Source organism: Azospirillum oryzae (assembly GCF_008364795.1).
Lineage (GTDB): Bacteria > Pseudomonadota > Alphaproteobacteria > Azospirillales > Azospirillaceae > Azospirillum > Azospirillum oryzae.
On the sequence record NZ_VTTM01000021.1, the window covers coordinates 1 to 43325 of the forward strand.

At 69.5% G+C, this 43325-nt stretch carries 29 protein-coding genes; 13 read left to right on the forward strand and 16 right to left on the reverse strand.

From position 1 onward, the window contains the following. Positions 1 to 5174 (reverse strand): beta strand repeat-containing protein (locus FZ938_RS29835; protein ID WP_149201796.1); only part of this gene is annotated, 5174 nt, incomplete at its 3' end. A 751-nt stretch (positions 5175 to 5925) separates the two neighbouring features. On the opposite strand from FZ938_RS29835, the gene FZ938_RS29840 reads away from it, so the two are divergent. The 4 genes from FZ938_RS29840 (at position 5926) to FZ938_RS29855 (ending at position 13110) form a co-directional block, all read left to right on the forward strand. Then, positions 5926 to 8112: a tetratricopeptide repeat protein gene (locus tag FZ938_RS29840; protein WP_246457186.1), complete on the forward strand. Its 2187-nt coding sequence runs from the start codon at positions 5926 to 5928 to the stop codon at positions 8110 to 8112. 44 nt (positions 8113 to 8156) lie between these two features. Further along, complete coding sequence (locus FZ938_RS29845) at positions 8157 to 11147, forward strand: tetratricopeptide repeat protein (protein WP_149201797.1); 2991 nt, start codon at positions 8157 to 8159, stop codon at positions 11145 to 11147. A 116-nt stretch (positions 11148 to 11263) separates the two neighbouring features. Continuing rightward, positions 11264 to 12232 (forward strand): glycosyltransferase family 2 protein, encoded by a 969-nt coding sequence (locus tag FZ938_RS29850; RefSeq protein WP_174756942.1) that lies wholly within the window; start codon positions 11264 to 11266, stop codon positions 12230 to 12232. Further along, entirely contained in the window at positions 12229 to 13110 is an 882-nt protein-coding gene (locus FZ938_RS29855) for a glycosyltransferase family 2 protein (RefSeq protein WP_149201799.1), read from the forward strand. The genes FZ938_RS29850 and FZ938_RS29855 overlap by 4 nt, the downstream gene beginning before the upstream one ends. A gap of 13 nt (positions 13111 to 13123) precedes the next feature. Here the strand turns inward: FZ938_RS29855 and FZ938_RS29860 are convergent, their stop codons facing one another. From FZ938_RS29860 to FZ938_RS29900, 9 genes are all read right to left on the reverse strand, one after another. Beyond that, positions 13124 to 14026, reverse strand: a complete 903-nt coding sequence (locus FZ938_RS29860; RefSeq protein ID WP_149201800.1) for an NAD-dependent epimerase/dehydratase family protein — start codon at positions 14024 to 14026, stop codon at positions 13124 to 13126. 46 nt (positions 14027 to 14072) lie between these two features. Further along, positions 14073 to 15920, reverse strand: a complete 1848-nt coding sequence (locus FZ938_RS29865; RefSeq protein ID WP_174756940.1) for a glycosyltransferase — start codon at positions 15918 to 15920, stop codon at positions 14073 to 14075. 29 nt (positions 15921 to 15949) lie between these two features. Next, positions 15950 to 17014, reverse strand: coding sequence for a glycosyltransferase family protein (locus FZ938_RS29870; protein ID WP_149201802.1), 1065 nt, complete (start codon positions 17012 to 17014; stop codon positions 15950 to 15952). Between the two features lie 64 nt (positions 17015 to 17078). Then, positions 17079 to 18101, reverse strand: coding sequence for a GDP-mannose 4,6-dehydratase (locus tag FZ938_RS29875; RefSeq protein WP_149201803.1), 1023 nt, complete (start codon positions 18099 to 18101; stop codon positions 17079 to 17081). Then, on the reverse strand, positions 18089 to 19057 hold the full coding sequence (locus tag FZ938_RS29880) for an NAD-dependent epimerase/dehydratase family protein (RefSeq protein ID WP_149201804.1): 969 nt from the start codon (positions 19055 to 19057) through the stop codon (positions 18089 to 18091). The genes FZ938_RS29875 and FZ938_RS29880 overlap by 13 nt, the downstream gene beginning before the upstream one ends. A gap of 13 nt (positions 19058 to 19070) precedes the next feature. After that, complete coding sequence (rfbH, locus tag FZ938_RS29885) at positions 19071 to 20441, reverse strand: lipopolysaccharide biosynthesis protein RfbH (protein WP_149201805.1); 1371 nt, start codon at positions 20439 to 20441, stop codon at positions 19071 to 19073. Positions 20442 to 20488: 47 nt separating this feature from the next. Further along, positions 20489 to 21571: a CDP-glucose 4,6-dehydratase gene (gene rfbG / locus FZ938_RS29890; RefSeq protein ID WP_149201806.1), complete on the reverse strand. Its 1083-nt coding sequence runs from the start codon at positions 21569 to 21571 to the stop codon at positions 20489 to 20491. Positions 21572 to 21579: 8 nt separating this feature from the next. Next, positions 21580 to 22350: a glucose-1-phosphate cytidylyltransferase gene (gene rfbF, locus FZ938_RS29895; RefSeq protein ID WP_149201807.1), complete on the reverse strand. Its 771-nt coding sequence runs from the start codon at positions 22348 to 22350 to the stop codon at positions 21580 to 21582. A 124-nt stretch (positions 22351 to 22474) separates the two neighbouring features. After that, the gene (locus FZ938_RS29900; protein ID WP_246457185.1) at positions 22475 to 23284 is read right to left on the reverse strand and encodes an FkbM family methyltransferase; all 810 of its coding nucleotides are present in this window, start codon (positions 23282 to 23284) and stop codon (positions 22475 to 22477) included. 233 nt (positions 23285 to 23517) lie between these two features. On the opposite strand from FZ938_RS29900, the gene asnB reads away from it, so the two are divergent. Further along, on the forward strand, positions 23518 to 25455 hold the full coding sequence (gene asnB, locus FZ938_RS29905) for an asparagine synthase (glutamine-hydrolyzing) (RefSeq protein ID WP_149201808.1): 1938 nt from the start codon (positions 23518 to 23520) through the stop codon (positions 25453 to 25455). Positions 25456 to 25520: 65 nt separating this feature from the next. After that, positions 25521 to 27449 carry a hypothetical protein gene (locus FZ938_RS29910; protein WP_149201809.1) on the forward strand — a complete coding sequence of 643 codons (1929 nt, stop codon included), beginning with the start codon at positions 25521 to 25523 and terminating at the stop codon, positions 27447 to 27449. Between the two features lie 69 nt (positions 27450 to 27518). Here the strand turns inward: FZ938_RS29910 and FZ938_RS29915 are convergent, their stop codons facing one another. From FZ938_RS29915 to FZ938_RS29935, 5 genes are all read right to left on the reverse strand, one after another. Next, complete coding sequence (locus FZ938_RS29915; RefSeq protein ID WP_174756937.1) at positions 27519 to 28541, reverse strand: glycosyltransferase family 2 protein; 1023 nt, start codon at positions 28539 to 28541, stop codon at positions 27519 to 27521. 114 nt (positions 28542 to 28655) lie between these two features. Beyond that, positions 28656 to 29633 (reverse strand): lysylphosphatidylglycerol synthase transmembrane domain-containing protein, encoded by a 978-nt coding sequence (locus FZ938_RS29920; protein WP_149201811.1) that lies wholly within the window; start codon positions 29631 to 29633, stop codon positions 28656 to 28658. Between the two features lie 138 nt (positions 29634 to 29771). Beyond that, positions 29772 to 30542, reverse strand: a complete 771-nt coding sequence (locus tag FZ938_RS29925) for a class I SAM-dependent methyltransferase (protein WP_149201812.1) — start codon at positions 30540 to 30542, stop codon at positions 29772 to 29774. Further along, positions 30539 to 31402 (reverse strand): class I SAM-dependent methyltransferase, encoded by an 864-nt coding sequence (locus FZ938_RS29930; protein ID WP_425491992.1) that lies wholly within the window; start codon positions 31400 to 31402, stop codon positions 30539 to 30541. The genes FZ938_RS29925 and FZ938_RS29930 overlap by 4 nt, the downstream gene beginning before the upstream one ends. A 294-nt stretch (positions 31403 to 31696) precedes the next feature. Beyond that, positions 31697 to 32881 (reverse strand): glycosyltransferase family 4 protein, encoded by a 1185-nt coding sequence (locus tag FZ938_RS29935; RefSeq protein ID WP_149201814.1) that lies wholly within the window; start codon positions 32879 to 32881, stop codon positions 31697 to 31699. A 171-nt stretch (positions 32882 to 33052) separates the two neighbouring features. Between FZ938_RS29935 and FZ938_RS29940 the strand changes: the two genes are divergently transcribed. Next, positions 33053 to 34654, forward strand: a complete 1602-nt coding sequence (locus FZ938_RS29940; RefSeq protein ID WP_149201815.1) for a tetratricopeptide repeat protein — start codon at positions 33053 to 33055, stop codon at positions 34652 to 34654. On the opposite strand, the gene FZ938_RS29945 is transcribed toward FZ938_RS29940, so the two are convergent. Then, the gene (locus FZ938_RS29945) at positions 34639 to 35439 is read right to left on the reverse strand and encodes an FkbM family methyltransferase (RefSeq protein ID WP_149201816.1); all 801 of its coding nucleotides are present in this window, start codon (positions 35437 to 35439) and stop codon (positions 34639 to 34641) included. The genes FZ938_RS29940 and FZ938_RS29945 overlap by 16 nt on opposite strands. A gap of 391 nt (positions 35440 to 35830) precedes the next feature. On the opposite strand from FZ938_RS29945, the gene FZ938_RS29950 reads away from it, so the two are divergent. The 6 genes from FZ938_RS29950 to FZ938_RS29975 all read left to right on the forward strand — a co-directional run bounded on the left by FZ938_RS29950 (position 35831) and on the right by FZ938_RS29975 (position 43220). Continuing rightward, entirely contained in the window at positions 35831 to 37234 is a 1404-nt protein-coding gene (locus FZ938_RS29950; RefSeq protein WP_149201817.1) for a tetratricopeptide repeat protein, read from the forward strand. Positions 37235 to 37418: 184 nt separating this feature from the next. After that, positions 37419 to 38096: a ParA family protein gene (locus FZ938_RS29955; protein WP_149201818.1), complete on the forward strand. Its 678-nt coding sequence runs from the start codon at positions 37419 to 37421 to the stop codon at positions 38094 to 38096. Between the two features lie 169 nt (positions 38097 to 38265). Then, positions 38266 to 38745, forward strand: coding sequence for a hypothetical protein (locus FZ938_RS29960; RefSeq protein WP_246457184.1), 480 nt, complete (start codon positions 38266 to 38268; stop codon positions 38743 to 38745). 19 nt (positions 38746 to 38764) lie between these two features. After that, complete coding sequence (locus FZ938_RS29965; protein WP_246457183.1) at positions 38765 to 40615, forward strand: tetratricopeptide repeat protein; 1851 nt, start codon at positions 38765 to 38767, stop codon at positions 40613 to 40615. A gap of 633 nt (positions 40616 to 41248) precedes the next feature. After that, positions 41249 to 41653, forward strand: coding sequence for a hypothetical protein (locus FZ938_RS29970; RefSeq protein ID WP_149201820.1), 405 nt, complete (start codon positions 41249 to 41251; stop codon positions 41651 to 41653). 127 nt (positions 41654 to 41780) lie between these two features. Beyond that, entirely contained in the window at positions 41781 to 43220 is a 1440-nt protein-coding gene (locus tag FZ938_RS29975) for a tetratricopeptide repeat protein (RefSeq protein ID WP_149201821.1), read from the forward strand. The last annotated feature ends 105 nt before the right edge of the window (positions 43221 to 43325 follow it).

The following is a 43325-nucleotide window of genomic DNA, read 5'->3' on the forward strand; positions in this document are numbered from 1 at the left end:
GTGTCGATCAGGGTGGCGAACAGCGTGTTGCCGGTCGAACCCAGGGTGATGACGTCGGTGCCCGTGCCGCCGGTCAGGGTCTCGATCGCCGACAGCACCATGGTGGTGCCGGTGGTGCCGAGGCTGACGACGTCGGAGCCCGCACCGCCAACCAGCGTGTCGATCAGCGAGATCGCCAGCGTGTTGCCGGTATCGCCCAGCGTGACGACGTCGGTGCCCGCAGCGCCGGTCAGCGTCTCGATGCCGCGCAGCAGCACCGTGTTGCCGGCCGTGCCCAGCGTGACGACGTCCGTACCGGCGCCGCCGATCAGGATGTTGACAGCCGACACCGTGACCGTGTTGCCGGCCGAACCCAGGAACACCAGTTCCGAACCCGTGCCGCCGGTGATCGTCTCCAGCGCATTGGCCAGGAGGGTCGCGCCGACCGAGCCGATAGTGATGACGTCCGTGCCGCCCTGGCCGGTGATCGTCTCCAGAGCCGAGACCAGCAGGGTGTTGCCGGTGGTGCCCAGAGTGATGGCGTCGGTGCCCGCACCGCCCGTCAGCGTCTCCAGACCCGAAGCCAGCATGGTGGTGCCGGTGTCGCCGATGGTGACGACGTCGGTGCCGCCCTGGCCCGTCAGCGTCTCGATGCCGCGGACGAGGATGGTGTTGCCCGTCGTGCCCAGCGTGACGACTTCGGTGCCCGCACCGCCGACCAGCAGTTCCAGACCCGAGACCAGCAGGGTGTTGCCGGCCGCGCCGAGGAGGACCCAATCGGTGCCCGTGCCGCCGGCGATCGTCTCCAGCGCCGAAGCGGTGAGCGTGCTGCCCGCCGTGCCCAGCGTGATGACGTCGGTGCCCGTGCCGCCGGTGACCGTCTCGAGAGCCGAGACCAGCATGGTGGCGCCGGTGGTGCCCAGCGTGACGACGTCGGTAGCAGCGCCGCCGGTGACCGTCTCGAGAGCCGAGACGAACAGCGTGTTACCCGCCGAACCCAGCGTGATGACGTCGGTGCCGCCCTGGCCAGACAGGGTTTCCAGAGCCGAGACGAACAGGGTGCCGCCGGCGGTGCCGATCGTGATGACATCGGTGGCAGCGCCGCCGGTGACCGTCTCGAACAGCGAAACCGACGCGGTGTTGCCCGTGTCGCCCAGCGTCAGGACGTCGGTGCCGCCCTGGCCGATCAGCGTCTCGATGCCGCGGAGCAGCAGCGTGTTGCCGGCCGAACCGAAGGTGACGACGTCGGTGCCCGTGCCGCCGATCAGGATGTCGATGCCCGACACCGCGACCGTCGAACCGGCCGTGCCGAGGAACACCAGTTCGGAGCCCGTGCCGCCGATGACCGTCTCGAGCAGGTTGGCGAGCAGGGTCGTGCCGGCCGAGCCGATGGTGACGACGTCGGTGCCGCCCTGGCCCGTCAGGGTCTCAAGACCCGAAACCAGCAGGGTGTTGCCCGAGGTGCCCAGAGTGATCACGTCGGTGGCAGCGCCGCCGATCAGGGTCTCCAGGGCCGAAGCCAGCATGGTGGTGCCGGTGTCGCCGATGGTGACGACGTCGGTGCCGCCCTGGCCGGTCAGGGTCTCGAGGCCGCGCACGGTGACGGTGTTGCCCGCCGTGCCCAGCGTGATCGCGTCGGTGCCAGCACCGCCGATCAGGAACTCAAGAGCCGAAGCCAGCAGGGTGTTGCCGGCCGAACCCAGGAAGACCAGGTCCGAACCCGTGCCGCCCGTCAGCGTCTCCAGACCCGAAGCCAGCAGCGTGCCGCCGACCGAGCCCAGCGTGACGACGTCGGTGCCCGTGCCGCCCGTCAGGGTTTCGAGCAGCGACACCAGGATGGTGTTGCCGACCGTGCCCAGGGAGACGACGTCGGTGCCGACCTGACCGGTCAGCGTCTCGAGACCGGTCACCAGGATGGTGTTGCCGAGGACCGAGCCGATGGTGACGACGTCGGTGCCGCCCTGGCCCGTCAGGGTCTCGAGACCCGAGACGAACAGGGTGCTGCCGGCGGTGCCGATGGCGATGACGTCGGTGCCCGTGCCGCCAATGACCGTCTCGAACAGCGAGACCGACGCGGTGTTGCCCGTGTCGCCCAGCGTCAGAACGTCGGTGCCGGTGGCGCCGATCAGCGTCTCGATGCCGCGGAGCAGCAGCGTGTTGCCGGCCGTGCCGAAGGTGACGACGTCGGTGCCCGTGCCGCCGATCAGGATGTCGATGCCCGACACCGCGACCGTCGAACCGGCCGTGCCGAGGAACACCAGCTCGGAGCCCGTGCCGCCGATGACCGTCTCGAGCAGATTGGCGAGCAGGGTCGTGCCGGCCGAGCCGATGGTGACGACATCGGTGCCGCCCTGGCCCGTCAGGGTCTCAAGACCCGAAACCAGCAGGGTGTTGCCCGAGGTGCCCAGAGTGATCACGTCGGTGGCAGCGCCGCCGATCAGCGTCTCGAGGGCGGCGACCTGCATGGTGGTGCCGGTGTCGCCGATGGTGACGACGTCGGTGCCGCCCTGGCCGGTCAGCGTCTCCAGGCCGCGCACGGTGACGGTGTTGCCCGCCGTGCCCAGCGTGACGACGTCGGTGCCCGTGCCGCCGATCACGAACTCGAGACCCGACACCAGAGCCGTGCTGCCGGCCGTGCCGAGGAAGACCAGATCGGAGCCCGTGCCGCCGGCGATCGTCTCGAGCAGGTTGGCGAGCAGGGTGTTGCCAGCCGAACCCAGCGTGACGACGTCGGTGCCGGCACCGCTGCCGGTCAGCGTCTCGAGAGCCGAGACGAACAGGGTGTTGCCCGAGGTGCCGATGTTGACGACATCGGTGCCGGCGCCGCCGGCGATCGTCTCGAGGGCGGTGGCGACCAGGGTGTTGCCGGCCGAACCCAGCGAAATGACGTCGGTGCCGCCCTGGCCCGTCAGGGTCTCAAGACCCGAAACCAGCAGGGTGTTGCCCGAAGTGCCGATGGTGACGACGTCGGTGGCGGCGCCGCCGGTCAGCGTCTCGAGAGCCGAGACCAGCAGGGTGTTGCCGGTATCGCCCAGCGTGATGGCATCGGTGCCGGCAGCGCCCGTCAGGGTCTCCAGGCCACGCAGCAGGACCGTGTTGCCGACGGTGCCCAGCGTGACGACGTCGGTGCCGGTGCCGCCGATCAGGACGTCGATGGCCGAAACGGTCAGCGTGTTGCCGGCCGTGCCGAGGTACACCAGTTCGGAGCCGGCGGCGCCGGTGATGGTCTCGACCAGGCTGGCGAGGATCGTCGCGCCGGCAGCGGCCAGCGTGATGACGTCGGTGCCGCCCTGACCCGTCAGCGTCTCGACCGCCGAAACCAGCAGGGTGCTGCCGGTGGTGGCGATGGTGACGACGTCGCTGGCGGTGCCGCCGGTCAGCGTCTCGATGCCACCCACGACCAGCGTGTTGGCGGTGTCGCCCAGCGTGATGACGTCGGTGCCGCCCTGGCCCGTGATCGTCTCGACCGCGCGAACCAGCAGCGTGCCGCCGATGGTGCCCAGCGTGACGACGTCGGTGCCGGTGCCGCCGATCAGCGTCTCGACCGACGAAACGGTGGTCGTGTTGCCGGCCGTGCCGAGGAACACCAGATCCGAGCCGGCGCCGCCGGTCAGCGTCTCGAGCAGCGAAGCCGTGACGGTGTTGCCGGACGAGGCCAGCGTGATGACGTCGGTGCCGCCCTGACCCGTCAGCGTCTCGACCGCCGAAACCAGCAGGGTGCTGCCGGTGGTGGCGATGGTGACGACGTCGCTGGCGGTGCCGCCGGTCAGCGTCTCGATGCCACCCACGACCAGCGTGTTGGTGGTGTTACCGAGCGTGATGACGTCGGTGCCGCCCTGGCCCGTGATCGTCTCGACCGCGCGAACCAGGATGGTGCTGCCGGTCGTGCCGATGGTGACGACATCGGTGCCATCGCCGCCGACCAGGGTCTCGATCGCCGAAACGGTGGTCGTGTTGCCGGCCGTGCCGAGGAACACCAGATCCGAGCCGGCGCCGCCGGTCAGCGTCTCGAGCAGCGAAGCCGTGACGGTGTTGCCGCCGGAGGCCAGCGTGATGACGTCGGTACCGCCCTGGCCCGTCAGCGTCTCGACCGCCGAAACCAGCAGGGTGCTGCCGGTGGTGCCGATGGTGACGATGTCGGTGCCGGCGCCGGCGGTCAGCGTCTCGATCCCGGCCACCAGGACGGTGTTGCCGGCCGAGCCGATGGTGACGACGTCGGTGCCGGTGGCGCCGGTCAGCGTCTCGACCGCGGTGATCAGCAGGGTGGTGCCGGTCGTGCCGAACGAAACCACGTCGGACAGCGTGCTGCCGGTCAGCGTCTCGATCAGCGAGACCTGCAGGGTGCTGCCGGAGGTGCCAAGGGTGATGATGTCGGAACCGCCGGCGCCAGCCAGCGTCTCGAGCCCCGAAACCAGCATGGTGGCGCCGGTGCCGACGATCGAGATGACGTCGGTGCCGCCCTGGCCGGTGATCGTCTCGAGCGCGGTGACCAGCATGGTGGTGCCGGTCGTGCCCAGCGTGACGATGTCGGTGCCGGCGCCGCCAGCCAGCGACTCCAGGCCGGAGAGCAGGACGGTGTTGCCGGACGTGCCGAGATAGACGACGTCGGTGCCGTTCTGACCGGTGATCGTCTCGAACGCGACGACCTGCAGGGTGTTGCCCGCGGTGCCCAGCGTGACGATGTCGGTGCCCGCGGCGCCGGTCAGCGTCTCGAGGGCCGACACCAGGATGGTGTTGCCGCCGGAGGCCAGCGTGACGATGTCGGTACCCGCGTCGCCGGTCAGCGTCTCGATGGCCGAGACCAGCAGCGTGTTGCCGGCAGTGCCCAGCGTGACGATGTCGGTGCCCGCGGCACCGGTCAGCGTCTCGACCGCCGAAACCAGCAGGGTGTTGCCCGCGGTGCCCAGCGTGACGATGTCGGTCCCCGCGGCGCCGGTCAGCGTCTCGATGGTCGAGATCAGCAGCGTGTTGCCGGCAGTGCCCAGCGTGACGACATCCGTGCCCGCGCCGCCGGTGATCGTCTCAAGCAAAGACACCAGCATCGTGGAGCCGGACGTGCCGACCGAGATCACATCCGTCGAGCTGCTGCCCACCAGGGTTTCCAGCAGCGAAACCTGCAGGGTGGAACCGGCCGTCAGCGTGATGAGTTCGGTGCCCGCAGTACCAATCAGAGTTTCCAGCGCCGAGATCGACACCGTGTTACCGGAGGTCCCGAGCGTGATGACGTCAGTACTGGAGCTGCCGATGATTGTAGAGAACTGTCCTAGTGTTAGGGTTGAACCCGTCGTTACGTTAAAGGTTCCAGCCATACTAATCCCCTTCAGGTTTGGTTCGCCGGCGGATGAACCATCTTTAAGGCGCGCGTCACGCTCGGCTGATGGCAGGCAGAGTCAGTCCTAGCGCGAGCTAACACACCGTGCCCTTGTTATCCGAAGGAATGGACCCAAGGCAACGCGTTTCTACCGAAGTGGGTAGGGCGAAACGCCTGACCGGACGGGCAGCCCCATAACGGCCATATCCCACTCCTACGACCCCTCCGACAAGTGCCTGGAAAATCTGTCGAAATACCCGGTATGGCCAATTCGCAACAGGCCTGTTTGAAGTTGGGGGTACCCACAGTCCAGCAGTTCGCCGCCGCCGCCGCCGCGGTGCAGGGCTCATTCCCACTCGACTCGCGTCTCCGACGGCGAGCAATTACACAGCTTTCCCGGTCACCGTCACTTCACCCGCCACGGCCTGGCTTAAGCCTTTGCAGTCATCATCGTTACAATTTCATAATATGCACAGTATTGCCGACGCCGCCCCGGCGTGGATGCCTAGCGTGGATGCCTGTGCGACCAGGATCACGCTTGGAGAATTCGGGAACACCCGCTATTCCGTTCCGGCGGCCGGATCGGCAGTCTGCAGAACCGATGCCGCAGGACCGACAGGGACGATCGATCAAGCATGGCGACCATTCAGGAGGCACTCGCCGCGGCGGTGCGGCACCACCAAAGCGGCCAGATCGCCGTTGCGGCCCGCATCTACCGCCGCATCATCGAGATCGCACCCGACCAGACCGACGCCCTGCATCTGATGGGGCTGGCCGTCCGGCGCGCCGGCCAGGGCGGTGCCGCGCTGCGCCTGCTGGCCCGCGCGCTGCGCCTCGATCCCGCCATGGCGGAGCCGCGCCTCAATCTCGGCAACATGCTGCGCGACTTCGGGTCCGGGCAGGGAGCGGCGGCGGCCTACCGCAGCGCCCTCGCCCTGCGGCCGGGCCTGACCGCCGCCTATGAGAGCCTGGGCGCGCTGCACCGCGGGCAGGGCCGCTCCGCCGAGGCTGAACGGGCCTATCGCCGCGCGATCCGTGTCGACCCGATGGCGACGGAAGGCCACAACGGACTGGCCAACGTCCTGCAGGAACGCGATGCGCTGGACGATGCCGTCGCGGCTTATCGCCGCGGACTGGCCATCGACCCTGCCCATGCCGCCGCCTGCAACAACATGGGCATCGCGCTCCGCGGGCTGGGCCGGGCGGACGAGGCGATGGCTTGTCACCGCCACGCCGTGGCGCTGGATCCGTATTTCGCCGCCGGCCACACCAGCCTCGGCCTTGCCCTGCAGGAGCAGGGGCGTCTGGAGGAGGCGGCGCGCGCCCATGCCCGTGCGGTCGCCGTCGATCCGGGCTTCGCCGGCGGCTATGCCAACCATGGCAACGCCCGGCTGAACCAGAACCGGGTGGACGAGGCGGTCACCGGCTTCCGCCGCGCCGTGACGATCGACCCGGCCGGCCCGGACGCCCGCCGCAACCTCGGCATGGCCCTGCTCGTCGCCGGCCGCTTCGAAGAGGGCTGGCGCGAGTATGAGTGGCGGCTGCGCTGCAAGGACGCCCCCACCCACGCCGCCATGCCCAAGCCGCGCTGGAACGGCGAGCCGCTGGAGGGCCGCCGCATCCTGCTGCATGGCGAACAGGGGCTGGGCGACGCCCTGCAGTTCTGCCGCTACGTCCCCCTGGTGGCGGCGCGCGGCGGCCGGGTGCTCCTGGGCCTGCCGGCCCCGCTGCAGCGGGTGATGGCCGGGCTGCCGGGCGTGGAACGCTTCGTCAGCGGCCAGCTTCCCACCGACGCCTTCGACCTGCATCTGCCGATGCTGAGCCTGGGCGAGGTGTTCGGGACCCAGATGGACACCATCCCGCACCGCGTCCCCTACCTGTCGGCGGAGCCCGATCTGACGGCCCGCTGGGGCGAGCGGCTGAAGGGGCTGGCAAAGGACGGGGACGGCCTGAAGGTCGGCATCGTCTGGGCCGGATCGCCGACCCACGGCAACGACAAGAACCGCTCCATCGGGCTGGCCCCCTTCGCGCGTCTGGCCGCCATCCCCGGCGTCAGCCTCGTCTCCATCCAGAAGGGACCGACCGAGGGGCAGGCGGCCAACCCGCCCGGCGGCTTCCCCCTGCTGAACCTGTCGCCCGACATCAAGGACTTCGCCGACACCGCCGCCATCATGGCCGGCCTCGATCTGGTGGTCTGCGTCGACACCTCCGTCGCCCATCTCGCCGGTGCGCTCGGCGTCCCGGTCTGGGTGCTGGTCCCCTTCGCCCCCGACTGGCGCTGGATGCTCGACCGCGACGACAGCCCCTGGTATCCGACCATGCGGCTGTTCCGGCAGGACCGCCCCGGCTCCTGGGACGGCACCATGGACCGGCTCGAGCATGCGCTCCGCGAGCGAACCACACACGTCAACCACACCCGAACAGGACCTTCCGACATGCCGATCCTGGCGCCCGTTTCCTGGGGCGAACTGCTGGACAAGATCACCATCCTCGACATCAAGGCCGAGCGCATCGCCGACGCCGACAAGCTGGCCAATGTCCGGCGCGAGCGCGAGGCGCTGGTCGCCGTGGCGGCGCAGGCCGACACCGCCCGGCCGGAGGTGGCGGCGCTGATCGACGATCTGCGCGCGGTGAACACCACCCTGTGGGAGGTCGAGGACGAAATCCGCGACTGCGAGCGCGCGAAGGATTTCGGCCCGCGCTTCGTCGAACTGGCCCGGCAGGTCTATCACACCAACGACCGCCGCGCGGCGCTGAAGCGCGACCTGAACCAGATGCTCGGCTCCGAGCTGGTCGAGGAAAAGTCCTACCAGGCCTATTGAGGTCCGGCAGCCCTCCTCCCCCTCCAACCCAAGGGTTCCGCTCCATGACCACCGACACCGCCGCCGGGACCGCAATCGGGACCACCGGCCTTCCGCCCGGCCAGAGCACCCCGGAGCAGCAGGCCCTGGAACGTCAGGTCCTGGAACTGTGTCGGGCCGGCCGGCCGGAGGAGGCGGAGGGTCCCTACCGCGACCTGTGCGGCAACCCGCCGCGGGATGCCGCCGGGCTGCTGTCGCTGGCCGAGGCCGCCCGCATCCTGAGCCGGCCGGCCGACGCCGTCGCCTGGGCGGAAGCGGCGGTTCGGTCGCAACCGGAGCGGGCGGAGGGCTGGAGCGTTCTGGCCCTGGCATTCATCGCCGCCGGCCGCACCGACGACGGCTATGCGGCGGCAGCCGAAGCGCTGCGGCGGACGGAGAGCGGGGCGGCAGCCATCCAGGCCCACCGCGCGCAGGCGCTCGCCCGCTTGCGACTGGGTCAGCTGGCCGAGGCGGCTGCCGCCTGCGACGCGGCCCTGCGCCTTGCCGACGGCGCCGCGCAGCCGGCACAATCGCTGCGTCATGCACAGGCCGAGACGCTGGGCACCCTGGCGCTGGTCCGCATGCTGGAGGGACGGGCCGAGGAGGCCGAGGCGCTGTTCCGCCGGGCGCTGTCCCACCGTCCGGTCCTGCCGGAAATCCTGGGCAACCATGCCTCGCTGCTGGCCCGGCTGGGCCGCGACGAGGAAGCGCTGGAGCAGGCCGAGCAGGCGGTGGCGCTGCGTCCGCGTCTGGCGGGAACCCTGCACCTGATCGGCACCCTGCACCACCGCGCCGGCCAGCAGGAATCGGCGATCGCCGTCTTCCACCGGGTGCTGGCGGTCGATCCGGGCCATCTCGACGCCCGGCTGCGGCTGGCCGACAGCCTGCGCGTCGCCGGCCATTGGGAGGAGGCGGCCACCGTCTGCCGCGACGGGCTGGCCCGCATCGCCAACCCGGATGACCCCAACCGGACGCCGCTGCTGGCCAATCTGGGCGCCGCCCTGCAGAGCAGCGGCGACACCGCCGGGGCGCTGGACGCCTACCGCGAGGCGCTGCGCCTGTCCCCCGACCTGCCGGAGGTCCACAACAACCTCGCCCGCCTGCACCAGGAAACCGGCAACCCGGACGCCGCCATCGAGGAACTGCGCCGCGCCACCGCCGGCCGGCCGGCCAACCAGCCGCTTCCCCTGCCGCTGCGCCGCGCCCTGCTGTCGCTGCTGGTCGCCGCCGGCCGCACCGCCGAGGCGGAGGCGGAAGCCTTCGGCATCGCCCGCACCGCACCGGAGGACGCGGAGCTGTGCTTCGGCATCACAGCATTGTTCCTGCAAGGCGGCTGGCGCGACCAGGCCCTGCCCTATGTCCGCAAGGCGATCCGCCTCGCCCCCGACGTACCGCGCAACTGGATCGCCTTCGCCGAGGCGCTGCGCGACGCCACGCCGCCGGAGCCCGCCAATGGCGTTGACGAGGGCCTGCGCGCCGACCTGCTGGCCGCGCTCGGCCGGCCGGAGGTGGAGGGCGCCGGGCTGGCACGCGCCATCGCCGGCGTGCTGATGGCCGCGCCCGTCATCAGGACCCTCGCCGCCCTGCCGGAGAATGACGGCCCCGCCCTGGACGAGGCCAGCCGGACCCTGCTGGCCGACGGTTCGCTCGCCGGGCTGGCGGAGGATGCGCTGCTGCTGGCCCATCTGCGCGCCGCGCCGGTCTGCGACCCCTCGCTGGAACGGGCGCTGACCCGGCTGCGCCGGGTGCTGCTGCTGGCGCTGACCGGCCCCGGCCTGCCCGACCGGCCGTCCTGGCGCGCCCTGTGCGCCGCCATCGCCGAACAGTGCTTCCTCAACGAGTATGTCTTCGCCGAGACCGACGGCGAGTTCCAGGTCCTGGCGGTGCTGCTCCGCGCGGCGGAGGCGGCGCTGGACCGCAAAGAGCAGCCACCGGCGGTGCTGGTCGCGCTGCTCGGCGCCTATCGTCCGCTCTACCGCTGGGAACGGGCGGCCGCCCTGCAGGCCATGTCCTGGCCCGAGGAGATCGCCCGGCTGCTGAACCGGCAGGTCGCCGAACCGCTGGCCGAGGCCGCCATCCAGGCGGAGCTGCCGGCGCTGACCCAGATCAGCCACCCGGTGTCGGTCGGCGTGCGCGCCCAGTACGAGGAGAACCCCTATCCGCGCTGGATGACCACCGGCCTGCTGCCGGAGCCGGTGCCGCTGCCCCGCTTCCTGCACGCGCTCTTCCCCCATGCCGCCCTGCCCGCTTCCCCCGCCTGGAACGCGCCGGGCTGGGAGGCGCCGGAGGTTCTGGTCGCCGGCTGCGGCACCGGGCGCGAGGCGGTGTGGGCCGCCACCACCCTGAAGAACGCCAAGGTGCTGGCGGTCGACCTCAGCCGCCGCAGCCTCGCCTACGCCACGCGGCAGAGCCGGCGGCTGGGCCTGAAGAGCATCGAGTTCGCCCAGGCCGACCTGCTGGAGCTGGGGACGCTGGGCCGCCGCTTCGACGTGATCCACAGCGTCGGCGTGCTGCACCACATGGAGGATCCGGTGGCGGGCCTGCGCGTGCTGCGCGGGCTGATGCGCCCGCATGGCGTGATGGAGGTGGGCTTCTACAGCGCCGCCGCCCGCCGGCCGATCCTGGCCGCCCGCGCCTTCATCGCCGAGCGCGGCCACCCGCCGACCCTGGACGGCATCCGCCGCGTCCGCCGCGACATCCAGGATCTGCCGGACGGCCATCCGGCCCGCGCCGTCGTCCATTCCCCGGACTTCTACGGCACCAGCGCCTGCCGCGACCTGCTGATGCATGTCCACGAGCTGCACGTCACCCTGCCCTGGCTGGCCGGTGCGCTCGAGACGCTGGGCCTGGAGTTCCTGGGCTTCCGGCTGGCCGATCCCGCCGTGGCGGCGCTCTACCGCAAGCGCTTCCCCGAAGATCCGGCGATGACCTCGCTCGCCCGCTGGGACCGGCTGGAGGCGGAGCATCCGATGATCTTCGGCGGGCTGTACCAGGCCTGGGTGCGGGCGCGGGCCTGAGGAGAAAGGTCCGGGAATGACGGGTGGGGTCCGGTTGACCCTGCCGGTTTCGGGGTGATATCGCTTCGCCGTCTGGAAAAGACACGGCGAAGATGGACGCGGCAGAGAAAGACGTCATGGAACAGCGTGCAAAAGACAGGGTCTCGATCTGCATCCCGACCCGCAACCGCCCGAACCTGCTGCGCGAGCTGCTGGACACGGTCTTCGCCCAGACCTACGGCAATTACGAAGTCATCATCACCGACAATTCGGACAATGACGAGACGCGCGACCTCGTCGCCGCCCGTTATGCCGATCCGCGTGTCCGCTACCACAAGAACGAGACCAATCTGGGGATGGACGGCAACGCGCGCCGCGCCTTCAGCTTCATCACCGGCGAGTTCTTCACCTTCACCGCCGACGACGATTTCTGGGATGCCGACAACCTGCGCCGCAAGGTCGATCTGCTGCGCCGGGTGCCGGAGGTCAACGCCTGCTTCTCCAACGCCCACCACATCCTGATGGACGGGCGCCCCCACCCGCAGCCCTTCCACACGACGCTGCGGCCGGGGATGGAGGCGGTGATCGACGGCTATTACCTGAACCCGGTGTCGCTGCATTTTCCGCCGTCGCCGCCACTGTTCGTCAACACCCTGACCGGCCTCTACCGCACCGCCCAGTTCCTGGCGCCGATGGTCGAATCCTGGGAATGCGGGTCGGAGGAATACGCCCACTGGTATCTCGGCCTGTCGGGCCAGCGGCTGGGCTATCTGTTCGACCCGCTCATCACCATCCGCGACGGTGAGCACAACTGGGAAATCCAGACCGGCAACGGCGCGGTGACCAATTACCGCAAGTCGCCGGAAGTCCGTGCCGCCCAGTTGAACCGCATCTACACCACCCTGCGCGCCAGGCGCGGGGCGGAGCTGACCAGGATCGACCGGCAGGTCGAGCTGGCGGTCTTCACCTTCCTGGTCGAGCAGATCGGGCAGGCGGCGGTCCAGTATATCGGCAGCTTCCCGCTGATCACGGTGGCCGACTTCAACGCCTACATCCAGGAGCGCAACCGGCGCCAAGCGGCGCAGGCCCAGGCGGCGCAGGCATGAACGCCGCCACCCCGCTCGTCAGCATCCTGATCCCGGCCTACAACCGGGAGCGCGAGATCGAGGAGACGGTCCGCTCCGCGCTTGCCCAGACGGTGCAGGACATCGAGGTGGTGGTGGTCGACAACGCCAGCACCGACGGCACCTGGGCGATCTGCCAGCGGCTGGCGGCGGAGGACGGGCGGCTGCGCCTGTTCCGCAACGACGCCAACATCGGCCCCGTCAACAACTGGCGCCGCTGCGTCGCCGAGGCGCGGGCGCCCGTTTCCAAGATCCTGTTCTCCGACGACCGGCTGGAGCCGGCCTATCTGGAACGCACCCTGCCCCGCCTGCAGGGGCGGGTCGCCTTCGTCTTCACTCCCGCGAAGCTGGTGGACGAGGCGGGTGCGTCGCACGGCGTCATCCACCAGTATTTCGTCGACACCTTCCCGTCCGACACCTTCGTCTTCGAATATCTGTCGAACTTCGGCGGCCTGCCGGTGTCACCCTGCGCCGCCCTGTTCCGCACCGCCGACCTGCGCGACGGCATCGTCAGCGATCTCGGCCCCGGCCCGGCGGGCAGCTCGGCCGCCGATTTCGAGGCGCACGGCGCCGGCCCCGACTGCCTGATCTATCTGATCGCCGCCAGCCGCTATCCCTATGTCGCCTATGTCGGCGAGCCGCTGGTCACCTTCCGGCGCGGCGGCATCACCTCCGACCTGATCGCGAACGGGCGCTTCTTCACCTGCTACCACCACGCGCTGATGTGGTTCATGAAGTCGCCGATGGCCCCGCCGCCCGCCCGGCTGGCCGCCGCCGCCCTGTGGCGGCAGGAGGTGCGCGTCGCCCGCCGGGTCATTCCCTATGAGGACCATCTGCGGGCCTACGGGGTGGAGCCTTGAGCGGGCCGCCTCGTCAGCTGGCGGGGCCGACACCGTAGCGGGACAGGACGTCGGCGATCCCCTCCTCGATGCCGATGCCCAGCTCGATCCCCATCGCCGACAGCGCCCGGGTATCGGCGACGGAGTTCATGATCTCGTCGTCGCGGTAGGGGATGGCGCCGAAGCGCAGGTCGGTCGGGCTGCCCGACAACCGCTTCACCGTCTCGGCGAAGGCCCGGATCTCCACGCTGCGCCCGGTGCCGACATTGACCTCGGCATAGCCGCTCTCCGTCCCCACCGCCCGGCGGACGATGGCGACATAGGCGCGGACCACGTCGTCGACATGCACGAAGTCGCGCTTCTGGTGGCCGTGGGTCAGCGGATGGGAGTCGACGCGCTGCAGGGCCACCTTGCGGATCAGGTCCTCGCAGAATTTGGTGGGGCTGTCATGGGCGCCGTAGACATGCTCCAGGCAGGCGTTGACCAGCATGATGCGGTCGGAGAACTTCTTCAGCCAGGGCAGCAGGTTCTGCTTGGACAGGGAATAGTTCGGCAGGGCCGAATAGGACTTCTTCTCCTTGCAGAAATAGGAGTCCGTGTTGACGAAGGCGCGGACCTTGTGCTGGACGCACAGCTCGATCAGTTCGACCGGGAAGATCAGGTTCGCTTCCAGGATGCTCGCCAGCGTCTCGCCGCCGCGGCCGTAGGAGGTGGCGACATGCACCGCCGCCTCGACCGGCGCTCCGGCGAAGGCCCCGGCGATGCCGTCGCGGTCGATGTCGACGAAGGACAGGCCGGGGTCGCCGAGCAGCGGCCGGACGCGCGTCAGGTCGGACGTGCTCCTCTTCAGGACGATGACCTCATGCCCGTCGGCGAGCAGCCCCTTCAGAAGATGGCTACCGACGAAGCCGGTGCCTCCGGTCACAAGAACGGCCATGGATCTTCACTTCCCCGACTGGCGGCGCCCGGCGGCCGGGCGGCGCTCATATGCTGGTCGATTTCGCCGGCTGACCGGTTCCGGCCCTTATACGGAAGGACGCCCGGTATTTCAGCAGGTCGCGTGCAAAGCGCAGGGTCTCGCCGATGCCGGCGCCATATTCCAGCTTCTTCCGCACCAGCCGGAAGAAGCGCGGGCGATAGCGCATCGTCATGTGAGGCGGGTGGGTGCCGTCGATGAAGCGCTCCAGGAAGCGGAAATTCTCGCGCGCCACCGCCCGCACGACGCCGGGCGAGAAGTTCATCGTCGGCGAGCCGTAGAGCCGGTGCATGCCCGAGACGAAGACCTCGATGAAATTGTGGGAGAACACGCTGTGCGGCATGTTCATCACCATCGGCTGGTCCGTCAGGTACAGCGTCGGCTGCCGGTCATTGACCAGCGACAGGTTGACCAGACCGATATGGGCGACGGAGGTGCCGGACAGGTCGGCCGCGTCGTAGTCGCGGAAGCTCTTGCGGAAGACCGAGCGCGACAACCAGAAGGAATGCGACACCACGGCGGCTCTCAGCTGCTCGTCCCCGGCGTCGAGGGACAGCGGCCGGCCCAGCGGCAGGCGGACCATGGTTCCGGCCGGGGTGGTCAGGGTCCCGTCGAACGCCATACCGCCCACCACCCCGCCCATATCCCTCGGCTCGTTCAGGAAGACCAGGGTCGGGCTGTGGGCGTCGATCACCGCGCACAGCCGGGCGACCGTTCCCGGCAGGACATAGTCGTCGTCGGACAGGATCCAGATATGACCGGAGACGCAGCGGTCGAAGCAGGCCATGACGTTCCCGTCATAGCCGAGATTGCGGGCGTTGCGGTGGTACTCGAACAGGACCGCCCCGGCACGGTTCCAGCGTTCGAAGATCCGGACGGAGCGTTCGACCCGCTCGTCGGAGCAGTTGTCCGACACCAGGATGCGGATGTCGCGCCGTCCGGTCTCCAGGACCTGCGCCATCAGGTTCTCGACCTGGAAGACCAGTTCGTCCGGACGGTTGTAGGTGGGGATGCAGATGGTCAGGACCGGCGGAGAGGTTTCCGGCGGATGGGCTGTTGACGGGGCCGGCCGCTCGGTCCGGCCCGCCGGGCGCCAGGAGCCGCGCCGCCAGTCGGCCAGACGGCGCAGGTGCGAGGCCTCGGGATGGCCGGGAACGGCCGCCAGGATGGCGTCGTAGAGCGCGACGGCCCCCGTCAGGTCGGCCGACTGGTGCCGTTCGACCGCCTCGCGCAGGGTCCGGCGGATGGCGGAGGCGAGGGTCGAGGCGATCTGCCCATGGCCCGGCTCCAGGACCGCCAGGGCGGCGAAGGTCAGCAGCGCCTCCACCGGCTTCCCGCCGTTCAGCAACCCGGCGCCATGATCGTAGGCCGCGACGATGATCCGGTTGTAGGCGTCGAGCAGGGGCGGCCGGCGGCGCTGGTCGGCAGGCACCACCGCGATCCGATGCAGCCCGCGCGGCACGAAGCCTCGGTCGATGTCGTCGCCGCCGAACAGGAAAGCCAGGACGGGATTGCCGGGATCGAGCGCCAGAACGGCACCGGCCAGCGATGCGGCCTCGGCCAAAGCCTTGCCCGGCGGCAAGCTGGCCAGGACGGCCGACGCCTTCTGCACCGCGACCCGGCGGTTGGACTCTATCGCCTCGTGGCGCAGGCCGACCGCCTCCAGCCGGCGGAAGCAGGACAGCGCCGGCTCGATCCGGTCGAGCTGGATTTCGCAGATCGACAGAAGATGGAAGGCGTTGGCACTGGCCGGGTCCATGCACAGCGCAAGCCGGTAGGCGGCCGCGGCCGCGGCGATGTCGCCGCCGCGGTAGCGTTCCATCCCTTGGGAAACGAAGTCGTCAGCGCTCGTCATCGGCATGGCAGGGGTGGGGGCCGGGCGGTTCAGCCGGCCTGTCCGGCGCGGCCGGCCCACGCGGCGCGACCGGCAATGTCCTGCTGGATGCGCTCCCAGATGCCGGTGAAGATGCGGTCCCAGGAATGCTGTTCCAGCACCTGCCGGACGACGCCGGCGCTGCGCCGCTCATACTCCTCCTGCGGCATCGCCAGGGCGCGGGCGATGATGGCGCGGTTGGCCTCGGCGTCCTGGGTCAGCTCGATGGCGTAGGGGGAGCGGAAGCCGCTTTCCGGGGTGACCATCGGCACCAGACCGCGGGCGCAGTTCTCCAGGATGGCGGTGGCCTGGGCGTCGCGCGAACTGGCGTGGATGTAGAAGGCGCAGTTGTCCTTGATGAAGCGGTCCTGCTGGGCCGACGTGTTGTCCACCCAGCCGAGCGAGACGAACTCGTGCCCGTTCAGGCGGACGCGCTGGTAGGGATGGGCGCGCAGCGCGCTGCTGCCGGCATGCAGCACGGCGCCGGTGCCGGCGACGCTGTTCAGCAGCAGGTCGAATCCCTTGTGCGGGGCGAGGTCGCTCATGTGCAGCAGGCCGCGCATGCTGGCTTGCGAATAGCCGCGCGGCGGGGCGAAGCGGTGGCCTTCGCAGCCCATGTCGATGCGGACGATGCGGTCCTTGACCCGGCCCAGCATGTCGTCGGCCGGCAGGGCCTGGATGCGCTCGTACCAGTGATCGCCGCAGATGCCGAAGATCAGCCGCGCGCCCCGGAGCTGGCTGTCCATGAAGGGGCTCCAGCTCTTGTGCTCCTCCACCGGTTCGGGCAGCAGCGGCAGCATCAGGTAGGTGTTGGGATGGGCCGGCTGGCCGGGCTCCAGCGCATTGTCGCGCACCCAGTCGTCGGCAAGCCCGCCGACGGAATCGAAGCTGGTGTGGCCCAGCAGGATGTCCGCCGGGTTCCGCGTGACGCGCGAGGCATTGAAGCTGTCGAGATGCACGTCGGTGAAGCGGCCGAGCACGCGGCGCGCATGCTTGCAGATCTCCGCGTTGTTCGCCTCGTACTTGTCGTAGCTATCGCGGCGGAAGATGTAGGGCGTCCAGAAGAAATGCAGCATGCGGTCCTCAAACCTCAGTGGGCGGGGCTTTCGCGGCCCCGGCCCTGTCGTCAGCAGCCCGGCGTCACCCCTGCCCGGCGATCCAGGCCAGCATGTCGGAGACGCCGCGGCGGGCGTCGACCTTCGGCTCCCAGCCCAGCAGGCGGCGGGCCTTGGCGATGTCGGCGACGAAGATGCGCTGGTCGCTGATGCGCGGCGGCAGCCGCTCGAACCGCATCTCCACCCCGTGCAGCTCCTCCAGCAGGCGGAACAACTCCAGCAGGGACAGGCTGTTGGCCATGCCGCCGCCGATGTTGAACACCTGTCCCGCCACCGCGTCGGCCCGTTCCACCGCGCTGAAATAGAGGGTCTTCATGTCCTCGGCGTGCAGCACGTCGCGGACCTGCTTGCCGGTGCCGCTGATGGTGAAGGGATCCTTCAGTTTCCCAAGCCCGGCCTGGACCGCCAGACCGCAGAACCAGCCGACCCAGCCCTGGTCGGCGGTGGCGTATTGCCGGCCGCCATACATCGAGGAATGGCGGAACACCACGGTGCGCAGCCCGAACACCCGGTGATGGTCCAGCATCATCTGGTCGGCCGCGCCCTTGGAGGTGCCGTAGGGCGAATGGAAGTCGAGCGGGGCGGTCTCGTCGAAGCCGTTGGGGAAGGCCGGGGCGACGTAGCGGGTCTCCGTCTCCTCGTACGGCGTCCATTCCAGGTCGCCATAGACCTTGTTGGTCGAGCTGTAGAGCACCAGGGCGTCCGGCGCCGAGCGGCGCACCGCGTCCAACAGGTTGAAGCTGCCCAGCGCGTTGACCTCGAAATCCAGCCGCGGGTCGGCCAGCGAGGTGGTCATCGCCACCTGCCCCGCCAGATGGAAGACCACGTCGGGCCGCAGTTCCGCCACCGCGCGCTGCACGTCGTTGGGATTGCGGATGTCGCCGTGGCGGAACTCGAACTCGCCCTGGCCGCGCAGCCAGTCGAGGTTCAGCGTGCTGCCCCGGCGAGACAGGTTGTCGAAGACGCAGAGGTCCTCGCCACGCTCCAGAACGGCGGCGGCGAGGTTGCTGCCGAGGAAGCCGCAGCCTCCGGTGATCAGGTAGCGCACGGGAGAACTCCGGTATTTTCGGGCAATTTTTCGGGGGGATCGAGGAAGGCCAGGGTCTGCCGCATGCCCTCGTCCAGCGGGGTCGACGCCCGCCAGCCGAGCCTTGCCGCGGCCTTGCCGGCGTCGGCGACGATGCTCATCACCTCGTCCGGACGGTAGGGCAAGGCGCCCCAGGCCAGGGCGTCGCCGCCATGGCCGACGGCACGGGCCGCAGCATCGCCCAGGGCGCGGATGGTGATCGGCGCGCCGGAGCCGAGATTGACGATCTCGCCGGCCGGGAAGTCCGGCAGTTCGGCCAGCCGCAGGCAGGCCTCGGCAACGTCGCCGACATAGACGTAGTCGCGCAGTTGGCCGCCGGCGGTCAGCTCGGTGCGCCGGCCGTCGCGGCAGGCGCGCAGGATCATCGGCACGAATTTCGTGTCGTTCTCCAGCGGGCCGTACATGCCGAAGGGCCGCACCACGGCGAGCGCCAGCCCGTGCGACGCGGCGGTGCCGAGCGCGGCGAGCGTCGCCGCCGCCTTGGTGATGCCGTAGAGGCTGCGCGGGGCCGGCGGCGCGTCCTCGGCGATCGGATGGTCGGAGGGGCCGTATTCGTAGCAGGTGCCGACATGGATGAAGCGCTTCACCCCGCCCTGGGCCGCCGCACGCACGAGGTGCAGCGTGCCCTCCAGGTTGGTGCGGACCGACGCCGCCACGTCCTGGAAGCGGTAATCGACGCCGTAGGCGGCGCAATGGACGATCAGGTCGGGACGCGCGCCGGCCACCGCCGCCGCGATCTCATCCCCCGACGCCGTCAGGTCGAGCCGCACCGGCTCCGCCGCCACGCCGAGGCGGGCGAGACGCCAGCTGTCGCTGCCCTCCCGGCCGGCGGCCAGCACCGTCCAGCCGGCATGGGCGAAGCGGGCGGCCACATGGGCGCCGAGGAAGCCGGCGGAGCCGGTGACGAGAACGCGCATCGCCCGGCGGCCCTCAGCCGGCCGTCCGCGCCCGGACGAAGCCGCGGATGACGTCCAGCATGTAGTCGATGTGGGCGGCGGTCAGGCCCGGATAGACGCCGATCCACAGGGTGCGGGCGGTGACGACGTCGCTGTTGGTCAGCTCGCCGACGACGCGGTGCGGGCGGCCCTTCATGTAGGGCTGGCGCAGCAGGTTGCCGCCGAACAGCTGGCGCGTGCCGATGCGGGCGCGGGTCAGCTCGCGCGTCAGCTCGTCGCGGCTGAAGGGGGCGTCGGCCGCCACCGTGATGGGGAAGCCGAACCAGGACGGGTCGCTGTTCGGCGTCGCCTCCGGCAGGATCAGCATGTCGGCCAACTCGGCCATCCCGGCCTTCAGCCGGGCGAAGTTGACCTTGCGCGCCTCGATGAAGCCTTCCAGCCGATCCATCTGGCCCAGCCCGACCGCCGCCTGCATGTCGGTGATCTTCAGGTTGTAGCCGAGATGGGAGTAGATGTACTTGTGATCGTAGCCGTGCGGCAGGTCGCCGAGCTGCCAGTTGAAGCGCTGCTTGCAGGTGTTGTCCTGGCCCGGCTGGCACCAGCAGTCGCGGCCCCAGTCGCGGAAGGATTCCAGCGAGCGCTTCAGCTTGGCGTTGCTGGTGAAGACCGCCCCGCCCTCGCCCATCGTGATGTGGTGGGCCGGGTAGAAGCTGAGGGTGCCGACGTCGCCGAAGCTGCCGACCAGCTTGCCGTCATAGCGGGCACCCAGCGCGTCGCAGCAATCCTCGACCACCCACAGCCCGTGCTTCTCGGCGACGCGGGTGACGGCGGCGAGGTCGAAGGGGTTGCCCAGCGTATGGGCCAGCATGATGCCGCGGGTGCGCGGGGTCACCGCCTCTTCCAGCAGCCGCATGTCCATGTTGTAGGTCGGGATGTCGACGTCGAGGAAGACCGGGACCATCCCGTTCTGCAGGATCGGGTTCACCGTGGTCGGGAAGCCGGTGGCGCAGGTGATGATCTCGTCGCCAGGATTCAGCGCGCGGTCGCCCAGCAGCGGCGAGGTCAGCGCGGTCAGCGCCAGCAAATTGGCCGACGAGCCGGAATTGACCGTCAGCACGTTGCGCGCGCCGAGGAACTCGCCCAGACGCTTTTCGAAGGCGTCGTTGAAACGGCCGGTGGTCAGCCAGAAATCGAGGGCGGAATCCACCAGCAGCGCCATCTCCTCGCCGCCATAGACCTTGCCGCTGACGGGGACCGGCGAGCGCGCCGGGTCGAAGGGGCGGTCGGCATGGGCGACCTCCGCATATTCGGCCACCAGATCGAGGATCCGGCGGCGCAGGTCTTCCCGGCGATCCGCCGAACCGGCCGGCGAAGAGGTGGCCGGCGAAGAGGGGGAGGAGGTCATGACGGTCTCACGGAAGAAACGGTGATGCGAAAAGGACGCCGGACGCCTCAGACGGCCGGCCGGGCCTCGTTATACGCAAGAAGCTGGGCGGACATAAGGGCGGGGATGTCCTGGCCGCGGCCATAGGCGCGATACCACTCGACGGTGCGGGCCAGCGTCTCCGCCAGATCCCAGCGCGGCGCCCAGCCCAGCCGCTGCCGCGCCTTGGAACAGTCGAGCGCCAGGAAGCGGTTCTCGTGCGGGCCGGCCGGGCCGCTGTTGTCGACCCAGGCGGCGCCGTCGCCCCACAGCGAGGCCAGCCGGTCGGCCACCCAGTGGACCGGGCGGGCGCTGCCCTCGGCCGGGCCGAAATTCCAGCCTTCGGCATGGGTCGCCGGCTCGGTCCAGGCGGCTTCCGCCAGCATCAGGTAACCGTGCAACGGGTCGAGCACATGCTGCCAGGGCCGGGTGGAATGGCGGTTGCGCACCACCGCCGGACGGCCGTCCAGGAAGGCGCGGATCAGGTCGGGGACCAGACGGTCCTCCGCCCAGTCGCCGCCGCCCACCACGTTGCCGGCGCGGCCCGACACCAGGGCGACCGGGCTGTCCCCCGGCGGGAAGAAGGACTGGCGGAAGGCGGCGGTCACCAGCTCCGCGCAGCCCTTGCTGTTGCTGTAGGGATCGCGGCCGCCCATCGGCTCGTTCTCGCGATAGCCCCAGACCCACTCGCGGTTCTCGTAGCATTTGTCGCTGGTGACGTTGACCACCACGCGCACGCTGTCGATCCGGCGCACCGCGTCGAGCAGATGCACCGTGCCCATGACGTTGGTGGCGTAGGTCTCCACCGGGTCGCGGTAGGAGCGCAGGACCAGCGGCTGGGCCGCCATGTGGATCACGATGTCGGGACGGGCGGCGGACAGCGCCGCCGCCAGCCGGTCGCGGTCGCGGATGTCGGCGATCTCGCTGCGGTGCAGCCGGTCGCGCAAGGCCGCCGCCTCGAACAGGCTGGGGGTGGTCGGCGGCTCCAGCGCATAGCCGGTGACGCGCGCGCCCATGGCGGAGAGCCAGAAGCCGAGCCAGCTTCCCTTGAAGCCGGTGTGGCCGGTCAGGAAGACCGACTTGCCGGACCAGAACGACGCAGTCGCAGCCATCGGAGCGGTCACCAGGTTTTCCAGGGCGGGTTGCCGGCGGTCCACAAATCCTCCAGCAGACGCTTGTCGCGGATGGTGTCCATGCACTGCCAGAAGCCGTCATGCTTCCAGGCGTGCAGCTGGCCGTCCTCGACCAGGCCGCGCAGCGGCTCCTGCTCCCACATGGTGTCGTCGCCGTCGATATAGCGGCCGACCGTCGGCGACAGCACGAAGAAGCCGCCGTTGATGCGGGCGCCGTCGCCCGGCAGCTTTTCCTGGAAGGCAGAGATGCGGTCGCCCTCCAGTTCGACCACGCCGTAGCGGCCGGGCGGATGCACCACGGTCATGGTGGCGGCGCGGCCATGCGCCTTGTGGAAGGCGACCGAGGCGGAGATGTCGACGTTGCCGACGCCGTCGCCATAGGTGAGGCAGAAGGCCTCCTCCCCCTCCAGATAGGGCAGCACGCGCTTGATGCGGCCGCCGGTCAGGGTGGACTCGCCGGTCTCGACCAGCGTGATCCGCCAGGGTTCGGCAAGGCGGCGGTGGACCTCGACCGTGTTTGTCCGCAAGTCGATGGTCACGTCCGAATTGTGCAGGGAGTAGCTGGAGAAATACTCCTTGATCGCATAGCCCTTGTAGCCCAGGCAAATGACGAAGTCATTGATGCCATGCGAGGAATAAATCTTCATGATGTGCCAGAGGATCGGCTTGCCACCGATCTCCACCATCGGCTTGGGCCGCAGGTCCGTTTCCTCGGAGAGCCGCGTTCCAAGGCCGCCGGCAAGTATTACAGCTTTCATTTCCTGCAGCTCTTCCAATTCAGGAGTGGACCAGGGCAGAGTATTAAGCAATTTGTGAAAAAACGGTCAAGCACAGGCGCTCGGGAGCCTGCATGGACTCCAAAGGTCACGGCGGAGAGTTGCCTTACCGCCACCAGGCATGATCGTCGGTGATCTCGGGATCGGGAATGTGGATGTCGCTGTCCGGCGGCAGGGCGACGAGGTTGACGGCGCCCACCCCGTCGAACACGTCGTCGGGGTTCCCGGCGAAGTTGCCGGGGTCGAACAGGCGGGCGGTGTGCCACCACACCCGGTAGCCCATCGACCGGATCAGCCCGATCAAGGCGGGCGAGCGGTCGCGCCGGTCGTTCTCCACATACAGCACCGGCCGGTGGCCCGATATCAGCCCGCCGGCCCCGCGCAGCACCGCCTCCTCCATGCCCTCCACATCGGCCTTCAGCAGGCGGCAGGACGGCAGGTCGAGGCTGTCCAGCGTCACCAGCGGGACCAGTTCGCCATGGTCCCAGCCGCCGAGGCCGAGGGCGCCGAAATTGTTGGAGCGGCTGGGGTCGAGCGTCGGCACCCGGATGGATCCGGCCTCGCTCCCCACCGCCATGCGCCGGGTCCGCACATTGGCGATGCCGTTCAAGGCCAGATTGGCGGAGAGCAGGTTGAACAGCATCTCCTGCGGTTCGAAGGCGACGACGGACCCGGACGGCCCGACCATGCGGGCCAGCGGCAGGGTCTGGGCGCCGATGTTGGCCCCGACCTCCACCACAACGTCGCCGGGACGCAGGATGGAGCGGAACACCGCCACCTCATGCTCGGCATATTCGCCGTAGAGATCGAGGGAGCGGCCGACATACCGGTCGTTGCGGTTGTAGACCATCAACCCGTGGCGGCAGGGCCGCATGCGGTTGAAGCCGCCTTCCAGATCCACCGGCCCGCCGATCATCGGTCTCGTCTCCACCCTGCCTGCCCCGCCCTGCCCGATCCAGGCCCCACAGCCCATGGCACTTGCTGTAATCCAAAGCCGGAACCGGACGCCACGACTTTCCACCCGCGCGACTTTCCGCCCACGCGGCCCGTCACCGCATCTCCGGCATTTCGCCATGGCACAGGACCGGGGGAGGCGCTACACCTAGCCCCCGTCGCCACCTTCGGCAGTCCCCTCGGGAGAGCAGCCCCATGTGCGGTTTCGCCGGCTTCGCCGGACCCGGCGGCGAGCGCGACCTCGCCGTCATGACCAGCATCATCCGCCACCGCGGCCCCGACGACGACGGCGTCTATGCCGACCGCGGCCAAGCCGACCATGCCGGCGCGCTGCCGGTCCATCTGGGCTTCCGCCGCCTCGCCATCATCGACATCGAGGGCGGCCACCAGCCGATGGCGACGGCCGACGGCGACCTCGTCATCGTCTACAACGGCGAGATCTACAACGCGCCCGAACTGCGCCGTGCGCTGGAGCAGGCCGGCCACCGGTTCGTCACCGACCATTCCGACACCGAGGTGCTGCTGCACGGCTATCGGGAATGGGGCCTGGACATGCTGGAGCGGCTGAACGGCATGTTCGCCTTCTGCCTCCACGACCGCCGCCGGGGCCGGCTGGTGTTCGGCCGCGACCGCTTCGGCAAGAAGCCGCTGTTCTATGCCGAGACCGCCGACGGGCTGGTCTTCGCGTCGGAGGCCACCGCCGTCCTGTCCCACCCGTCGGTGCCGGACGGGCTGGACCGCACCGCGCTGGTCAAATATTTCGCCTACGGCTTCATCCCGGCGCCGCTGACCGCCCATGCCGCGGTGCGCAAGCTGCCGGGCGGCTGCAGCATGGTCTACGACCTGACCAGCCGGCGGCTGTCGGTCAGCCGCTACTGGGAATACCGGATGGTGGTGGACGACCAGCCGCCGGGCGGTCCCGACCAGTGGGCGGAGGAGCTGCGCGAACTGCTGGACCGCGCGGTGGAACGCCGCATGCTGAGCGACGTGCCGGTCGGCTTCTTCCTGTCCGGCGGCATCGACAGCGCCGCCATCGTGGCGCTCGCGGCACGCCACCGCGACCCGGCGTCGATGAAGACCTTCACCATCGGCTTCGACGAGCCTAGCTTCGACGAGAGCGGATATGCCGCCGACGCGGCGCGCCATTACGGCACCGACCATGCCTGCCGCACGCTGAACCTCGACACCGCGGCGGGGATGCTGCCGGAGTTGCTGGGCCGGCTGGACGATCCGATCGCCGACCCCTCCATCCTGCCGACGCATCTGCTGTCGCGCTTCGCCCGCGAACGGGTGACGGTGGCGCTGACCGGCGACGGCGGCGACGAGCTGTTCGCCGGCTACGACACCTTCGACGCGCTGCGCACGGCGCGGCTCTACCACCATGCCGTCCCCCGCCCGCTGCACCGGCTGGCGGAGGCGGTGGCGCACCGGCTGCCGCGCTCGGACCGCAACATGAGCTTCGACTTCAAGCTGCGCCGGGCGCTGCGCGGACTGGGGCACCGGCCGGCGCACTGGATGCCGGCGTGGCTGGGTCCGGCCTCGGTGGAGGAGGTGTCGCGGCTGTTCGGCACCGACCTCTCCGCCGACGAACTGTATGACGAGGCCGACGCCCTGTGGCGGTCGGGCGCCAGCCGGCACGACGTCGACCGCTCCATCGAGTTCTACGGCCGCTTCTATCTGGGCGAGAACCTTCTCATCAAGGCCGACCGCGCCAGCATGTTCTGTTCGCTGGAAACGCGCTCGCCCTTCCTCGACCGCGACCTCGTCGCCTTCGTCAGCCGCCTGCCGGCCGGCGTGAAGCTGCAGCCGAACGGCATCCGGGGCGGCACGCGGAAATGGATCCTGAAGAAGGCGATGGCGCCGCTGCTGCCGCCGGCGATCCTGTCGCGGCCCAAGAAGGGCTTCGGCATCCCCTTGAGCCGCTGGCTGCGCCACCTGCCCCAGCCGCCGCTGGAGACCGCGGCGCGCATCGGGGTTGACGGCGCCTGGCTGGCCGCCCGCTGGGACGAGCACCGCAGCGGACGGGCCGACCACCGCGGCCTGCTGTGGGCCTGGACCGCACTCGCCACCGCGCTGGACCGCCCGGCCAAAACCCCGGCACCGCCCCTGGCACCGATGGAAACCGCCGCATGAGTTTAGACAGCCTGGATCGTCCGCTCCCCCAAACGCATGAGAGTGGGACGCGTGGGGGAGCGGACATGCACGACGCTGCCCGCACCGGTTCCCGCGCCTCGTCGTTCGCCGGCCTCCTGGTCCGGCTTCTGCTGGCGCTGGGGGCGCTGGTCGTCGTCTATCAGTTCGGCCGGAACATGCAGGCGAGCAGCGGCCTGCCCTATTGGGACGACTGGGGCTATTTCTTCGGCACCGCCCAGGGCGTGCAGCAGCCGCTGACCGTCCATTCGATCTTCGCCAAGGACAGCGACCATGTCGCGCCCTTCTTCAAGCTGCTGACCCACGGGCTGTGGCATGCCATCGGCGTCGATTTCATCGCCTTCCGGCTGGTCGGCTGGCTGGCCTTCGCCGCGATGCTCGCCGCCTACGCGCTGGTCCTGCTGCGGGACGGCTTGCGGTCGGCCTGGGATGCGGTGCCGGTGGTGGCGGCCGGGCTGTTCCTGACCGGCACGCTGAACAACGAGTATTTCTATTACCAGCACATGGGGCTGGCCCAGCCGATCTTCTTCACCTGCCTGTTCCTGTTCCTCCACACGCTGGCCCGCGGCCGGCTGGTGCTTGCCACGCTGTTCCTGCTGGCCTTCGGCTCCACCGGGGTGTTCGGCGCCAGCTATGCGCTGGGAGCGGCGGGGGTCGGGGCGGTGCTGGCCCTGCGCCGGGAGGGAAACTGGCGGGAGAGGCTGGTGGAGGGGCGCACGCTGGTGGCGGTCGGCGGCGGGCTGCTGCTGACCGTGGCGATGCTGTGGATGACCTTCAGCGGCTCCTACGCCAACCACACCGGCCAGCCGCTGGTGCTGCCCTGGCACCGGGAATTCTGGGCCTTCCTGTTCGGTGCCTTCGCCACCGCCGCCGGCCTGCCGGTGGAGACGGTGGGAGCGCCGCCGTCCCTGGCGGTGGGGGCCGTGGCGTTCGTGCTCTGCCTGATCCCGGCGGTGCTGCTGCCCTTCGGCCGGGCGGGCGTCGAGCGGCGGCACGCCGTCTTCTGCATCGCCTCGCTGATCGCGGGGGCGGTGATCGTCACCATGACCACCGCCCTGGGCCGGGCCGGACTGTGCGGCGACGGCATCGCCGCCGCGATGCGCTGCGGCATCACCCCGCGCTATGCCTATCCGGTCCTGCTGGCCTTCCCGGCGGCGGTCGCCGGCTGGACGGTGCTGATGGCCGGGCGGGCGGGGGTCGCAACGGGGAACGGGACCGCGAGGATGGACCGGGGAACCGCCGCCGGGCTGCTTCTGGCCGCCCTCCTCGTCCTCGGCCACAGCGTCGGCGGCTCCCTGCTGCGGCATTGGGAGGTCGCCGGCCTCAACCGGATGATGGCGGAGCGCGACAGCGAGGCGCAGCGCTGCATCGCCAGCCACCTGCAGGCCATCCGGACGCCGGGCCAGACGGCAGACGGCTTGGACTGGCGGCAGCCGCTGGTCTGCCCGTCCAGCTCGCCGCGCAACATCGCCCCCTTCCTGCATGCCGCCTACGACCTGAAGGCCGACTTCCTGGCCCCGATCCTGAACGACGCGGCCAATCGGCCGGAACGCCCGATCCTGCAGACCCTTCTGCGCAACGGAACGCTCGATGACGGGGCCGGCGCCCTGCGGCTGAGCATGGCGGTGCGGCCGGCCGGGACGAATGACGGGGTGAACGGCTCCCTCGACCGGATCGAGCGGATTCCCAACGGTCCGCTCGCCCTGGCGGGATGGGCCGCCGACATGACCGTGCCGGCGCCGGCGGCCTTCGTCCTGGCGGCGGTCGGCGACCGCATCGTCGCCACCGGCTCCACCGGCAGCGCGCGGTCCGACGTCGTGAACGCCTTCCACGAGGAGCGGCTTCTCAACAGCGGCTTCATCCTGCCGCTGCCGGCCGAGGTCGCCGGCCAGCGGGTCCGGCTGTTCGTCATGGCCCATTCCGGCGCCTTGAAGGAGCTGACGCCCCCCGGCGGGGTGGTGGCGGCGGCGCCCTGACGCGAGACGGTGACGCAAAAAGGCCCCGCACCGGGAAGGTTGCGGGGCCTTTTTTTCTGATCGGAACCGTCAGTCGCGGATGCTGCGGTCCACCGGCGGCGGTTCGTCGAAATTCAGCATGGTCTTGATGGAATAGTGGCTCTTGCCCTGGCTCTCGAAATAGATGCGGACCAGCAGCTCGGCCAGCAGCCCCATCAGGATGCACATCACCCCGGTGACCAGCCCCATCGTCACCAGGAGCGGCAGCGGCGTCAGGATGAAGGAGATGCCGTCGACCAGCTTCAGGTAGATCGCATAGATGCCGGCCAGCACCGACAGCCCCATGAACATCAGGCCGGCGAAGCCGAAGATGTAGATCGGCTTGGTCTCGTACTGGGTCAGGAACTTCACGACGACGAGGTCGAGCACGACCTTCAGTACCCGCTCCAGCCCGTATTTCGACTGGCCGTGGCGGCGCGGGTGGTGGCGCACCGGCATCTCGGTCAGCTTTGCCCCCTGCCAGCGGGCGTAGATCGGCACGAAGCGGTGCATCTCGCCATAGAGCCGGTAGCCTTGCAGCATCTGGCGCCGGTAGGCCTTCAGCGTGCAGCCATAGTCGTTCAGCTTCACGCCGGAGATGGTCGAGATCAGCTTGTTGGCCATCTTGCTCGGCAGCGTGCGCAGCAGGAAGCCGTCCTGCCGGTCGGCGCGCCAGCCCGACACCACGTCGTACCCCTCGTCCAGCTTGGCGAGCAGCCCGGCGATGTCCTGCGGGTCGTTCTGCAGATCGCCGTCCATCGGCACGATGACGTCGCCGCGGGCATGGTCGATGCCGGCCATCATCGCCGCGGTCTGGCCGACGTTGCGGCGGAAATTGATGACGCGGATGCGGCTGTCCGACGCCACGCGCTGCAGTTCCGCCTCCGTCCCGTCGGTGGAGCCGTCATTGACGAAGATGACCTCGAAGCTGCGCCCCAGCCCGTCGAGCGCCGGGATCAGCCGGCCGCACAGCGGGGCGATGTTGTCCTCCTCGTTATAGACCGGAATCAGGACCGAGACGGAAACCGTGCCCATGTCCGTGGTGGCGGATCCGGGGGTAAGCAGGAGGGTCATCGAACGGGTCCGGAGGCTGCTGGTCATCTGTGGGTGCGATGCCGGGCCATGGTATGGCCGCTGGATCCGGCAAGCGCAACGGCTAATTGGGTTGCGAATTCAGGCGTTGAGGATTCAGGCAGGGCGGCGTTCGCGCAGGACGGTCAGGTCGATGACGGCGCCCAGCAGGGCCACCATCACCTGGAAGGCGAGGATGCCGAAGCCCAGCGCCAGCGACTGGGCATGGGGCACGCCGACCAGATCGAGCAGGCCGACCAGCGACGCCTCGCGCAGGCCGATGCCGGCGACGGTGACCGGCATCAGCACGATCACCGACATCAGCCCGATCACCGCACCCCACACCGAAAATGGCTGGTCGATGCCGACCGCCAGCCCCAGCGCCTGACTGCCGGCGACCGCCGCCACCTGCACCGCGATCCCGCCGGCGACCGACAGCAGGGCCCGCCCCGGCCGGCGCGTCTGGTCGCGCCAGGCCTCCAGGAAGCGGCGCAGCGGGCCGAGCAGCAGGGCCTCGCGCCTCGGCCCGGCACGCCAGCCGAGCAGGGCCAGCAGAAGGGCGCGGGCCGGCGCCCAGGCCAGCAGCACCGTCGCCGCGACCAGCCCGGCCAGCACCAGCCCGACCCCGACCAGCAACCCGTTGCCGAAGCGGGCCGACTGCATCGCCAGCCCGCCGCCGGTCAGCAGCAGCAGCCCGACGATCCCCGTCACCTTGTCGAAGGCGACCGCCGAGACGATGCGTCCGCCGCCGATTTCTCCCTGGCCCTGACCCTGGCCCTGCCCCTGTCCGCGCCCTTCGTCGCGGCTGAGCCGGTAGGCCTTCACCGCCTCCCCCGCCAGCTGGCCCGGCAGCACCAGCGCATAGAGCTGCGCCACCAGCGTGTAGGCGAGCAGCCGCCCGGCCCGCAGCTCCGGCAGCAGCACCCGCAGCTTCAGCGCGTTCAGCACATGCATCAGGAAGAACAGCAGGCCGGCGATCCCCATCAGCCCCGGCGACGCCACCGCCAGCACCCGCCCGACCTCCGCCACATCGACCCGCCACAGCAGCAGGGCGACCAGCAGCGCACTGACCAGGGCTTTCAGGCCGGGACGCATTTAAAGATGCCTTTTCATGAAGTCATGAAGTGATGTGAGGGGTTTATGCCCTCTCCCGGGGCTCTCGGCGGATCTTCGATCCGCCTGACGCCGTCAGCACAAACGAAGTTTGTGCGAGAGGCGGGAGAGGGAGTGCACTCACGATCCCGGCCGGCGGGCCAACACGTAGATGTAGTCGCCGTGCGACCAGGAATTCAGGCGGAAGATGTGATAGAGCGCCTCGGCAAGGAAGCGGCGGCCGGGGCCGTAGTCGCCTTCCGTGCCCTGGCCGCTGGCGGCTCCCAGGACGTTGCGGTAGAGCGGCGAGAAGAAGGGGAAGCCCCATTCCACCACCCGCTCGATCTCCAGCCCGACCGACTTGATCTTGGCCTGCAGTTCGCCGCGGGCATAGTTGCGGTGATGGCCGACCGTACGCTCGAAGTCGCGCATCCGCCCCTGCAGGGTGGAGACCAGCAGGTAGCGGCCGGTCATGGCGGCGAGGTTGCGCAGCGCCGCGACATCGTCCTCGATATGCTCGACCACGTCGGTGCAGACCACCAGGTCGAAGCGGCGGTCGAGATGGCCGGCGGCGACGTCGAGCAGGCCGAACTCGGCATTGGGCGCCCGGCGGCGGGCGACGTCGATGGCCTTGGCGGCGAAGTCGAGACCGGTGTAGCTGGCCTGCGGCTTCAGCGGCATCAGCGTGGCGAGCAGCGAGCCCTGGCCGCAACCGACGTCAGCCAAGCTGTCGTAGTTCAGCGGGCGCACCATCTCGGTGACGATGCGGCGCAGATGCCGGCCGGTCGGGCCGTATTTGCGCATGTCGTTCCAGCGCCGCTCCCAGCTGTCGTCGTAATCGACGCCACCCGGGTGATCGGCCGCCGCTGCGGGAAGGGGAGTGTTGGCGGACTTGAATGCGTCGTCGCTCATGCGGGCCTCCGGCGCAGGATGAATTCGTTGCAGCCCGTCGGCACGCGCGGCGGACGGACCTCCAGCATGTCGAAGCCGAGCGCGTCCATCCGCGCCCGCACCTCGTCGGCACTGGCATATTCATAGGGGTAGCCGCCGAGCCAGTCGGTCACGTCCACCCAGAACTCCATGCCGCGCTCCTTGCGCAGCGGGTTGGAGCCGGTGATCGCCCAGGTCGCCAGGAACATCAGCGAGCCCAGCGTCCAGTCCCAGAATTTCCGAAGGAATCCCGGCGACAGGTTGTAGACGATCTTGATCAGGGTCCAGATCGGCGAGGTCCAGTGGCGGTTGTAGAGCGCCAGCACGAAGGTGCCGCCCGGCGCCACCAGCGGCGCCACCGTTTCGATCGCCGGCCACATGGAGCCGGTGTGGTGCAGCGAGCCCCAGGCATAGACCACGTCGAAGCGGCCGAGCGAACCGACGAAGCCGCTGTCGAGCGCCGAACCGCGGCGGAAGTCGATGCGGTCGGCCAGTTCGGGCGCGAAGCGGCCCAGGTTGCGGCGCGCCACCTCGACCCCGGTGGGGTTGACGTCGAAGCCCAGCGCGCGGCCGACGCCCAGCTTGCCGGCGGCGATGGTGAACAGGCCGGAGCCGGACCCGACGTCGCAGAAGCTGGCGTCCTTCAGCCGGTCGGTGCCGACCAGCCCCTTCAGGCTGTCGATGGCCGCCACCAGCCGCGGCTCGTCCAGCACGGTGCGCGAGTAATGGTCCCAGTTCTCGCCGAAATCGAAGGCCAGGGCGGGAGTGCCGGCCGGGGTTCCGCCCCCGCCTTCCGCCGTCTTCACCGGTTCCGCCACGCTGTCCGATCCCTTGCTGTCCAAGCCCACTCTGCCGCGCCGCCATACGCTCCCGAAAGCCGCCGGATGTCAACAGCACGTCAAGCGGGGGCGTCGCGGCGTGTATCCTTGGAAGGGCGGAGACCGGCGGACAAGATGAACACGGATGTCACGGATTAGGACACGGATTCCACGGATGTGGCGTTGCGGGGCTGTCGCTCCGGGGGAAGCCAGGGGCGTCGCCAAGATCAGAAAAATCCGTGAAATCCGTGCCTCAATCCGCGAAATCCGTGGAGATCTTGTGAGCCCCCCTGCACTTCGCGCAGGAGCCCGAACGCCTCACTCCGCCTGCGTCGATGGAACCCGTCCCGACGCCGCGCGGCCGGCGAGGGACAGGTCGCGGTAGGCGGCGGCGACGGCGCGCCAGGAGAAATGCTCGACCACCCGGCGCCGGCCGCCCTCGCCCAGCCGGCGGCGCAGGGCCGGGTCTTCGGCCAGACGGGCGATGGCGGCGGCAAGCGCCGGGGTGTCGTCGGCGTCCAGCATCAGGCCGGTCTCCTCCTCCACCACCAGATCGCGGTTGCCGGCGATGCGGGTCGCCACCACCGGCAGGCCGGCGGCCATCGCCTCCAGAACCACGTTGGGCATGCCCTCGTCGCGCGAGGGGAAGACGAAGGCGTCGGCGGCGCGGTAGGCGGCGGGCAACTCGTCCCGGCCGAGCCAGCCGCGGAACGTCACCTGCCCCGACAGGCCGAGCCGGGCAGCCTGTTCCTCCAGCTCCGGCCGGACAGGGCCGTCGCCGACGATGGTCAGGTCGATGGCGCTCCGCGTTTCGAGCGGCAGGGAGGCGAGCGCCTCGAACAGCACGTCCAGCCCCTTCTGCCGCACCACCCGGCCGACGAACAGCAGGGAGAGCCGGTCACCGGCATCCGCCGCATCGGCGGGCGAGAAGCGGGCGGCATCGACGCCGTTGGGGATGATGGCGATCGGCTGGTCGGGGGCGAAGCGGCGGGCGAGATCGGCCAGCCCCTCGCTGTTGGCGACGACGGCCGAGGAGCGGCGCCACAGCCAGCCGATCACCGGCCCGGCCAGCCGGTGGTAGAGCGAGATGCCGTCATACTGGAAGCCCGGCACGTCGCCGCCGCGCAGGCTGACCGCATAGGGCACGCCGGACAGCGCCTTCACCATCCAGGCGGCGGGACCGCAGGGCAGGCCGAAATAGGCGATGGTGGCGTCCGGGCGCCAGCGGGCGGCGATCCAGGGCGCCATCACCAGCGAACTGGCGAGGAAGGCCAGCATCTCCACCACCGAGCTGCGGTCGCGGCGGCGGCGCAGGGTGGGGATGCGGCGGATCTCCACCCCATCCGCCCGGCGCTCCACCCGCGGCAGGTCGCCGAAGGCCGAGGTCAGCACCAGCACCTCCTCGCCCAATGCCGCCAGTTCGCGCGCGGTGTTGTCGGTGGCGTTGGCCGCCCCGCCGCCCAGCGGCGGAAATTCGTAATTGATCAGCAGAAACCGCGCCATGCCGCCCGCCACGCTCCCCGTTCGACGAGCGCCATTGATGCGGGGGGACGGGCGGCGATGCAAGCGGACAACCGCCCCGTCCTTTGCAGCACCGGTCATCTCTGCTACTGATCGCGCCGGTTCCCGATGCTGTTCGAAACCAGTTCCTCAACCGGGGCGATGCGGTCCTTCATGAACATCCAGCAAGCCTTCGCCACGGCTCTCGGGTTCCAGCAGAGCGGCCAAACCGGGGAGGCCGCCCGGCTGTATGGCGAGATCGTCGCCGCCGACCCGCTGTTCGCCCCTGCCGTCAACAATCTGGGTCTGCTGCGCGCCAACGCCGGCCACGATATGGAAGCGGTGGCGCTGTTCCGGCGCGCCCTGAGCCTGTCGCCGGACTCGCTGAACGGTTGGAACAACCTGGGGGCGCTGCTGGTCCGGCTCGGCCGGCCGGAGGAGGCGGTGCGGGCCTACCGCGCCGCGATCCGGCTGAAGCCCGACCAGCCGGCCGCCCTCAACGAGATGGGGATCCAGCTGGAGCGGCTGAAACGGCCCGAGGAAGCCTGCGACGCCTTCGCCCGCGCGGCGGCCCTGGCCCCCGGCGATGCCGAGATCGCCAACAACCACGGCGCCATGCTGCGCATGGCCCACCGGCTGGACGAGGCGGCGGCACGTTTCCGCCGCGCCATCGCGCTGAACCCTCACTATGCCGGGGCCTACAGCAACCTGGGCTCCACGGTGAAGGACAAGGGCGCCTTCTGGGAAGCGTTGCTGGCCTTCCGGCGGGCCACCCGGCTGGACCCGGACTTCGCCGGCGCCCATTGGAACGAAAGTCTGGTCCGGCTGCTGCTGGGCGATTTCGTCCAGGGCTGGCGCGGCTATGAATGGCGCTGGAAGCATGGCCGGCTGCCCTCGCCGCAGCGCAGCTTCGTCCAGCCGCGCTGGGACGGATCGCCGCTGCAGGGGCGGCGGCTGCTGGTCTATTGGGAGCAGGGCTTCGGCGACGTGCTGCAGTTCGTGCGCTACCTGCCGCTGCTGGCCCGGACAGCCGGGGGAGGAACGGGGGGGCAGCCGGTCTATCTGGAATGCCAGCGGGCATTGCTGCCGGTGCTGCGCCGCCTGCCCGGCACCATCGCGGTGGAAACCGGCGGGCCGCTGCCCGACTTCGACGTCCAGATCCCGGTGCTGAGCCTGCCGGCGCTGTTCGGCACCCGGCTGGAAACCGTGCCGTCGCGCGTGCCCTACCTGACGGCGGAACCCGATCTGGCGGCGCGCTGGGGCGAGCGGCTGAAGGAGGTGGCAAAGGATGGGGGCGGCCTGAAGGTCGGCATCGTCTGGGCGGGGGCGCCCACCCACGGCAACGACCGCAACCGCTCCATCGGGCTGGCCCCCTTCGCGCGTCTGGCCGCCATCCCCGGCGTCAGCCTCGTCTCCATCCAGAAGGGGCCGACCGAGGGGCAGGCGGCCAACCCGCCCGGCGGCTTCCCCCTGCTGAACCTGTCGCCCGATATCAAGGACTTCGCCGACACCGCCGCCATCATGGCCGGCCTCGATCTGGTGGTCTGCGTCGACACCTCCGTCGCCCATCTCGCCGGTGCGCTCGGCGTCCCGGTCTGGGTGCTGGTCCCCTTCGCCCCCGACTGGCGCTGGATGCTCGACCGCGACGACAGCCCCTGGTATCCGACCATGCGGCTGTTCCGGCAGGACCGCCCCGGCTCCTGGGACGACGCCATGGACCGGCTGGAGCACGCGCTCCGCAGCCGCGCCGCCGCAAAGGATCAAAGCGCGGCGTAGGGTCCGTCGCGGTGGACCAACACCAGATCGACCTGCCACATCCGCTCGTCATTCGGACGGTAAAGCGGATCGACGATGTCCCAGACCTGGAAGCCGTAGGGCGCCATGGCGGCGATGATGCGGGGCAGGCGGGCATCCGCGCCGGCGACGGTCGCCTCGATCACGAAGACGGCGTCCGGCTGCATCAGGGTGGAGGCACCGGCCAGAACCTCCAGTTCCAGGCCGTCGACGTCGATCTTCACCAGCATCGGCCCGGCATAGCCGCGCTCGGCACACAGGCCGTCCAGCGAGATGGCGGGCACCGTGCGCAGGCCGGGCAGGGTGCTGTCCGGGGTCTCCCCCTCCAGAATGACGGAGGAATAGAGCCGGTCGTCGGACACCGCCAGCGGAACCGTGCCGTCCCGGCGGGCGACGGCGGCGATGTGGTATTCGGCACTGCGCAGTTGCCCGCACAGGGCCTGCAGGGCCGGCTCGTTCTCGACCACCGGTTCGATCAGCACATGGTGGGCTTCGGGAAAGACCTCGTAGAGCGGCGGGGTACCGGTCTGGGCGCCGACGTCGATCACCGTGGCGGGGGCGAACCCACGCGCGCGCAGAAGCGTCAGCGTCTTGTGCTTGCTCTGGCGGATCGCCGTCCGTTGCGACCGGATCAGCGCCAGCAGGGTCACCGCCATCGGGTCCGTCGGACTGACGCGCAGGATGGCGCGGTAGAACTCCTCCGCCCGTTCCAGGTCGCCGGACAGATGGACATCGAAAGCGATCTTGAGGCCGTCGGCGATGCTCACGGCGTAGCGGTCTCCCGGACTGGCGACCGCCCGGGCTTCGCGCGGCGGCGACTGTATGGCTGATTATAAAAGTGCCGCGCCGGACGGACCGGCGCGGCACAGTTTCGGCTGGAACCCTTTCCCGGGTCCATAGCAACAGTTGATGATATTTGCCCATTTGTTCAAGCGCGTTCTTCGGAAACGGTCAGGTTTCCGCTTCGCCGGCCATGCATTTTCCGCAAGCCGGTGCCTGCGCGCTTTTTCCGGGCACCGCCCCGGCCCGAAAGCGGGGATGCGCGGGACCGCCGGCCGCGACTCGAGATGGCCGGAGGAAGGGACGGGAGGCTCCGCTTGCCAGCGGCGGGGATGCCATGGGATGAAGCCACGCCCCCTTTCGCCGACCGGTTTGCCCATGCCACGTCCAGCTTCCGACGCCGCCCTTCAGGCCACCCTCCAGGCCGCACTCGACGCCGAACGGGCGGGGAACCGCGAGACCGCAAGGACGCTCTGCCTCCGGCTGCTGGAGCAGGCTCCCACCGGCCGGCAGGCGCCGGCGGCGCACGACGCGCTCGCCAGAATTCTGGTCGGCCAGGACATGGCGGCGGCGGCCGACCATGCGCTCGCCGCCTGGCGGCTGACGCCCCAGGATCCGACTCGCCGGTCCAACCTGTGGCAGTTGCTGACCCATCTGGGAGAGGCCGGCGAGGTCGCCCGCTTCCAGGGGCGGGAGGACTGCGTCGGGCTGGTGGCTTTGGGCAACGCGCTGCGCCGCGACGGGCAGGCGCTGCGGGCGGAGCGGGCCTATCGCCGGGCCCTGGAACTCTATCCCGAGGTGTCCTTCACGCTGAGCCGGCTGGCCTGCCTGTGCGCCGAACAGCACCGGCTGGAGGAGGCCGACGCCCTGTTCGCCCAGGCGGCGGAGCGCCATGGCGGGCGCGACGCCGTCACCCGCACCGACCCGGCCTTCCTGCGGGCCCTGCGCGAGGCACCACCGCCTGCCGGTATCCGCGCCACCATTCAGGAAGGCGCCGGGGCCGCCGCCCGGCCGCTGGTGGTCTACGCCTGCTGCGACGCGGTCTATGCGCGCAAGTTCCTGCCGACCATGGTGCGCTCCATCGCCGAGGACAGCGGGCTCGACTGCGCCATCGCCCTGCATCTGGTCAATCCCGATGCGGAGGCCGAGGCGACGGTGGCGGTCCTGGCCGCCGCCCACGGCGCCGACCGCTTCATCATCCTGCGCGAGACCATCGACCTGTCGCCGCTGGGCGACAATGCCAAGACCTATTACGCCTGCAGCCGTTTCCTGGTGCTGCCCGACCTGCTGATCCGCTGGCAGCGGCCGGTGCTGATGCTGGACGTCGACCTGCTGGCGATCCGCGACCTGAACCCGCTGCTGGCGACCTCCGCCCATTCCGACCTCGGCATGATGAGCCATGCGCTGAAGCGGCTGGACATCTGGAGCCTGCTCTATGCCGACGTGCTGCACATCCGGCCGACCACGGGGGCGCTGCGCTTCCTCGACCTGACCCGACGCTACATCCGCCATTTCCTCGACCGCGGCCTGCCCGTCTGGTTCCTTGACCAGGCGGCGCTTGCCGCCGTGCATCTGGCCGGCTTCACGGCGGAGGCGGCACCGCGCCTGACCATCTATCCGGCCGACATCCACAGCAGCACGGTGATGGTCGACGGCGAGGGCCGGTACTGGACCGACGACAGTGCCTATTTCTATTCGGTCCGCGCCACCGGCGGCGGCCAGCATGCGGTGCACCGGCTGAAGCGCCGCGCCGGCACCACCGCCGACTTGGCGCCGACGTGAAAGCAGGCTGAGGCCGCCCGTGGCGGACGGGTATGATCACAGGTCATGAAATCATGAATCATGATTTCATGCTTCTTCTTCATGACGTGAAACCACTTCCCTCTTTCCTGATCTTGCGTGTAAATCCGCGAAGCTCCCGCTCGGGTCAGCCCGCATTCCATCCTCTGCTACCGGGAACCACCGCATGGCTCGGATCATCAGTTTCGCCTCCACCAAGGGCGGCGTCGGCAAGACCAGTCTGGTCATGGCGCTCACCTCCGAACTGCGCCGGCGCGAGGCGAGCGTGCTTCTGCTCGACTGCGACCCCAACCGGCATCTGGCCGAATGGGCGCGGCGGCGCAACGATGCCGGCGTGCGGGTGCTGGACGAGATCACGGAATCGAACGTCCGCCAGACGGTGCAGGAGAATGCGCCGAGCTTCGACTACACGCTGATCGACCTTGCCGGCTTCGGCAACCTGACCATGCTCTACGCCTTCTCGGTCAGCGACGGGGTGCTGATCCCGACCCAGCAATCCTTCATGGACGTGAAGGAGACGGTGCGCACCTTCAAGGTGGTGGCGGATTCCGTCGGGGTGCTGAAGCACACGCCGGCCTCCAGCGTGGTGATCGTCCGCACCCAGGCCGCCATCGAATCCCGCGTCGACCGCCATGCCCGCGGCCTGCTGGACGAGCATGGCGTCCCCGCCTTCCGCACCGAACTGATCGAGCGCTCGCTGCTGAAGGAGATGACCTACACCGGCCACGGCCCGGGCGAGGTCAACCCGAACAGCAACGCCGACCTGAACGTCCGCGCCCTGACCGACGAGTTCGTCGCCTTCCTGGAAGCCTCCCCGGCCAACCCGCTGATCCCGCGGGGGTAAGGCGGGCGGGGCTTCATGGCATGGGATCATGATTTCCGAACAAGATTTTTTATCATGATTTCATGAATATAAGTTCGGCCAACCTGCCGCAGGCTCCCGACCGGCGAGGAGCTTGCACGCCCGGAAACGCCTGGGCATCCTCTTTTCCAACCAGGAGGATGCTTTCTGGATGGACCCCATCATCATGTCGGTCATTACCGCCGCCATCGGTATCGCGGGGATAGCAGGCAGCGGCTTCGTCACCGCGGCCGGCGAGGACGCCTACAAGCGGCTGAAGGCGGTGGTCCGCCGCCGCTTCGCCGCCGCCGAACCGGCCTTGCTGGAACTGGAGGCCACACCGGCGAGCGAGGCTCCCCGCTTGGCCCTGGCCGACCGCCTAACGGAGGCGGGTGCCGCGGGTGACGAGGAGTTGCGCCAGACCGCGCAGGATCTGTTGGCTGCCCTGCTGGCCCTGCGCGACCAGCCGCAACCGCCGCCCCTGCTCGACTTCGACAGGCTGGTCGCCGCCCAGCGTTTCGAGATCTCCGACGTGAAGGCCGCCGGCACCGTGCTGCGGGCGAAGGGCGCCCGTTTCGAGGGCGAGTTCGTTTTCCGCGGCGTCCAGCAGAGCGGGAGCCGGCAGTCCAGTGGAGAGCCGGAAAAACACTGACGGCGGCGCCGGGTATTCCGTGCAGCCCGCCGCCGCCGGCACACAGCACACCGGGGTCTCGGCCGGGACCTTCGCCGCCGGAACCGTGAACGTCTATCAGGGCGCTCCGGCGGCGGAGGGTGGGGCGACGGCCGGTCCCCGCTGCAACGTCCCGGTGCTTTATGACCGGCCCTTCATCGGGCGCGCCGACCTGCTGAGCGCCATCGCCGAAACGCTGGACGACCCGCAGCGTCCGTCGGTGGTGGCGCTGCACGGCCCGCCGGGGGTCGGCAAGACGGAACTGGCGCATGAATATGCCCGGCGCCATGCCGGACGCTATCCCGCCGGCTGCTTTACCCTGGATGCCGGCGGCGACACCCCGGTGAAGCTGGCGGAGATCGGCCAACTGCTCTTCGGGCCGGAACCGTTCCGCGACCTGTCGATGGTCGATCGATGCAAGGCCGCCTTCCACCGGCTGACCCGATCCGCCGTCCTGCTGGTCTATGACAATGTCCGCTCGGCGGACGCGATCCGACCCTGGCTGCCGCCCCACGGCACCCCCTGCCATGTGGTCATGACCAGCGTGCTCGATCCGTGGGACGGCCTGTGTCCAGCCTTCCCGGTGGAATTGCTGGACCGGGACGACAGCGTCGCGCTGGTCGCCTCCATCGCCGGCGAGGATGCCTGCCGCGACAGCGATCTGCCGCTGGTCGATTGGGCCGGCGGCCTGCCGGTCCAGCTTGTGCCGGCCGCCGCCGCCCTGAAACGCGCCCGCCGCCGCGGCAGGGCCGGAGCCGCCAAGCTGCGCCTTGAGCCGGAAACCCAGAACAGCTTCCGGCCGGTCTACGAGCTGCTGCCGCCGGACTCCCGCCTGATCCTGCAGACCGCCGCCCTGCGCAACGGCATGGCCCTGACGGCCGACGATCTCCGGCAGGACATGGCCGACGCGACCGGCTGGGACGAGGACAGCTTCGACCGGCATCTGGACGCCTGCCTGGACCTGCATCTGCTGGAAAGCGGCGGCGAGACGCTACGGATGCATCAGCTGATCGCCGCCTTCCTGCGCGACCAGCCCACCCCGGACGGTCATGGCGAAACCCTGGCGCGGATCCGGCAGGCGCAGTGGAGGCGGCTGGTGGACAGCGCCACAGCCTTTACCGCCGCCCCCAACCGGATGGAGTTGGCGGCGGGCATGCTGGGCTTCCTGACCGATCCCGCGTTGTGGGATGGCTGTAGCGTCACCGGTTCGGCATTGGAATACCGGATTGTCTACCGCGCCTTTTCGGAAACCGGCCAATTCGGAATTGCGCAGCTTTGGGCCGAACGATCGGTCCACGCCGTCGAGCAGGAGGGGGCGGAAGAGGGCGTCGATCACGAAAGCCTCAGCGTCAGCCTGCATCAGATCGGCAACTGCCTGTTCAACCAAGGCCGCTTCGCCGAAGCGCAGCCCTGGTTCGAGAAGGCGGTCGACGCCAAGCAGAAGGGCGACATCCACCAACGCATCAATCAACAAGACCTCGGCGCCAGTCTGCATCAGATTGGCAGCTGCCTGTTCCATCAAGGCCGCTTCGCCGAAGTGCAGCCCTGGTTCGAAAAGGCGGTCGACGCCAAGCAGAAGGGCGACATCCACCAACGCATCAATCACCAAAGCCTCGGCACTAGCCAGTATCAGATCGGCAACTGCCTGTACCGACAAGGCCGCTTCGCCGAAGCGCAGCCCTGGTTCGAAAAGGCGGTCGACGCGGGGCAGAAGGGCGACATCCACCAACGCATTGATCACGAAAGCCTCGGCTTCAGCCTCGAAGCTGTGGGCCATTGCCTATCCCGATTGGGCCGGGAGGAGGAGGCGCAGGAGTGGTTCGAGCGGGCGAAGGGGCTGGAGCCGGGTTGAGTGGGCCGGTTGTCTTGACCGTTCTGACTGGGAGGTCGCGCCGACCGGGGCGCTCCTTCGCATGCCGGTGCTGACCAGGGGCCATCCGTTAGCCATGTCCTGTTTTCATGCTCATTAATCATGAAAACAGGACATGAAAATTTTAGATGACTCCTTGCTGGAACCCCGGTGGAATGGAGCGATGCTTTTCCTAGCACCTCCGTCCCCACGCCATGCCCCCTCGGGCCGGAAGGCCAAGATGGGCGGGCAAGCAAGCGTCGACGCGAAACGCCCGCAGCACAAGGGTGAGGCAGCCACACAGGGAAAGTCAATCACCTCACAATCTCATTTCATGATTTCTTTTCTCGATAATGTGCCATGGCTTTATCCCATCGGACGCCCAGCCACGCGGATTGCACCACCCCCGGATCGCTCTGCCGACCGCGCGCATCATCTCATGCCCTTATTTCATGACATTTCTCCAACACATTATCCCCTCCATCCCCCCTGTGTTTCCCGCGCCACGCCGGCCGGCTTTCCGTCATGGCAGGCTTCGCACCCGCCACATGTCGCAAAGACAGGGCAGAAAGTCATGATATTGCTTCATGGCTTATCCAGCCGGCCCAAGCCGGTGCCGCCCTGACCGGAGTGCCCATGTCGACCGAAAGCCCCGCCAAGCCCCCCCTGAAGCCTGCGGCCAAGCCGGCCCGTCCTCCGCTGGGCGGGATCGGAATCGGCGGGCTGGGGGCGGACGATGTCGACCCGATCCGCCAATATGGATTGAGCAAGGGCTTCCTGCCGACCGAGACGGAGCCGTCCGCGGCTCCCTCCCATCCGCAGGCCCCCACTCCGCAGCCCCAGCCGGCGCCGGCCCCCACCATCGTCCGTCCGGCGCCGACCCGGCCGTGGCAGGCGATGCTGCCGGACTATCTGGTGGAGGAGCTGCGGCAGGCCGCCGCACGTGAAGGCACCGCCCAGAAGGTGATCGTGCTGAAGGCCCTGCGGCAGGCCGGCTTCCGGATCGACGACATCGACCTGCAGGACCTGCGGCGGCGCTGAGCCTGCCCCAGGAAACGCACAAGTGCGGCCGAAGGGACGGTTTGACTCTCCTTAAGGAGCCGTCTATGCCCTACCCGCGCTCTGCTCCTGCTCCAAACCGATTGCAGACCACCAGCGACGACGAGAGATGAAGGCAAACATCACCCAGGCCGCCCCGGCGCCATCCTCCCCGGCAGCCTCGCCCCTTCAGGCCTCGCCCCGTCCGGTGTCTGCCGTCCCGACACCTGCTCCGGCACCTGCCCAGCCTCAGGGTTCCCACGGCCTCAGCATCGACATGCTGGAACGGATGCTGGAGCAGCAGCCCAACGACCCCAATGTGTGGAGCGCGCTGGGCGCCCTGCTGCGGCAGGCCGGCAAGCCGGAGGCGGCGATCGCCTGCCAGCGGCGCGCGCTGGAGTTCGACCAGCGCCATGTCGGCGCCTGGACCAATCTGGGCAACGTGCTGGGCGACGTGGAACGCTATGACGAGGCCATCGCCGCGCAGGAGCATGCGGTGGTGCTGTCGGGCGGCAATGCCAGCCTGCTGTCCAATCTGGTGGTGGCGCTGCGCCACGGCTGCCGGTTCAACCGCGCGCTGGAGATCCTGGACGTCGCCCTGCGCGCCAAGCCCAACGATCCGTCGCTGCGGTGGGACCGCGCCCTGACGCTGCTGCAGGTCGGCCGCTATGCCGAGGGCTTCCGCGACTACGACTCCCGCCTGTCGCTGCCCGCCTATCAGAACCGCATCGCCGAAGGGCCGATGTGGGACGGCGGGCCGCTGAACGGCAAGACCATCCTGCTGACCACCGAACAGGGCTTCGGCGACGTGCTGCTGACCGCGCGCTATGTGCCGATGGTCAAGGCGCGCGGCGGCCGGGTCCTGATGGAATGCCATCCGGAACTGCAGCGGCTGCTGTCCGGGCTGGAGGGCATCGACGGTTTCGTGCGCGCCGGCACCGCCTACCCGGCCTACGACGTCCATTGCCCGCTGATGAGCCTGCCGCACCGGCTGGGCACGACCATCGAGACGGTGCCGCCGCCCACCCGCCTGACCGTTCCGGCCGAAGCGCGCGAGAAGGCCGCCCGGCTGGTGCCCGGCAATGACGGCACGGTCAAGGTCGGCATCATCTGGTCCGGCCGCGTCACCTTCAAGGACAACGCGCGCCGCGCCACCACGCTCAGCCGCTTCCTGCGCTTCCTCGACGTGCCGAAGGTGCGGTTCTACAGCATCCAGAAGGGACCGCCGGAGGCGGAGCTGGCGACACTCGGCACCTCGACCCTCATCACGCCGCTGGGGCCGCATTTCAACGACTTCGCCGACACCGCGGCGGTGCTGGAACGGCTCGATCTGGTGATCATGACCGACAGCTCGGTGGCGCATCTGGCCGGCTCGCTCGGCCGCCCGGTGTGGAACCTGCTGCAGTTCATGCCCTATTGGGTCTATGGCGACGGCGGGGGCGATAAGGGCGACACCACCCCCTGGTATCCGTCGATGCGGCTGTTCCGCCAGACCACGCCCGGCGACTGGGACAGCGTGTTCGCCGCCGCCGAACAGGCCCTGCGTCAGGTGGTGGCGCTCAGGACCTGACGGCGGGGCTGCGGTGATGCGGGTCGCTTAAGAGCGCCTAACAGAACCATCTCTGGACGAATCGCCAGCAGATGAGGCTTGCGGCGATATGATGGAAGGCGGTGA

Excerpts from the sequence above, each read along its gene's own strand:
- FZ938_RS29840 (WP_246457186.1), top strand. The coding sequence starts at position 5,926 with ATGGCGACCATTCAGGAGGCACTCGCCGCGGCGGTGCGGCACCACCAA.
- FZ938_RS29845 (WP_149201797.1), top strand. The coding sequence starts at position 8,157 with ATGACCACCGACACCGCCGCCGGGACCGCAATCGGGACCACCGGCCTT.
- FZ938_RS29850 (WP_174756942.1), top strand. The coding sequence starts at position 11,264 with ATGGAACAGCGTGCAAAAGACAGGGTCTCGATCTGCATCCCGACCCGC.
- FZ938_RS29855 (WP_149201799.1), top strand. The coding sequence starts at position 12,229 with ATGAACGCCGCCACCCCGCTCGTCAGCATCCTGATCCCGGCCTACAAC.
- FZ938_RS29860 (WP_149201800.1), bottom strand. The coding sequence starts at position 14,026 with ATGGCCGTTCTTGTGACCGGAGGCACCGGCTTCGTCGGTAGCCATCTT.
- FZ938_RS29865 (WP_174756940.1), bottom strand. The coding sequence starts at position 15,920 with ATGACGAGCGCTGACGACTTCGTTTCCCAAGGGATGGAACGCTACCGC.
- FZ938_RS29870 (WP_149201802.1), bottom strand. The coding sequence starts at position 17,014 with ATGCTGCATTTCTTCTGGACGCCCTACATCTTCCGCCGCGATAGCTAC.
- FZ938_RS29880 (WP_149201804.1), bottom strand. The coding sequence starts at position 19,057 with ATGCGCGTTCTCGTCACCGGCTCCGCCGGCTTCCTCGGCGCCCATGTG.
- rfbH (WP_149201805.1), bottom strand. The coding sequence starts at position 20,441 with ATGACCTCCTCCCCCTCTTCGCCGGCCACCTCTTCGCCGGCCGGTTCG.
- rfbG (WP_149201806.1), bottom strand. The coding sequence starts at position 21,571 with ATGGCTGCGACTGCGTCGTTCTGGTCCGGCAAGTCGGTCTTCCTGACC.
- rfbF (WP_149201807.1), bottom strand. The coding sequence starts at position 22,350 with ATGAAAGCTGTAATACTTGCCGGCGGCCTTGGAACGCGGCTCTCCGAG.
- FZ938_RS29900 (WP_246457185.1), bottom strand. The coding sequence starts at position 23,284 with ATGATCGGCGGGCCGGTGGATCTGGAAGGCGGCTTCAACCGCATGCGG.
- asnB (WP_149201808.1), top strand. The coding sequence starts at position 23,518 with ATGTGCGGTTTCGCCGGCTTCGCCGGACCCGGCGGCGAGCGCGACCTC.
- FZ938_RS29910 (WP_149201809.1), top strand. The coding sequence starts at position 25,521 with ATGCACGACGCTGCCCGCACCGGTTCCCGCGCCTCGTCGTTCGCCGGC.
- FZ938_RS29915 (WP_174756937.1), bottom strand. The coding sequence starts at position 28,541 with ATGACCCTCCTGCTTACCCCCGGATCCGCCACCACGGACATGGGCACG.
- FZ938_RS29920 (WP_149201811.1), bottom strand. The coding sequence starts at position 29,633 with ATGCGTCCCGGCCTGAAAGCCCTGGTCAGTGCGCTGCTGGTCGCCCTG.
- FZ938_RS29925 (WP_149201812.1), bottom strand. The coding sequence starts at position 30,542 with ATGAGCGACGACGCATTCAAGTCCGCCAACACTCCCCTTCCCGCAGCG.
- FZ938_RS29935 (WP_149201814.1), bottom strand. The coding sequence starts at position 32,881 with ATGGCGCGGTTTCTGCTGATCAATTACGAATTTCCGCCGCTGGGCGGC.
- FZ938_RS29940 (WP_149201815.1), top strand. The coding sequence starts at position 33,053 with ATGAACATCCAGCAAGCCTTCGCCACGGCTCTCGGGTTCCAGCAGAGC.
- FZ938_RS29950 (WP_149201817.1), top strand. The coding sequence starts at position 35,831 with ATGCCACGTCCAGCTTCCGACGCCGCCCTTCAGGCCACCCTCCAGGCC.
- FZ938_RS29955 (WP_149201818.1), top strand. The coding sequence starts at position 37,419 with ATGGCTCGGATCATCAGTTTCGCCTCCACCAAGGGCGGCGTCGGCAAG.
- FZ938_RS29960 (WP_246457184.1), top strand. The coding sequence starts at position 38,266 with ATGGACCCCATCATCATGTCGGTCATTACCGCCGCCATCGGTATCGCG.
- FZ938_RS29970 (WP_149201820.1), top strand. The coding sequence starts at position 41,249 with ATGTCGACCGAAAGCCCCGCCAAGCCCCCCCTGAAGCCTGCGGCCAAG.
- FZ938_RS29975 (WP_149201821.1), top strand. The coding sequence starts at position 41,781 with ATGAAGGCAAACATCACCCAGGCCGCCCCGGCGCCATCCTCCCCGGCA.